The organism is Methyloversatilis sp. XJ19-13 (assembly GCF_024580155.1).
Lineage (GTDB): Bacteria > Pseudomonadota > Gammaproteobacteria > Burkholderiales > Rhodocyclaceae > Methyloversatilis.
Window position 1 is genome coordinate 1 of the sequence record NZ_JANINH010000012.1, and the last position, 56,307, is coordinate 56,307.

The 56,307-nt window shown below is 64.5% G+C and carries 57 protein-coding genes and 2 pseudogenes (1 of these 59 only partly in view); 40 read left to right on the plus strand and 19 right to left on the minus strand.

The genetic code is table 11. The annotated features are described in order from the left end of the window. Positions 1-155: 155 nt before the first annotated feature. A pseudogene (locus NMQ14_RS14580) lies at positions 156-527 on the plus strand (IS3 family transposase); the annotation flags it as partial. Positions 528-601: 74 nt separating this feature from the next. On the opposite strand, the gene NMQ14_RS14585 reads toward NMQ14_RS14580, so the two are convergent. The 13 genes and pseudogenes from NMQ14_RS14585 to NMQ14_RS14645 all read right to left on the minus strand — a co-directional run bounded on the left by NMQ14_RS14585 (position 602) and on the right by NMQ14_RS14645 (position 8,222). Continuing rightward, positions 602-1,219 (minus strand): PEP-CTERM sorting domain-containing protein, encoded by a 618-nt coding sequence (locus tag NMQ14_RS14585; RefSeq protein WP_257097276.1) that lies wholly within the window; start codon positions 1,217-1,219, stop codon positions 602-604. A 92-nt stretch (positions 1,220-1,311) separates the two neighbouring features. Further along, the gene (locus tag NMQ14_RS14590; RefSeq protein WP_257097278.1) at positions 1,312-1,632 is read right to left on the minus strand and encodes a DUF2442 domain-containing protein; all 321 of its coding nucleotides are present in this window, start codon (positions 1,630-1,632) and stop codon (positions 1,312-1,314) included. 62 nt (positions 1,633-1,694) lie between these two features. Further along, positions 1,695-1,808 (minus strand): annotated as a pseudogene (locus NMQ14_RS14595) (DUF4160 domain-containing protein); the annotation flags it as partial. Positions 1,809-1,995: 187 nt separating this feature from the next. Then, the gene (locus NMQ14_RS14600; protein WP_257097280.1) at positions 1,996-2,895 is read right to left on the minus strand and encodes a PEP-CTERM sorting domain-containing protein; all 900 of its coding nucleotides are present in this window, start codon (positions 2,893-2,895) and stop codon (positions 1,996-1,998) included. A gap of 486 nt (positions 2,896-3,381) precedes the next feature. Next, the gene (locus NMQ14_RS14605; RefSeq protein WP_257097283.1) at positions 3,382-3,780 is read right to left on the minus strand and encodes a type II toxin-antitoxin system VapC family toxin; all 399 of its coding nucleotides are present in this window, start codon (positions 3,778-3,780) and stop codon (positions 3,382-3,384) included. Next, positions 3,777-4,010, minus strand: coding sequence for a type II toxin-antitoxin system Phd/YefM family antitoxin (locus NMQ14_RS14610; RefSeq protein WP_257097285.1), 234 nt, complete (start codon positions 4,008-4,010; stop codon positions 3,777-3,779). The genes NMQ14_RS14605 and NMQ14_RS14610 overlap by 4 nt, the downstream gene beginning before the upstream one ends. 22 nt (positions 4,011-4,032) lie before the next feature. Further along, positions 4,033-4,224, minus strand: coding sequence for a hypothetical protein (locus NMQ14_RS14615; RefSeq protein ID WP_257097287.1), 192 nt, complete (start codon positions 4,222-4,224; stop codon positions 4,033-4,035). Between the two features lie 20 nt (positions 4,225-4,244). After that, positions 4,245-4,457 (minus strand): DNA-binding protein, encoded by a 213-nt coding sequence (locus tag NMQ14_RS14620; protein WP_257097289.1) that lies wholly within the window; start codon positions 4,455-4,457, stop codon positions 4,245-4,247. Between the two features lie 186 nt (positions 4,458-4,643). Continuing rightward, entirely contained in the window at positions 4,644-5,354 is a 711-nt protein-coding gene (locus tag NMQ14_RS14625) for a site-2 protease family protein (protein ID WP_257097291.1), read from the minus strand. Beyond that, positions 5,351-6,517 (minus strand): DUF2167 domain-containing protein, encoded by a 1,167-nt coding sequence (locus NMQ14_RS14630; protein ID WP_257097293.1) that lies wholly within the window; start codon positions 6,515-6,517, stop codon positions 5,351-5,353. The genes NMQ14_RS14625 and NMQ14_RS14630 overlap by 4 nt, the downstream gene beginning before the upstream one ends. 53 nt (positions 6,518-6,570) lie before the next feature. Then, the gene (locus NMQ14_RS14635; RefSeq protein WP_257097295.1) at positions 6,571-6,726 is read right to left on the minus strand and encodes a hypothetical protein; all 156 of its coding nucleotides are present in this window, start codon (positions 6,724-6,726) and stop codon (positions 6,571-6,573) included. Next, complete coding sequence (locus NMQ14_RS14640) at positions 6,723-7,223, minus strand: hypothetical protein (RefSeq protein ID WP_257097297.1); 501 nt, start codon at positions 7,221-7,223, stop codon at positions 6,723-6,725. Before NMQ14_RS14640 ends, NMQ14_RS14635 begins: the two co-directional genes overlap by 4 nt. 348 nt (positions 7,224-7,571) lie before the next feature. Next, positions 7,572-8,222 (minus strand): PEP-CTERM sorting domain-containing protein, encoded by a 651-nt coding sequence (locus NMQ14_RS14645; protein WP_257097299.1) that lies wholly within the window; start codon positions 8,220-8,222, stop codon positions 7,572-7,574. An 857-nt stretch (positions 8,223-9,079) separates the two neighbouring features. Between NMQ14_RS14645 and NMQ14_RS14650 the strand changes: the two genes are divergently transcribed. From NMQ14_RS14650 to NMQ14_RS14660, 3 genes are all read left to right on the plus strand, one after another. Next, on the plus strand, positions 9,080-9,925 hold the full coding sequence (locus tag NMQ14_RS14650; protein WP_257097301.1) for a DUF817 domain-containing protein: 846 nt from the start codon (positions 9,080-9,082) through the stop codon (positions 9,923-9,925). Between the two features lie 120 nt (positions 9,926-10,045). Continuing rightward, entirely contained in the window at positions 10,046-10,327 is a 282-nt protein-coding gene (locus NMQ14_RS14655) for a CopG family ribbon-helix-helix protein (RefSeq protein ID WP_257097303.1), read from the plus strand. A 13-nt stretch (positions 10,328-10,340) separates the two neighbouring features. Continuing rightward, positions 10,341-10,622 (plus strand): type II toxin-antitoxin system RelE/ParE family toxin, encoded by a 282-nt coding sequence (locus NMQ14_RS14660; RefSeq protein ID WP_257097305.1) that lies wholly within the window; start codon positions 10,341-10,343, stop codon positions 10,620-10,622. 90 nt (positions 10,623-10,712) lie between these two features. Here NMQ14_RS14660 and NMQ14_RS14665 read toward each other — a convergent pair whose 3' ends face one another. Next, complete coding sequence (locus tag NMQ14_RS14665; RefSeq protein WP_257097307.1) at positions 10,713-10,841, minus strand: hypothetical protein; 129 nt, start codon at positions 10,839-10,841, stop codon at positions 10,713-10,715. Between the two features lie 109 nt (positions 10,842-10,950). On the opposite strand from NMQ14_RS14665, the gene NMQ14_RS14670 reads away from it, so the two are divergent. From NMQ14_RS14670 to NMQ14_RS14705, 8 genes are all read left to right on the plus strand, one after another. Continuing rightward, positions 10,951-11,526 (plus strand): hypothetical protein, encoded by a 576-nt coding sequence (locus NMQ14_RS14670; RefSeq protein ID WP_257097309.1) that lies wholly within the window; start codon positions 10,951-10,953, stop codon positions 11,524-11,526. 423 nt (positions 11,527-11,949) lie between these two features. Next, complete coding sequence (locus NMQ14_RS14675) at positions 11,950-12,981, plus strand: alpha/beta fold hydrolase (protein ID WP_257097311.1); 1,032 nt, start codon at positions 11,950-11,952, stop codon at positions 12,979-12,981. A gap of 296 nt (positions 12,982-13,277) precedes the next feature. Beyond that, positions 13,278-16,217, plus strand: coding sequence for a fibronectin type III domain-containing protein (locus NMQ14_RS14680; RefSeq protein WP_257097313.1), 2,940 nt, complete (start codon positions 13,278-13,280; stop codon positions 16,215-16,217). 40 nt (positions 16,218-16,257) lie between these two features. Beyond that, a complete protein-coding gene (locus NMQ14_RS14685) occupies positions 16,258-17,397 on the plus strand; it encodes a PEP-CTERM sorting domain-containing protein (RefSeq protein WP_257097318.1) in 1,140 nt (379 codons plus the stop codon). A gap of 101 nt (positions 17,398-17,498) precedes the next feature. Further along, the gene (locus tag NMQ14_RS19850; protein ID WP_257097319.1) at positions 17,499-18,728 is read left to right on the plus strand and encodes a HupE/UreJ family protein; all 1,230 of its coding nucleotides are present in this window, start codon (positions 17,499-17,501) and stop codon (positions 18,726-18,728) included. A gap of 25 nt (positions 18,729-18,753) precedes the next feature. Further along, positions 18,754-19,248 (plus strand): DUF1566 domain-containing protein, encoded by a 495-nt coding sequence (locus NMQ14_RS14695; protein ID WP_257097320.1) that lies wholly within the window; start codon positions 18,754-18,756, stop codon positions 19,246-19,248. After that, entirely contained in the window at positions 19,245-19,751 is a 507-nt protein-coding gene (locus NMQ14_RS14700; RefSeq protein ID WP_257097321.1) for a DUF1566 domain-containing protein, read from the plus strand. Before NMQ14_RS14695 ends, NMQ14_RS14700 begins: the two co-directional genes overlap by 4 nt. Before the next feature lie 174 nt (positions 19,752-19,925). Then, positions 19,926-20,540 (plus strand): glutathione S-transferase family protein, encoded by a 615-nt coding sequence (locus NMQ14_RS14705; protein ID WP_257097323.1) that lies wholly within the window; start codon positions 19,926-19,928, stop codon positions 20,538-20,540. Positions 20,541-20,679: 139 nt separating this feature from the next. Here NMQ14_RS14705 and NMQ14_RS14710 read toward each other — a convergent pair whose 3' ends face one another. Continuing rightward, positions 20,680-21,570, minus strand: a complete 891-nt coding sequence (locus tag NMQ14_RS14710; RefSeq protein WP_257097326.1) for a PEP-CTERM sorting domain-containing protein — start codon at positions 21,568-21,570, stop codon at positions 20,680-20,682. 214 nt (positions 21,571-21,784) lie between these two features. After that, positions 21,785-22,552, minus strand: coding sequence for a nuclear transport factor 2 family protein (locus NMQ14_RS14715; protein ID WP_257097327.1), 768 nt, complete (start codon positions 22,550-22,552; stop codon positions 21,785-21,787). Between the two features lie 219 nt (positions 22,553-22,771). Between NMQ14_RS14715 and NMQ14_RS14720 the strand changes: the two genes are divergently transcribed. Further along, positions 22,772-23,656, plus strand: coding sequence for a helix-turn-helix domain-containing protein (locus NMQ14_RS14720; protein WP_257097329.1), 885 nt, complete (start codon positions 22,772-22,774; stop codon positions 23,654-23,656). Positions 23,657-23,671: 15 nt separating this feature from the next. On the opposite strand, the gene NMQ14_RS14725 is transcribed toward NMQ14_RS14720, so the two are convergent. Then, positions 23,672-24,748 carry a GlxA family transcriptional regulator gene (locus NMQ14_RS14725; RefSeq protein ID WP_257097331.1) on the minus strand — a complete coding sequence of 359 codons (1,077 nt, stop codon included), beginning with the start codon at positions 24,746-24,748 and terminating at the stop codon, positions 23,672-23,674. 113 nt (positions 24,749-24,861) lie between these two features. On the opposite strand from NMQ14_RS14725, the gene NMQ14_RS14730 reads away from it, so the two are divergent. The 7 genes from NMQ14_RS14730 to NMQ14_RS14760 all read left to right on the plus strand — a co-directional run bounded on the left by NMQ14_RS14730 (position 24,862) and on the right by NMQ14_RS14760 (position 28,790). After that, the gene (locus NMQ14_RS14730; protein WP_257097332.1) at positions 24,862-25,278 is read left to right on the plus strand and encodes an MAPEG family protein; all 417 of its coding nucleotides are present in this window, start codon (positions 24,862-24,864) and stop codon (positions 25,276-25,278) included. A gap of 17 nt (positions 25,279-25,295) precedes the next feature. Continuing rightward, positions 25,296-26,153, plus strand: a complete 858-nt coding sequence (locus NMQ14_RS14735; RefSeq protein ID WP_257097333.1) for a CmcJ/NvfI family oxidoreductase — start codon at positions 25,296-25,298, stop codon at positions 26,151-26,153. A gap of 10 nt (positions 26,154-26,163) precedes the next feature. Further along, the gene (locus NMQ14_RS14740) at positions 26,164-26,766 is read left to right on the plus strand and encodes a 2-hydroxychromene-2-carboxylate isomerase (RefSeq protein ID WP_257097334.1); all 603 of its coding nucleotides are present in this window, start codon (positions 26,164-26,166) and stop codon (positions 26,764-26,766) included. Next, on the plus strand, positions 26,744-27,205 hold the full coding sequence (locus NMQ14_RS14745; protein WP_257097335.1) for a PaaI family thioesterase: 462 nt from the start codon (positions 26,744-26,746) through the stop codon (positions 27,203-27,205). Before NMQ14_RS14740 ends, NMQ14_RS14745 begins: the two co-directional genes overlap by 23 nt. Before the next feature lie 35 nt (positions 27,206-27,240). Beyond that, the gene (locus NMQ14_RS14750; RefSeq protein ID WP_257097336.1) at positions 27,241-27,720 is read left to right on the plus strand and encodes a cupin domain-containing protein; all 480 of its coding nucleotides are present in this window, start codon (positions 27,241-27,243) and stop codon (positions 27,718-27,720) included. Positions 27,721-27,992: 272 nt separating this feature from the next. Beyond that, complete coding sequence (locus NMQ14_RS14755) at positions 27,993-28,184, plus strand: YjfB family protein (protein WP_257097337.1); 192 nt, start codon at positions 27,993-27,995, stop codon at positions 28,182-28,184. Positions 28,185-28,337: 153 nt separating this feature from the next. Further along, the gene (locus tag NMQ14_RS14760) at positions 28,338-28,790 is read left to right on the plus strand and encodes a hypothetical protein (RefSeq protein ID WP_257097338.1); all 453 of its coding nucleotides are present in this window, start codon (positions 28,338-28,340) and stop codon (positions 28,788-28,790) included. A gap of 143 nt (positions 28,791-28,933) precedes the next feature. Here the strand turns inward: NMQ14_RS14760 and trxC are convergent, their stop codons facing one another. Next, positions 28,934-29,353 (minus strand): thioredoxin TrxC, encoded by a 420-nt coding sequence (gene trxC / locus NMQ14_RS14765; protein WP_257097340.1) that lies wholly within the window; start codon positions 29,351-29,353, stop codon positions 28,934-28,936. Between the two features lie 375 nt (positions 29,354-29,728). Between trxC and NMQ14_RS14770 the strand changes: the two genes are divergently transcribed. From NMQ14_RS14770 to NMQ14_RS14840, 15 genes are all read left to right on the plus strand, one after another. Continuing rightward, positions 29,729-30,784 carry a PHB depolymerase family esterase gene (locus NMQ14_RS14770; protein WP_257097341.1) on the plus strand — a complete coding sequence of 352 codons (1,056 nt, stop codon included), beginning with the start codon at positions 29,729-29,731 and terminating at the stop codon, positions 30,782-30,784. Between the two features lie 151 nt (positions 30,785-30,935). Next, a complete protein-coding gene (locus NMQ14_RS14775) occupies positions 30,936-32,105 on the plus strand; it encodes a glycosyl hydrolase (RefSeq protein WP_257097343.1) in 1,170 nt (389 codons plus the stop codon). Between the two features lie 22 nt (positions 32,106-32,127). Then, positions 32,128-32,385, plus strand: a complete 258-nt coding sequence (locus tag NMQ14_RS14780) for a MoaD/ThiS family protein (RefSeq protein WP_257097344.1) — start codon at positions 32,128-32,130, stop codon at positions 32,383-32,385. 296 nt (positions 32,386-32,681) lie between these two features. Beyond that, the gene (gene asd, locus NMQ14_RS14785; RefSeq protein WP_257097345.1) at positions 32,682-33,557 is read left to right on the plus strand and encodes an archaetidylserine decarboxylase; all 876 of its coding nucleotides are present in this window, start codon (positions 32,682-32,684) and stop codon (positions 33,555-33,557) included. Positions 33,558-33,860: 303 nt separating this feature from the next. Next, positions 33,861-35,558 carry a mechanosensitive ion channel family protein gene (locus NMQ14_RS14790; RefSeq protein ID WP_257097346.1) on the plus strand — a complete coding sequence of 566 codons (1,698 nt, stop codon included), beginning with the start codon at positions 33,861-33,863 and terminating at the stop codon, positions 35,556-35,558. A 1,164-nt stretch (positions 35,559-36,722) separates the two neighbouring features. Further along, positions 36,723-37,541: a hypothetical protein gene (locus NMQ14_RS14795; RefSeq protein ID WP_257097347.1), complete on the plus strand. Its 819-nt coding sequence runs from the start codon at positions 36,723-36,725 to the stop codon at positions 37,539-37,541. Between the two features lie 452 nt (positions 37,542-37,993). After that, entirely contained in the window at positions 37,994-38,722 is a 729-nt protein-coding gene (locus tag NMQ14_RS14800; RefSeq protein ID WP_257097348.1) for a transglycosylase SLT domain-containing protein, read from the plus strand. A gap of 180 nt (positions 38,723-38,902) precedes the next feature. After that, entirely contained in the window at positions 38,903-41,176 is a 2,274-nt protein-coding gene (locus NMQ14_RS14805) for an NADP-dependent malic enzyme (protein WP_257097349.1), read from the plus strand. Between the two features lie 97 nt (positions 41,177-41,273). Then, positions 41,274-42,401, plus strand: a complete 1,128-nt coding sequence (locus tag NMQ14_RS14810) for a patatin-like phospholipase family protein (protein ID WP_257097458.1) — start codon at positions 41,274-41,276, stop codon at positions 42,399-42,401. Between the two features lie 123 nt (positions 42,402-42,524). Beyond that, complete coding sequence (pbpG, locus tag NMQ14_RS14815) at positions 42,525-43,517, plus strand: D-alanyl-D-alanine endopeptidase (protein WP_257097350.1); 993 nt, start codon at positions 42,525-42,527, stop codon at positions 43,515-43,517. A gap of 5 nt (positions 43,518-43,522) precedes the next feature. Next, the gene (locus tag NMQ14_RS14820; protein WP_257097351.1) at positions 43,523-44,284 is read left to right on the plus strand and encodes a (Fe-S)-binding protein; all 762 of its coding nucleotides are present in this window, start codon (positions 43,523-43,525) and stop codon (positions 44,282-44,284) included. Between the two features lie 7 nt (positions 44,285-44,291). Further along, the gene (locus tag NMQ14_RS14825; protein ID WP_257097353.1) at positions 44,292-45,710 is read left to right on the plus strand and encodes a LutB/LldF family L-lactate oxidation iron-sulfur protein; all 1,419 of its coding nucleotides are present in this window, start codon (positions 44,292-44,294) and stop codon (positions 45,708-45,710) included. After that, positions 45,707-46,357 carry a lactate utilization protein C gene (locus NMQ14_RS14830; RefSeq protein ID WP_257097355.1) on the plus strand — a complete coding sequence of 217 codons (651 nt, stop codon included), beginning with the start codon at positions 45,707-45,709 and terminating at the stop codon, positions 46,355-46,357. Before NMQ14_RS14825 ends, NMQ14_RS14830 begins: the two co-directional genes overlap by 4 nt. A 136-nt stretch (positions 46,358-46,493) precedes the next feature. Continuing rightward, positions 46,494-48,626, plus strand: coding sequence for a TonB-dependent siderophore receptor (locus NMQ14_RS14835; RefSeq protein WP_257097357.1), 2,133 nt, complete (start codon positions 46,494-46,496; stop codon positions 48,624-48,626). A 77-nt stretch (positions 48,627-48,703) separates the two neighbouring features. Beyond that, positions 48,704-50,650, plus strand: a complete 1,947-nt coding sequence (locus NMQ14_RS14840) for an ATP-binding protein (protein ID WP_257097359.1) — start codon at positions 48,704-48,706, stop codon at positions 50,648-50,650. 27 nt (positions 50,651-50,677) lie between these two features. Here the strand turns inward: NMQ14_RS14840 and NMQ14_RS14845 are convergent, their stop codons facing one another. Further along, positions 50,678-51,337: a response regulator transcription factor gene (locus NMQ14_RS14845; protein ID WP_257097361.1), complete on the minus strand. Its 660-nt coding sequence runs from the start codon at positions 51,335-51,337 to the stop codon at positions 50,678-50,680. Positions 51,338-51,428: 91 nt separating this feature from the next. On the opposite strand from NMQ14_RS14845, the gene NMQ14_RS14850 reads away from it, so the two are divergent. From NMQ14_RS14850 to NMQ14_RS14870, 5 genes are all read left to right on the plus strand, one after another. After that, positions 51,429-51,800 carry a sirohydrochlorin chelatase gene (locus tag NMQ14_RS14850; RefSeq protein ID WP_257097363.1) on the plus strand — a complete coding sequence of 124 codons (372 nt, stop codon included), beginning with the start codon at positions 51,429-51,431 and terminating at the stop codon, positions 51,798-51,800. Positions 51,801-51,898: 98 nt separating this feature from the next. Beyond that, positions 51,899-52,804, plus strand: coding sequence for a response regulator (locus NMQ14_RS14855; RefSeq protein ID WP_257097365.1), 906 nt, complete (start codon positions 51,899-51,901; stop codon positions 52,802-52,804). Then, a complete protein-coding gene (locus NMQ14_RS14860) occupies positions 52,801-53,976 on the plus strand; it encodes a SpoIIE family protein phosphatase (protein ID WP_257097367.1) in 1,176 nt (391 codons plus the stop codon). Before NMQ14_RS14855 ends, NMQ14_RS14860 begins: the two co-directional genes overlap by 4 nt. Before the next feature lie 112 nt (positions 53,977-54,088). Continuing rightward, positions 54,089-54,670: an ANTAR domain-containing response regulator gene (locus NMQ14_RS14865; RefSeq protein WP_257097368.1), complete on the plus strand. Its 582-nt coding sequence runs from the start codon at positions 54,089-54,091 to the stop codon at positions 54,668-54,670. Positions 54,671-55,056: 386 nt separating this feature from the next. Then, on the plus strand, positions 55,057-56,307 hold the 5' portion of the coding sequence (locus tag NMQ14_RS14870) for a CmpA/NrtA family ABC transporter substrate-binding protein (RefSeq protein ID WP_257097369.1). The gene runs 51 nt beyond the window's last position; the window shows 1,251 of its 1,302 coding nt (coding positions 1-1,251); the start codon lies at positions 55,057-55,059; its stop codon lies beyond the right edge, outside the window.

Here is a 56,307-nt window from a genome sequence, read left to right on the forward strand (position 1 = left end):
CGGCTCAACCTTCGACCCCGCTGCCTTCGACATCGCCGAAGTCGATCGACGACTCGCAAAGATCAAACTCTGACCGTCAACACGGTGTCGGTCGGACGCTTACTAAAATCTCACTAAAGACGAGAGTAGTCGGACACGAAGGGCTGGGGTAAATGGCAAGGCGTCCCGTCTTTGAGCTGGTTTCCAGCACGCTTCGGGCAGCGCTTTCGCGGATCGCCTGTACCGCGGAACTGATCGTCCACTCAGACCAAGGCTGGCACTACAAGATGAAACCCTATCGAGAAATGCTCGCGCAGCGTGGAGTCAAGCAAAGCATGAGCCGTAAGGGCAACTGCTTTGCCAACGCGGCAATTGAGAGCTTCTTCGGCACGCTGAAGGCCGAGTATTTCCATCTTGAAGCACCCAATAGCCTTGATGCGCTTGAAGCGGGCGTAGATGATTACGTCCGCTATTACAACCACGAGCGCATAAAGCTCAGACTGAAAGGGCTTAGCCCAGTGGGATACCGGCTCAGAAACACCGCCTAGTTGGCGGCATTGCAACCGTCCAACTTCTGGGGTCAGTTCAAATCCGGGGCGGTTCAATGACCACTTGTCGGTATTTACTGTGGAAGCTTGCCTTTGCGCAAGGCAAGCAAGGCAAGTATGCCTACAGCAAACAAGAATCCGTTTGACGGCTCAGGAACAGTCGACGTGGGGCTGTAGGCAAACTCGCCTAATGTGATCGTGAATTGCTGATCCTCAACGTCAACAAATCGCACTGATGTGATTAGTTGTTGGCCCGCGTCCCAGCCTGCAAATTTTCCTTCATTTGCCGCTGTATCGACAGCAATGGTTCCCAAGAGTAAGTCGTTAGAGTAAAACTCCACCTGAGCATGATTGGGAACGTTGTACACGCCAACAAATCCGCCGGCCTGGGCGGCAGGTGTGGGCAGTGCAACTGAAATATAGTCGAGCTCTACATCGGTCATGATGCAGCCGCTTTCGCAAAGCTCGATCGAACCAGATGGATAGGTTCTAAATGATCCATTCCCAGATGTGAAGGTTAAACCTCCGGAAAAAACTGGTCCTGGGCGGCCAAAGTTTAAGGGCTGCGTTTCGAAAGTGACGAGCTTGGCGTCGGTCGAAAGCTCCTCGTACGAGATCTGCCCCGCGTGGGCAGCCATTGTCGCAACGGTAAGTGAGAACGCGGCAGCAATAAATCTGATGTTGGAAAGCATATGCCCTCTGTATGTGAGTTAGATTGAAAGCATGACATCGGTTGGTAAGGACTGCAACCAGGGCTTCCGCACTCGGATGTCATTTCCAAGCATTAAAAGGGGACAGACCACAATTTATTTCCCCGAATCTGCTCATACATCCACGCCGGGTCCATGTCCGCCCCGTTGGGCCAGGTCACGGCGCCGAGATTCAGGCATGCCTGATCGAAACAGGACTGGTCCTTGAGCGCTTCGAACATGCCGCATTCCGTGGCAGCCAGAATCGCCGAAAAATCCGCGATGCCCTTCGTGTCATCCATGAAGGTGACGGCGAGACGATAGTCGGGCAGCACCGAAAGTGCCTTGATCCGCCAGGGCGCGGCGGGGATTGCTCCAGTGGTTTGATCCGCTTCGGGTGTTGTCTGGATTGACACAGTTTCCAGTCCTCCATCCGTTCCGTGCGATGTTCGATCGCCCATTCGATTGTCAAGGCAAGTGCCCGGCGCGGCAGGCTGCCGCCGATCACTTCGAGCGTCCCGATGTCGATCAGGGCTTCGTGTTCGGCGTAAAGCGCATGGAAATGCGGCGGGGCGTGTTCGCGCCAGAACATCTGGATGACGATACCGAAGAACTGGCTGATTGTGCGGAGGACCGGGATTATGCCCCTGACGCCTGTGAGGTGTCCGAAAAACAATAGGGGTCAGACCCAATTTTCCCCGGTGGGAACAGGTCACAATCATTCCGCACAGTAGAAAAATCGATCCGGCCATTCAAAAATTTATGACGGCCCATCATTTTTAGTTTCGGTCATTGAAAACATGGGTGTGCCCTAAATTCCTATAAATCGTCGGGTTTTTTGAATTCTTCGCTCGCCGCGCAGTCGCTAAAGCCATCAGCCCCAGTGTCATCAATACTGAGATGGACGGCTCGGGTACAACAGTGACGGACTTCAGCATAGTGTCACCCATTATGTCGATGCGCGTTCCCTCGAATGGGCTGCTGTATACCTGAGAAACTCCGTAAAAGGACATTTCGTTAAAGGAGTTTTGAGTCACAGTCCCGACGCTGGCCTGCATTGCAGATATGAATTCCTCAGCAGACCATACCCGAAAGTCGGCGTTGGGAACCGGGCCTGCGGGTAGCTGAACGAAGCTTGAGCGTCCATACGACCACGTGTGTTGCAGTTCGCCAAAGGTCTCCCATCTGGTGAGGGTGCTGAAGGAAGCAATAGCGTCGACGGGCTGTGCACCTTCCTGATTGATGGGCGACGTCAGTCGTTGGCTGGCTTGTGTAAATAGTGGCCAAACGGCAGTTCCTGATGGTGGAAATCCGTTTGTCAAGTCTGCTGTATACGGCGTGGGTGTGGTGGAAGCGCCTGCTCCACCGGTGTACATCACGTTGCTATACCAGATTGAACCACTATTGCTCCATGCGTGCTGCGGTTGGTCAACTAAGGGGCTATCTAAATCAAATTGCGCGGTGTATTCGAAACGGCTGGGTTCGAACGCATAGTCGTATGTGACGTTCCAATTTCCGGTTTCCTGACTTAGCGTGGTGATTTGTCGTGATTGTGCAATTACCTCTATAACGACCTGAACAGTAGTGGCATGAGCTGCCACAGAGGCTCCCGCGATGCCGACAGCCAAAACCAAGTTTTTCATTTTTCTATCCATTTTCATGCGCAAGAGGAGGCTCATCTCGATATCCACAATTCTTTCTCGGAGAGGAATTCGTAGTGCCGAGTGGTCGTAGTCGATATTCTAAATTTTCAGATAAATCAAAAATTGATTGCTGGGTGGAAGCGTTTCAGAAATTTAGCTCTGTCGTCTGGACTTTAGGTGTTGGAAATCATCGATGCCAGTCGAGTATGGATATTATGGCCAGCTATGCGTTTCGGTTGCGAGAGCCTGCAACATAAATTTTCGATCTGTTTGGGTGATTGACAGTTCTTTTAGTTTGTGTTTTTTTTGAACATCGGGTGCGGCTCCGGAACTTCCGAACTCGAATGGCATATGTTAGGTTAAAAGGGGACAGACCACAATTTATTCATCCGCAGAACAATAGTGGACGTAGCAACATTTCCGCACAGTCTGCAACCGAGGCTGACGTCGCACGCACGGTCGCCTCCATTGCAGCCCCTGCTTACCGCTACGCATCGGGCACCCGAGTGCCCTCCCGCCGATTCACCAGATCGCCCGCACATGCGGGTAGCTCCTGATCTTTTCGTCGGCGCTGACCAGCGGCGCGGCGAACTTGCGCGCGGTGGCGACGATGATGCGGTCGGCCGGGTCCTTGTGGAAGTCGCCCGGCAGTTGCACGCTCTTCACGGCGATTTCGCTGTCCACCGGCACCATCTGCACCGCGTCGATCCGGCTGAGGGTGTCCAGCCAGGATGCGACGTCCATCGACAGTGCGACGCGCCCGCGCTCGACCAGCATGGCCAGTTCCCAGGCCGACATGCTTGAAACGAGGATCTGGCCGCCGTCCATTTCGGCGTCGATGGCCGACGCTGCGGCGGCGGACAATTGCGCGCGTTCGCCATTGGCCCACCACAGCAGTGCGTGGGTATCGAGCACGATCACCGCGCGGCGTCCCAGTCATCTTCGCCCACCGGTTCGGTCGGCCGGTCGTATCGCAGCACCGAGCCGCGCAGGATGTCCAGCGGCGAGCGCGCCTGCGGTGTGAAACGGCGTACTTCCAGCCGCGGTTCGCCGCGGTCGGTCACGATGAGGGATTCGCCGCTGCGTTCCACGTCGCGGAAGTATTCGAGCGCGCGCGCCTTGAACTGCGATTTGGATACTTCGGTACTCACATCGGGCCTCTTCTGAGCATGGTCACGGAACCATAGTCATGATAGGTGCGGATCGGGTGACAAACAAGTCGCCGCGGCCGCGGATGTTTTCCAGGCCGCGGCGCAGTGCTCCCATGGCCTGGACCGCCAGATGGATGTGCTGCGGATCCAGCGCGGCAAAGAAGGCAAGGACGCTGGCGTCAGCCCGTGCGCCCTTGCGCCGTTCGCTGATCACGTGGGTGCCGAGCAGCCAAATCAGCCTTGACGGGCGTTGAAGTCATCGTCTGTGCCCAGGTCGGGCATGGCGGCAAGCACGTCTTTCAGGCTGCGTCGCTCGGGGCGGGTGAGGGCGGCGCGCAGGATTTCGCGATGTTCCGCTTCGGCGCTGCGCCCATGCGCCATGGCCGCTTCCTTCAAGGCCTGGATGATGGCGGGGGCGACGTTCCGGACGATGAGATTGCTTGCCATGGTCGGTGCTCCTCCGGGGGATTGCAGTGCGTGCGGTGTGGTTTCTCCTGCAATCATTGCAAGCAGCACTATGGCTGCAGCGGTGTGGTTCCGTTTTCTCGGGTGGTGCCATGGAGTGACGGCACAGCCAGAGCACGTCACCTGTTCTCCGCCTGAATTCCCACATGCTCTCTCGTCCGCAGAGTGTCAGATCATTTCATGCACGTCATGGGCCATCACGGCCAGAAAAGTGACCAGGCCCAGGTAGATGAAGGCATATTCCGCACGCGTGCCGGCAGAGGCGGAGGCGTAGTAGTCGGGCGGCATGGCGTCGTCGCCCTTGAGTGCGCGCCACACCTGGGGCGCCGCGAGCAGTGCGACCAGGATCAGCAGGGGGCTTGGGCGCCAGAAGAATACGGCGATGAGCAGCGGCGCGCCGAGCAGCCAGACCTTGCGCGAGATCACTGCGGTCATTCGCCCGCCATCGAGCGGGGGAATCGGGATCAGGTTGAACAGATTCAGGAAGAAGCCCGAGTACGCCACGGCCAGCAGCAGCGAGCTGCCCTCGTTGCGTGCGAGAAAGTAGCAGGCCAAAGCGGCGGCGGTGCCGGCCAGGGGACCGGCCATGCCCACGTAGGCTTCGGTCTCGGCATTCATGGGCTGCTCTTTGAGTTCGATCCAGGCGCCCACGAAGGGAATGAAGGTCGGTGCGCCGACCTTCAGGCCCCGCTGTCGTGCCGCGACGTAATGCCCCATTTCGTGACAGAACAGCAGGGCGACAAAGCCCAGCGCATAGCGCCAGCCGAAGACCCATGCATAGGTGACCACCGACAGCAGCATGGTGCCGCCGGTGGTCATGATCTTGCCGAGTTTTGCGAGCTTGACGCCCCCGAGCAGCAGGGCGATCAGCGTTTTCATTCCGCCGTCTGCTTGCGCCCGAACAGCTTCTTGATGCCCGCGCCGATGCCGATCACGGCGATGAGCGCGATCTTCCAGAACTTGGCCAGGAAAATGCCCACCGTAGCGAGCAAGCCGAGCTTCTTGGCGGCCACGCCACCCACCAGCGCGGCCAGACCGTAGGCAGCCACGTCGTCGGTGCTGGCATTGAAATCCTCGTAGCGCTTGCCATCCGCAAAATGCAGGTTCTCGAGCATCTGATGGGCGATCGGTTTCTGCGCTTCGACGCTGGCCAGGTCGGTCACCAGGTTCATGGACACATAGCCTTCGCGACCCAGCAGGTAGGTGTTGTAGTTCACCCCGGGGCTGCCCTGATCGGACGTGGCCTCTTTGTCCCGCAGGCGGGCCGACCATACCAGGCGATGGCTGCTGGCCTGGTAGTGCGGGGCCTCGACCCAGCCGTCCACCGTGAATTCGGGAATCCCCTGCGAGCGTCGCGTCTCGTTGCCGGCTTCGGTGCCGTCCTTGAGGTTCTGAAGCAACTCGTCGGAATTCCAGTCACGCGCGTCGTCGTCCTTGATGTATCCGGCCTTGTCGAAGCGGACGGTGATGAAGCCGGACATGTTGTCGCCGATCACCATGCCCATGAAGCCGTCATCGGTCTGGTTGCCCATGGCGTGCATCAGCTTGGCCGCCGCTTCGGCGGGAACGAAGGCGAAGTGCTCGGGCACGTCGAGCGTCGCCTGTTCGCCGAGGCGGACCGATGTCGGCCCATCTTTCTCGGCGGCACGGACGGCGTCGACCGCCGCGTTGTATTCCGCTTCGAGAGCGGTGGGCGCAGGTTCGGCACTGACGGCGAGACCGGTGCTCAGGAGCAGGGCAAACAGCAGGCTGCGAAATGGGGCGTGACGCATGGGCATTCCTTTCTTCGTTTGGTCCGGCGATGATCTGGGCATCATAGTGATCGTGTTCGTGCTTGCGAAGTGAATAATTCGAGTAAGCGTGACCAGATCAAATTTCCCAGGCTGCGTGGCACGCGCGTCCGGTACGGATGCTTCGCGTGCATGGGCAAGCGCCATCGCTGCACTGCCTGGACGAACAATAGGGAAGAACAATAGGGGACGTAGCAACATTCCCGCACAGTCTGCAACCGAGGCTGACGACGCAGGCACGGTCGCCTCCATTGCAGCCCCTGCTTACCGCTACGCATCGGGCACCCGAATGCCCTCACGCCGTTTCACCAGATCACCCGCACGTGCGGGTGGCTCCTGATCTTTTCGTCGGCGCTGACGAGCGGTGCGGCGAACTTGCGCGCCGTGGCGACGATGATGCGGTCGGCCGGGTCCTTGTGGAAGTCGCCCGGCAGCTGCACCCTCCCGCGCCCGGCTGTCACGACCGGGCAGGCGCTCCGCGTCGCGGAAACAGACTGCGGACATACACGCAGATCGCGATGCCCGGGGGCAGGACCAACACAAGCAGCACGAGCGCCAGTGCGCCCAGGCGTGTCCATGGAAATTCGAGCGTCAGCGCGAAGTGATGGGGCGCATGCGGGCTCAGATATCCGTCGACGGTACGGCCTTCGAGGGCACGGAGCGCGGCGATGTGTGCGGCCGCAGCAGGGGCCGATCCGCTGAAATGTTCGAACGCGTGCTGGTCGCCGCGCGGCGTCCTGATGAGCAGTTCGGACTCGACGTCATGGTAGTGCGCGGCGTGAACCGGGTCGGCTATGCGTTCCTCCTGAACCCGCACGCGTTCGACCTGCACCGACTGCTTCGTCGAGGTGAAGTAGAAGGCGATGTCCGTGTAGTACCGCATCGCGAGGACGCCGGAAACTCCGATGCCGAGCGCAAGAATCAGCACGGCGGCAACGAAGGATTTCCAGTTCATCATCCTGTGATCGCGGTGTGGTGTGAGGCCCGGGCGACACCCTGTGCTCATCCCGTTCGGGGTATGCGCACTTTCGCCAGTTATCGGATTGGCGTACGCAATTCAGCGAATTTCATCAATCTTCAGCGCCGTTCAGTATCGTTGGCTGCATGCGGGAGGGCGGCTGTGTGCGGTGTGCGCCGCCTCGACATGCCGGCGGATTCTTTCCCCGAATTCCGGCGAAGCCTCTGGGTCAGGTCCGATTCCCCCGCCCCCGCCTCCGTTTCCGCGGCGCGAGCGGGGTCGGTTATCCGCTCTTCCTGAACACTCTTGCGCACGACCTGCGCTGATCCGCCGCAGCGTCCACATCGATCAGGCCAGTCGGGCGGGCGACTGTCGTGTGCGGCGCGCCATGCCGGCAACAAGGGCCAGTCCGGCGGCCATCATTCCCCAGGTTTCCGGCTCGGGCACCGGCAGCGAAAAGCTGCCCTGCGTGGTTTTGGAAATGACCTGCTCCACTTCCGGAGAATAGGTTTCCTGGCCGGTGAACGTGCCGCCGCCGGTGATGCCTGCAAACACACCGGTGCCACCCGTGAATGTGAAGGTGCCACCGAAATCATAGCGTTCGCCGATCCAGTTCTCGCCCTGGATGCCCGTCCGCTCGTAGTAGTCCACCCAGTAGAGGGCGGTGTAGCTGCCGTTCGCGTTGCCGCCGCTCAGAGCACAACCCCCATCGTTATAACAGTACGTGTGTTCCACGCCCGGCGTCGGGGCATAGAACTCGTAGAAGAGCGTGAGCGTCTGCTGTGTCTCGCTTTGCAGGGCGGACGGCAGGTTGCTGCCACCCGCCGCGAGAGTCAGCGTGTCCCGTCGCGTGTAGGGAAGCGGAAGCGTGAACTTGTACACGACGTCGCCCACGAAGGATTCGGTGAATTCGTAGGTGACGGTGGGCGTTGTCGCCTGAGCAAGTCCGCTGATGATGACGAGAGCCGATGCCAGAGTGCAGTGCTTGAGGAAGGGCATGAGTGGTGTCCGGATGTCGTATGAAGAATGGGTGCGATCTGTCATGATAAACTGCGCACGCACGGCCCAGCAAGGAATGCACCAGAAGTGAACCCCATATGGAACAGGCATTTATGCGGACAGCTGCTTCCGGGTGTAAGAAATTCCGACATGTATCCGAAGCAGTGCAGTGCGCCTGCCCGGGCGAGCGGCGCAATCGGGCACAGGCTCAATGCGGTCAAGCTCAGCCCGGGAGCGCGTGATCTGCGTACAAGGATCGCCGGGTTGTCGTGGTTTTCTCAATGCCTGACCAGACATCTGGAATTGCCCGCTCAATGGCACCGGGGACAAGTCCGGAGTATCCGAAACGGATGATCCGCCGGGCGCACGGGATCAGCGGTCCGCAGGCCAATGTGCCGCACCGGAACGCTCAGCCAGCATGACCAGCCGCTTGTCCGGGGCCCGTGGTTCGTCGTCCGGCGCGATCAGGGGTGAGGCGGGCAGATGCTTGTCCACAATGCCAATGACTTCATGGGTTTGATCCGCTCTGGATGTTGTCCGGATGTCTGCCGCTCCCGGTTGTTCATCGGTTCCAATGGCGATGTGGACCTTCGGTACTCATCCAGGCCCCTTCCCGGCATGGACGAGACGCCATTGTCACGGCAGGCGCCGGATCCGCTGCAAACCAGGACGTCCATCAAAACGGGCACATGAAATCCCGCTGCCACGTAGAGGCCTGGCGCGTCCATCGAGCGGGCGGCAGTCTTCGAGGCTGTAAAATCCCCTCCGCACCCATGCCGCTGTGCGGTGCATCGCTTCAAAACCCGCGACTTCTGCCCGCAAGGCAGCGCCGCCGACACGACGGACGCCTGCCACCGATGCATCCGCGAACGATCGATACCCGCTTGCTGAACCCGCCAGAGCGCCCCGAACTCGCGGGTCTGCCCCGGTTTGCACTTGAGTTTCTGTGGTTCGGGCTGAAAGAAGCGCGTGCCTGTCTGTTCGCGGGCCTGTTCTTCGCGGCGGTCTTCCTGATGCCGCGCAGCGGGCTGTGGGGCGTGCCGCGCTATGATCTGCTGCTGGGTGTGGCGCTGGTAATCCAGTTCTGGATGGTGTGGGCGAAGCTGGAGACGCTGGACGAACTGAAGGCGATATCGCTTTTCCACGTCGTGGGTTTTGCGCTTGAGGTATTCAAGACTTCGGGCGGCATCCAGTCATGGTCATATCCGGATTTCGCCTGGACCAAGGTGTTCGGTGTGCCGCTCTTCTCCGGTTTCATGTACGCCGCTGTCGGCAGCTACATCATCCAGGCCTGGCGAATGTTCGCACTGCGCATCGAGCACCACCCTCCCTACTGGATGGCGGGACTTGTCGCCCTGCTCATCTACGCGAATTTCTTCACCCACCATTACGTCGGTGATTTCCGTGGCTACATCGCTGCCTGCGCGCTTGGCCTGTATGCGCGCGCGACGGTGGTGTTCCGCCCGCTCGACCGCGAGCGCCGCATGCCTCTGCTGCTGGCGTTCTTGCTGATCGGATTCTTTATCTGGCTGGCCGAGAACATCAGCACCTTCTTCGGCATCTGGGCGTATCCGAACCAGCTGGGTGCATGGTCGGCAGTCCATATCGGCAAGTGGGGCGCATGGTCGCTGCTGGTCATCATGTCGTTCACCATGGTTGCCAATCTGAAGCATATTCGTTCGGTCGTGCATGTGCCGCCTTAGCAACAACAGGGGACGAGCAACAACAGGGGACGTAGCAACATTTCCGGCACTGCCAGCTGCTCGCGCTGATGCGGGTGCGTCGGTACAACCATGGTGTCACCTCTTCCGGGAGCACCGCCAATGACGAGCACCGCAACGCTCAGGCTGTCCGACGAACTGAAGGTGCGCATCGCCGCGGCGGCGCAGCAGTCAGGCAAGACCGCGCATGCCTTCATGGTCGAGGCGCTGGAACTGCAGACCGAGCTGGCCGAACGTCGCAGTGCCTTCGTAGCCGATGCGCTGCTGGCGCGGGAAGAGGTCGCGCGTTACGGGCTGGTGGTGGATGCCGACGAGGTGTTCGATTACCTGAAGGCGCGCGCCGAAGGAAAGGCCGCCCGAAAACCCGACCCGTCGGGGATTTGAGCACCGACCTGCATTGAGCACCCGTCTGGTTCTGGCGCCGCGCGCGCTGACCGAATGTCTGCTGCAAGCGGACGCGCCCGTGACGGCTGCAGAAACGCTTCCCTTGCTGCAGTCAGTTCTAGCGCTGTTGCGCCAGCATCCGTTGATCGGCCGCAAGGTCGAACACGGTCTGCGCGAGTTGGTTATTTCGCACGACCGGACGGGTTACGTGGCCCTGTATGACTATGACGCGGGCCGCCACATGGCGATCGTGCTGGCGGCGAGACATCAGCGCGAGGGCGATTACGCGGATTGAGCGCTGTGGCTTCGTCCCTGCGCGCGGGTTGCGCCGTCGGACAGCCTTGCCGGTCTCCTGCATCCAGGCGGGGATGTCGCGCTGACCCTGCTACACGCGCCAGACGCCGATAGGGTCAGGGCGCTCGATGTAGAACACGAGATGTGGGTAGTTCGTCAGTGGCCAGGTACGCAGACCCGGCAGATCGAGCTCGTGGGAAACCTCAAGGTCAGACCTCATTTTCCAGTGCGGGACGATTGCTTGAGATGCCTGACGTAACGCGGAAACAAGGCTATTTGTCATAGTTCGTCGGTAAAGTGTGGTTCTCGTTTCGGCTTGGATCTTTCCCATGCATCGTTTTTTCGCCGCCATCCTCTCCTTCCTTGCTCTATATGGAACAGGCGAAGCGTCAAATGCCATTGTGATCGACGCACCGACCGCTGACGTCCGACTTCGGCTCTCCGACTTCGCTGAGGTGGTTGACGGAGCCGATGTGGCCTTCCTGGATGCCTACGAGCAATCCCGCCTGCTTGTCACTGACGGCAAGGTCAGCTTCCTCACACTTCATGACAATGCTTCTGCTGTGATCAATGGTGGCGAGATCAGCTGGATTCACTTGCACGACCGTAGTGTCGTTCGGCTTACCGATGCTGACAGCTTGGGGTGGCTCGTCTTTCACGGTGCCGACTCCAGGGCAGACATTGTTGCGAACAATGTCAGCTACGAAGATGGCGTGCTTAAGGGCTCCTGGGCGAATGGCACCACTTTCTCGTTCTGGGCAATCCACGAAGGACTGCAGATTCCGATTGCAATCCCGCCCAACATATTTGTTACGCCCATTCCCGAGCCCAGTCCCTGGATGCTCTTTGCGCTTTCCGTACCTGTCCTTCTCACGGGTCACCGCTCCAGGTCGGGTACTCGGTAAATCCGCCCTTTTTCACCAAGATCGCCCGCACATGCGGATAGGTCCTGATTGGCTCACCTGTTCGTCTGCGCAGGACTTCAGCGTGCCCGGCAGGAAATCGTGCTGATGACCCCAAAACTAGAAGGCTTGGCAAAATCAGGCAAGACTGCTTGCGGATCCATCCCGTAGGTTGGGGTGAGCGCAGCGATGCCCAACATGAGCCCGCACAGAAGCGTGCAGTGCGCGCAGCTTGGCGTGAGCGCAGCAGCGCCCGGCGTCATGCGCGTGGCGCGAGATACCGCTGGTGACCAGCGAAGCGGTTCCCTTCGAGCGCATCGGCAGCACACGAGCGCGGGCCCGTTGCGCGAAACATGTACCCTGCCTCGGAACCGCGCCGGCGTCCCCGCGTCGACCGTCGGTCTGACTGCCCCTTCGGAGAGTGCCGTGTCCCTGCTACGTCTGAGTGTCCTGCTGTGTGCGGTGCTGATGCCGCTCTGCCTTCCCGCGCGTGCGGCGGAAGACCGTGCGGCTGAAGACGTTTCGAAGCTGTCCTACGATGCCCGGCTGACCGGCTACGAATACGCGTTCGCGGTGAAGTTCTTCCCGATCGCGTCGCAGGGCCAGTCGCTGGAAATGGCGTACATCTTTCTTCCGGGCGAGGCCGGAAAGCCGGTGGTCACGCTGTTGCACGGCAAGAATTTCAACGCCGATTACTGGGCGTCCACCGCCCGCCATCTGCAGAAGCAGGGCTATGGCGTGTTGATGCCCGACCAGATCGGGTTCGGCAAGTCGTCCAAGCCGATGCAGTACCAGTATTCGTTTCCCGTGTTGGCGAGCCACACGCGCGCGCTGATGAAGTCGCTCGGCATCGAAAGATCGGTCGTCATCGGGCATTCGATGGGCGGCATGCTGGCCAGTCGCTTCGCGTTGATGTATCCGCAGGCGGTGCAGCAACTGGTGCTGGTGAACCCGATCGGCCTGGAAAACTACCTGAAGTATGCCGAGTACAAGGACACCGATTTCTTCTACAAGGCCGAGCAGGCGCAGACGGCCGCGGGCATCGCCAGATATCAGCGCGACAATTACTACGCAGGCCAGTGGAATGAACGCTACGAGGCGCTGACCCGCTTTCTCGTCGGCCAGCTCCAGGGGCCGGACAAGGCGCAGGTGGCGTGGGTCAATGCGCTGACCTACGACATGATCTTCACCCAGCCGGTCGTGACCGAATTCGGTGACCTGTCGGTGCCGGTCAGCCTGATCATCGGAACGCGCGATCGCACCGGCCCCGGTCGAGGCTGGATGAGAGCCGGCGTCGACTACGAACCGGGGCGCTACGACCGGCTCGGCAAGACCGCCTCCGCGCTCATTCCCGGCGCCGTGCTGTACGAGCTTCCGGATCTGGGCCATCTGCCGCAGATCGAGAATTTCGACGTGTTCACCGGGGAGCTGGACAAGGCGCTGGCCGGCCGCAGGTAGTTCGCAGCACTGCGCGAGCTGAATGCTGGTGAGGGCTGAATGGTCGAGCCGGACACCGATGATATGTGCCCGTACCGCAGGCGCGAATTCAGCAAGTGGATGCCACGGCGCATGTCGCTTCAGCGAGCGCCTCCGGCACGGCGCGAGCCGGTCAGCCTGCCCGAACCGGGCCACCGGTGCCGAGGGCGCTGCGCCGCATAGTCTCAACGGCTCATGGAACGGGCCCCGGTCCGATTGATCATTCGTCACACTCCCGCCGCAGCATCCCTCGTTGAATTCCGACCGAGGGCACTACCGTGACGCACCCCTTCCGCAGCCTGATCGCGCGGCTCTATGGCCGCATCGTTCTGGCCGCCGTACTCCTCGCATGCAATGCCGCCTGGGCGACCGACATGGTCCCCTATCTCCAGACGCCCACCGCGACATCCATCTGGGTGAGCTGGAAGACGTCGACGTCCGGCGGTTCGATCGTCGAGTACGGCACGTCGGAGAGCAAGCTCGACCGGCAGGCCAGCGGCTCGAACCAGCAGCTGTCATCGAACTACTTCTTCCACGGCGTCCAGCTGTCGGGCCTGGCTCCGGATACCTTCTACTACTACCGCGTGCGCACCAACACCGTGGTCTCGGACGTGTTCCGCTTCCGCACACAGCCGGATTCGTCGAAGGTCAGCGGCAAGTACCGCATCCTCGTGGCGGGCGACCACCAGATCCGTGACCAGAGCCGCTACCTGACGTTGCTGAACGCGGCGCGCGCGAAGATCGAATCGCTGTACGGCCAACCGCTGGAAGAGGTCATCAACATCGTCATCAACGACGGCGACCAGGTCGACGTCGGCACGCTGGACCACTACGAAAACCTGCACTTCCGGCAGTCCGAGCCGCTGTCGAAGAACGTGCCCATCATGACGACGATCGGCAATCACGAGGTCTATTACGACAACGGGATGACCAACTGGAAGGCGCACTTCTTCATCGACGGCATCAACTACAAGGGCAACGCGCCCGGCCCGGATGAGCGCTACTACGCCAACCATGTGGGTCGCGTGCTGTTCATCCACCTCGACAGCGAAGCCCCCACGGCCACGCAGAAGGAATGGGCGCGCAGCGTGATCACCGCCGCCGACGCCGACCCGCAAGTGGATTGGGTCATCAGCGTGGTGCACCGTCCGTACCAGGCGGAACAGTACGTGGGCGACATCTCGGGCTGGTTCCGCGACCAGGTCATGCCCATCCTGTCCATGTCGCGCAAGCACGTGCTCAACGTCGCCGGCCATCACCATCTGTACGCCCGCGGACAGGCCCGCGACTGGTCCACCTACCACATGATTTCCGGCGGCACGGCGTGGGACCAGTACTGGGGCCAATCCACCGAGAAGGACTTTGACGACGTCCAGAAGACGATCGCCAACTGGACCTGGCAGCTGGTCGAAATCGACGTGGCGACCAAGGAAATGACGGTCCGCTCATATTCGGAGGCGCATCCCAAGCTCGGCTTCGTCTATACCAGCCGGCAGACTGACGAGTTCCATCGCAACCTGAACCACGGCGCGCCGGAAAAGCCGCAACTGACCAACACCCTCGATGGTCCGGTCACGCTGCCCTACACCTTCACCAGCTCGGACTTCGAGTCGACCTTCCCGGAAGAGCTGAACACCACGCAGTTCCAGTTCTCTCGCAATGACAGCTTCACCGATCTCGTGCTGGACAGCGTGCGCGACTACGAGAACATCTACGGTGACACCGGCGCGCCGGACTACGAGCCGGTGGACATCAACGCCGGGCTGGACATCATGTCGTACGTGGTGCCCGAGTTCGGTCTGCCCAACGGCGACTACTTCGTGCGCGTGCGCCACCGTGACCGCAACGTGGAGTGGTCGCCCTGGTCGGACAGCCTGTCCTTCAAGGTGGAAGGCAGCACCACCGGCACGCCGGCCCTGAGCCTGTCGAAGAAGGCATTCGCACCGGGCGAGAAGGTGCGCGTCGATTACGCAAACGGCTACGGCAAGCCCAAGGACTGGATCGGCGTCTACAAGGCCGGCCAGAAGCCCGGCAGCGTCACCTCCCAGAAGTTCGCCTACGTGTCCGGTCCCAATGGTCATGTCGAGTTCTCGGGCCTGACGGCCGGTGTCGAGTATTACGCCGCCTTCTTCACCGACGACGGCTACACGGAAATCGCCGACCGGGTGAACTTCTATGTCGGCAACATTCCCGTCGTCAGCATCGACAAGACCGAACTGGCAGTCGGCGAAACCGTCAGCTTCAGCTGGGTCAATGCGCAAGGCGGCGCCAAGGACTGGATCGGCATCTACCGCGTCGGCCAGGTCCCCGGGCAGACCGGCTCCACCCAGTACAAGTACGTGCCGAGTGTCAGTGGCAGCGTCAGCTTCAGCGGCCTGGCCAAGGGGTATTACTACGCCGGCTTCTTCGTCAATGACGGCTACTTCGAACTGATCGACCGCATCGGCTTCTCGGTCGGCGACCGGATCGCCACGGTGACGATGGCGAAGCGGGCGCTGGAGTCGGGCGAAGACTTCGACATCAGCTTCGCCGACGGCCCCGGCATACCCAAGGACTACATCGGTATCTTCAAGCTGGGAGACACTCCGGGCGTCGACAAGCTGATCGGCTATTACTACTTCGAAGGGAAGACGAGCGGCAGCGTGCGCGTCACCGACGACCTGGCCGACGGCAACTACTTCGCGGCCATGTATACGAACGACTCCTACACGGAAGTCTCGAACCGGGTCGAGTTCTCGGTCGGCGATTCGCAACTGCCGCCGCCGGCGGCCACCCTGACCGCCGCGAAGAGCGAGTTCTTCGACACCGAAGCCGTCGTGCTGAACTGGGCCAACACCCCGGGCGGCGCGAAGGACTGGATCGGCATCTACCGGAAGGGTCAGACGCCGGGCACCGTCAATTCGGTCAAATGGACGTACGTCGCCGCTACGTCCGGCAGCGCAAGCTTCAGCGGTCTCGCGACCGGCGAGTACTTCGCCGCCTTCCTGCTCAACGACGGCTACACCGAGGGCGCGCCCCGCGTCGCCTTCAAGGTGGTGAAGCTGGGCGACATCAACGGCGACGGCAAGGTCGACGTGGCCGACCGCAACGCCCAGCGCGCGGCGATGGGCAGCTGCGCCGGCGATGGCCGCTACGTTGCCGCGGCCAACTTCGACAGCGACAGCTGCATCACGCAGCAGGACTACAAGCTGTGGTACGCGATCTTCAAGCAGCAGTGACGCTGCCCACTGACTTTCAAGGACATCTGGAGCCGAACGCATGAAAACGAACAACACTCCCCGCCGCGCACTGCGCGCCGCGCTGCTGGTTGCCGCACTGGCCACCGCCCCGATGGCGGCCGAGGTGCACGCCGAATGGAACAGCAACCTGATCCTCAACGGCGGCGCCGAAAGCGCGACCGGCGGTGACGGCAGCTACCTCGCCAACTCGCTGCCGGGCTGGGCCGTCAGCGGCGAACTGACCGCCATTTCGTATGAACTGGGCGGCCCCGCCGGCTACCCGACGAGCACCGACCCGGGCCCGGCCGATCGCGGCGCCAACCTGTTCGGCGGTGGCTACGCCGGCCTGTCCAGAGGCACGCAGACCATCAGCCTCGACTTCGCGTCCGGCAGCATCAACGGCGCCGGCGCCTACTTCTCGCTGTCCGGCTGGCTCGGCGGCTACGGCTCGCAGAACGACAACGCCACGCTTTCCGTGACCTATCTCGATGCCGCGAACAACGTCATCGGCACGCACAGCGTCGGCCCGGTTCTGGCCTCCGAACGCGACAACGCGACCGCGATGCTGTACCGGGAATCTGCCGGCTGGGTGCCGATGGGCGCCACGTCGGCCCTGGTCGAGCTGTCGATGTCGCGTACTGGCGGCTCCTCCAACGACGGCTACGCCGACAACCTGGCGCTGAGCCTGGCGCCGGCCAACGTCCAGCTGAGCGCCCCGACGACGGCCGGCATCGGCGCGACCTTCGACGTCACCGTGGCGCTCATGTCGCCGTTCGGCGGCGTCTACGGCGCCGACGAACTGCTCGCCTTCGGTTTCGACCTCGGTTTCGACACGTCGCTGCTCAAGCTCGCGAACGTCAGCGTCGCCGCCCCGTGGGACGACGACAGCGCCTTCTTCGACGACGTGAATGTCGCCGGCTCGGTGTTCGAGAGCATCACGGACCAAGGTCAGGAGTCGCTGCAACTGGCTACCCTCACGTTCGAAGTCCTGGCCGTCGGCGAGGTGTTCATCGACATCCATTCGAACGCGGGCAACCTGAATCACGGCCTGACCTATCTCAATGGCGAAAACGCGAACCTGTTCGGCCGCACCAGCGTGGCGCTGGTGCCCGAACCCGGTACGTGGCTGATGATGGGCGCCGGCCTGCTGATCCTGTTCCTGCGCCGTCGCAACGCCTGATTTCCGATCGACCCCCCGTTGCTCTTTGCCGCCCGCTCACGCGGGCGGCTTCATTTTTATCCGCTTCCCGAACGAAGCAGCCAACCTGTCCCTGTCGCGCCGTGATCGAACCCCTGTCCGTCCTCCTGTCCATGCTGTCGCGGTACGCACGCTTCCTGCTCGTGCTGCTGTGCGCCCCCACCGCCGCGCTGGCCCACATCAGCGGCTTCACGGACACCTCCATCCAGATCACCGCCACCGGCATCCGCATTCTCTACACGCTGCCCTCAGACAGCCTGCTCGAACTGAACGCCGTGCCCGGACAGGGCGAGGTCGCGCCGCCGCCGGACTACCTCGCCGTCGTGCGCGACGGCTGGTCGATCCGCGCCGCCGGTGAACGCTGCCTGATCACCCATGCACGCGCCCGCGCACTGGACAATCTGCCGTCCTATCAGTATCAGCTTACGTACGCCTGCCCCCACGGCGTGGACGAGCTGTCCATCGGCTACGGCCTGTTCTTCGAACGCTGGGCCGACCACGAGAACTTCGTCCGCGTGTTCATGGCCGGCCAGCGCCAGCGCATGCGCTTCACCGTCGAGAACCGGACGCTGTCCATACCGGTTGCAACGCTGCTCGCGCAGTGGGGCAAGCCGCTGGCGAACGGCTTCTTCGACGCCGACCCCAACCGCGGACTCAAGGACGCGCTCGCCGGCGGCGAGGACACCCTGCCCAGGGTGGTCGAACCCGCCGCCAGCCTGGGCGGCATCACGCTGGAACAGCTCGACCCGGGCTTCATCACGCTCGGACTCAAGCACATCTTCCTCGGGCTCGACCACGTCCTGTTCGTCGTCGGCCTCGTGCTGGTCACGCATTCGTGGCGCCGCCTGCTACTGCTCGTCACGTCGTTCACGCTGGCGCATTCGGTCACGCTGGGTCTGTCCACGCTGGGCCTGGTGGACTTTCCGTCCAGCCTCACCGAGCCGCTGATCGCGCTGACCATTCTCTACATCGGCCTCGAAAACCTGTGGGTGCTGCGCCGGAAACAGCTGCTGCGCTTTCGCGAAGACGGCGCCGGCCCGGCGCTGCGCCGTGCCGCCCTGGTGTTCGCCTTCGGCCTGATCCACGGCGTGGGCTTCAGCTATGTGCTGCGCGAAATGGGTCTGCGCGAAGACCTGCTCGGTTCGCTGCTCTACTTCAACGTGGGCGTCGAAGCCGGCCAGCTGGCCATCATCGCCGCCACGCTGCCGCTCGTGCTGCTGTGGCGCCGGCTGTCCTGGGGCGGACTGCTGTCCGCACTGGCATCGCTGGCGGTCGCCGGCACCGGCGCCGTGATGTTCGTTAACCGTATCTGACAATCGAACCCATCGAGGATTGCCAATGCCCGCCTGGCCCTTGCGACTGCTGCTGACTGCTCTCACCCTCATCGCCGGTAGCGCCAGCGCGGCCGAACCGGCGTCGCGCGCCGCCATGCTGGAAGCACGTGGTGACGTGGTCTATGACCGCAAGACCGATCTGACCTGGCAGCGCTGCAGCCACGGCCAGCGCTGGGACGGAAAAGAACGCTGCATCGGTGAAGTCCTGCGCCTGACCTTCGACGAGGCGAAGGCGCTGGAAGCCGACGGCTGGCGCGTGCCCACGCTGGACGAGCTGACATCCATCGTCGTGAAGGGGCGCAAGCCCACGATAGACAGCGCCATGTTTCCTGACACGCCGCCCGCCTACTTCTGGGCCACCGGAGACCGCGACACCTCGCTGTCCTGGTACGTCTATTTCGAGAACGGCATCGCCAACCACTACTTCCCGCCCCGCACCAACCGGGACAGCGTGCGGCTGGTGCGCAGCGGTCGCTGGCCGGCGGCGCGCAAGCAATGAACACTGTCGGCCACTGGCGCAGCGTGGTCGCGTTCTGCATCGTGGCCGCCAGCCAGCCTTCAGCCGGCCAGCCCGGCCAGCCCGGCGCGCCGGACAGCGGCGCCCGCTTCATCGCGCAGGCGGACATCGTCGTCGACCGCCTGACCGGCCTGAGTTGGCAGCGCTGCAGCCTCGGCCAGCGCTGGGATGCCGATCTCGGCTGCGTGGGCATTGCGAAGAAGGTGTGGTTCGCCGAAGCGCGGCAGCTCGAATCTGGCGCCTGGCGCCTGCCCTTACTCGCCGAATTGCGAACGCTTTACGGGGCCGACCTCGTGTCCATCAGCGACACCACGGCCTTTCCCGACGCACCGGACACCGGCTACTGGGCACTGGGCGATCGTGAGGAGGCCGCGGTGTGGGGCGTGTCCTGCGACGAAAGCCGCGCAGACAGTTGCTATCGCGGGGACGCGCGCGCCGTCAGACTGATCGTGCGCAGGCCGGAAGGCGGGCTGCCGCAAAAGTGATTCGACGGGTGTGTTCCCCCGAAATTCCGGTGCGTAGTGCGTCCGGATACTCCCGCGATGCATCGTAATCACGGCATCCATGAACTGCGCTGTGGTGAGGGCGATGGCACGTCGACCGCGCATTGCGCGCTTCTTGCTTCGATGTCGACATCCGACACTCTCCGGCATCGTCCCATGAAGTTCTACATGACCCCCGGCTCGTGCACGACCGGCATCCACATCCTGCTCGAGACGCTGGAGCTGCCTTTCGAGGCCTGGATCGTCAGCATTCCCGCCGGCGACCATCTCGCGCCGGACTATGTCGCCATCAATCCGAAATCCACGATTCCGACACTGGTGCGCGACGATGGCAGCGCGCTGACCGAGTTCCAGTCCATCGCCTGGTGGCTTGCGCGCACCCACCCGAAGTCGAAGTTGCTGCCCACCGACGCGGAAGGCGAAACCCGTGTGCTCGAAGTGATGGACTACGTCGTCGCCACGCTGCACGGTCAGGGCTTCGCGCGCATCTTCGCCCCCGACAAGTTCGCCACCGACCCCGCGCAGCACGAGGCAGTGCAGGCGCGCGGGCGGGAAATCGTCGACCAGGCGTTCGCCATCGTCGACGCGCAACTGCCGCGCCTGCGCGAACTGGCGGGCGACTTCTGCATCGCCGATGCCGCGCTGTTCTACGTCGAGTTCTGGGCCGGCCACTGCGGCATCGATCTGCCGCCGAACTGCCGGGCGCACTACGAACGCATGCGTGCCCGGCCGGTCGTAGCCAGCGTGCTGCGCGAAGAGGGGTATCGCTGAGACCACCGCAGGAAACATCAGACGCAGCGCGTGCGGTTAGACGCCCTCGCAAAAGCGTGGTGCTGCAAGAAATGAGCAAGATGTCGTGATTCGCAAGACACCTCAGCGCTTGCGCACCCCGCTGCGAGGTGTCGCTCCGTCAGGCAGTGCCGCGCGGGCGCCTGCACATCACCACCACCAGACCGGCCAGCATCAGCGACAGCGTTGTCGGCTCGGGCACCGCCGCTGCCACCCAGGTCAGCGGCACCGGGCTGATCACGGTTACGCCCGCCGGAAGATCAAGAAAGAGCTGCAGGCCATTGCCGCCGAAGTAGCCGTCGGTTTCGGCGAACCAGCTCATGGTGTCGCTGTTCCCGGCGCTGGACCATTGCTGCAGCAGCGCCTGTACCTGGAATGACTGGCCCACGCCCACGGTGAAGGCCGGTGCGCTCAACGTGGCGCTCAGGGCCAGACCGAAGGGATCGATCGCGGGCACCACGACAAAACCTCCGGTCTCGATCTCGTTCACGTTGATGATCGGCGGCCGCCCGCCGTCGCGATCGAAATGCTGATAGTCCAGCCGTGCGGCGCCGCCGCCGACGCCCGGTAACTGGCCGCCCAGCACGCCGATGACGGTGTTCCCGGCGTTGCCTCCCGGCCCGACACCCGCGATGCGCAACATGCTGACGTCGAGATTCGCGCGCAGGTCGCCGGCCGCCAGCACCAGCGGAGCGGTGCCGGTGTTTTCGAAACTGACGGTGATGCCGGCGTACGAGGCGACCGTGCCTTCGGGGTAGTTGAACGAGCTGGAGTAGGCCTGCATGCGGCCATCGGCCAGCGCGCTGCGCCCGCGCGTCGTGGCATCCGTGGCGATGCCGTGGTCCCGCTCGACAAACAGCGGGTCAGGGTCTGTTCCGGCGGGCGCAGATCCCTGCCACTGCACGAATACATTGCTGAGGGTTACGGTCAGCTGCGCCTGGGCCATTGCAGCGGGCACCGCGACGGTCAGCAGCAAACCGGCCAGGCTTCTGAAAATCCATCGTGTCGACATGATTGCCTCCATCATGTGATTATCGGTGCTGAACTGTTAATTTGTGTCAAGCATCAGGCGTGCCTTTCGACTGAAGAGTTTTATTTTCAATGGCTTGCGAAAAGACAGTTGCGCGAAGCCGTCTGCATGTAAAAAATTTCGACGACGGTGAGTGACGGCGCGCGGCGAGCCGTTTCCGACCGGGCACGCCGTCCTGAAGGCCGACGCCCGCGCGTCAGAACTTGCCGTTGCCGTTCTTCCACTCGGTGCGCGGCGGAATGGTTTCCAGCGTGTCCCAGTGTTCGGCGATCCTGCCGTTCTCCACCCGGAAGAGGTCGTAGTACGCGGTCGGCTTGCCGGCAAACTCGCCTTCGCTGACCGTCAGCACGAAGTTGCCTTCGCCCAGCACCTTGTGGACCGTGTGGTACTTCAAGGTGATGCCCGCCCTGGCCAGGCCTTCGAGCGCCGTGCCGAGCCCACTCAGGCCGTCGGCGATCTGCGGATTGTGCTGGCGGTAGTGGTCACCGTCGAAGTAGGCGGCCAGGCGATCAAGGCGGCCGTTGACCAGCACGTCGTCGACGAAGGCCGCCACCAGTTTCTTGTTGGCGTCGGTCCGGTCGAGGTCGATGATCGCGGTCGGACCGTCGATCATCGTGCGCCCGCTCAGGTTGGGCGCGGCAGGCGTCGGCTGCAGGTTGTCCCAGTGCTCGACGATGCGGCCATTCTCGAAGCGGAAAATGTCGAAACCGATCTTCGGGCCGAAGAAGTTGTAGTCGGTGTGGGTGAACACGTAGTCGCCGTCCTCGAAGACACGCACCGTGTTCACCCGGGCGGACCCTGCGGGCAGCGCGGCAAGTGCGGCGCCGAATCCGGCGAGGCCGTCGGCCACGGCGAGGTTGTGCTGCACGTAATGGTCCGGATTGATGACGGCAACCGGCGCTGATTCACCGGTTTCGATTGCCTTGAGCAGGGCGACAACTTGAGTCTTGCGGTCGGTGGTCATGGTGACTTTCTCCTTCGAAGTGTGTGAGCCGGCACAGCCGGTCAGGACGATCGCTGCGGCGACCGCGGCGGTGGCATGGGCAAGGCGGGGGCTTTTCATTGGCGTAGATGCTGGGTTGTCATCGAACACGCAGTCTGTCCGGATGCCTGCGAAACGCCGAGGTTGCGATCCGGCAAGTTATGGTCAAAATCGCGCATCGGAAAAATTCTGGATGCACGCATGAACACGACGGCGCAGGTCCGCGATACCCATTTCGATAACGCCCGCCTGTCGGAAATCGGCGTTGAGGTGCTCAGCCTCGACGACCTGCGCAGCCGGGTGACGGCCGATCGGCTGGCCGAAGCGGAGCGCGTCGACTTCCTGATCGTTCTGCTGATCAGCGAGGGGACCTGCGAACACCTGATCGACTTCCAGCCGGTGCGACTGGCGCCGGGCGCCGTGGTGGTCGTGCGCCCCGGTCAGGTGCAGCAGTGGCGCCTGCATCCGGATGTGCACGGCCTGCTGCTGCTGGTGGACACCCGGCTGGCGCAACTGGCCGCCAGCGCGCTGGCCGACCCGGCCTTCCAGTTGCTGCAGATCGACGAGTGGCCGGCTGCGTTCGTGTTGTCCGCCGAGGATCAGCGCGACGGCGAAGCGCTCACGCGCGTGCTCGAACGCCAGCTCGACCGGGATCGCGTCGATGACGTCAGTGCGCGGCTGGCGCGCGAATTGTTCCTGAGCCTGATGGTGTTGCTGAGCCGTGCCGCACGCATCGCCGCGCCTGCGCGCACCGCGCAGGAACGCCTGTTCCAGCGCTTGCAGCGTGATCTGGATGCTTCGGTCAGCACCCGGCCGACGGTGGAAGCGATCGCCCGGCGACTGCGGGTGTCGCCCAGCACGCTGTCGCGCGTCTGCCTCGAGCGCGTCGGCGTGTCGGCGAAGGCATTCATCGATCGCCGCACGGCGCTCGAGGCGCAACGCTTGCTGGTGCATACCGGTGCGACGACGACGGCCATCGGTGAGGCGCTGGGCTTTTCCGAGCCCACCAATTTCCTCAAGTTCTTCAAGCGCGTCGTGGGCATGACACCGGATGCGTTTCGAAGACGCTACGGTCCGGCCGCCTGAACACGGTCGCGCCGGTCAGCGCGACGTCCCGGGCTCGCAGGGCGCCTCCGGTGTCGCGTGCGCACGGGCCGGTTGATCATCAGGACGGCGGTCAGGATGGGCGGTGCCGGCGGCCGACGCCCGGCGCGACCGGGGCCGGATTCCGTGCGGCGTCACGCCGTGTTCGCGCCGCAGCAGCTTGCGCAGCATCGACGCATCCGCATAACCCACTTGTGCCGCCACCGACTCGATCGACGCGCGGCCGGTTTCGAGTAGCTGCGTCGCGCGCTCGACGCGCAGTTTCTGCACGTACTGGATCGGCGACATGCCGACCGCGGATGCGAAGTGCCGGCTCAGCGTGCGCGGCGTCATGTGCAGCGCATCGGCCAGCAGGGCGAGCGTGACCGGTTCGGTGAGGTGCGTCTGCAGCCAGCGGTCGGCGCGCTGCAGCGTCGGGGTCTGGCAGACCAGATGCGAGGCGATCGCGTATTGGCTCTGCGACACGCGGTGATCGAGCATCAGGAAGCGCGCGCAACGGCGCGCCAGTTCGTCGGAACCGTGGCGGGCCACCAGTGCGAGCATCAGGTCGGCCTGGGCCAGCGCGGCGCCGGCCGTGCTGATGGCGCCGTCACGCACCACCATGCGCGCCATGTCGAGATCGACGCGCGGAAAGCGCTCGCGGAACCACGGCGCCAGCCACCAGCTCGTCGTGGCGACGCGGCCGTCGAGCAGGCCGGCCTGCGCCAGCGCAAAGGTGCTGACGCAGGACGCCGCCACTTCGGTGCCGGCGCCGAGCCAGCCGCCCGCCCGGTCCATCGCCTTCACGACTTCGCGCGTCGCCAGCCAGCCTTCAAGCTCGCTGCGCGAAGCGCGATTGGCGCCCGGCAGCAACAGCAGCTCGGGCGGCGGCAGATCGGCCATGCGCTCGAGCGGCCCGACTTCGAGCCCCGACCCGCTGCGCTCGCGCCGCCGTCCGGTGCCGGCCAGCGTGATGTCGAACAGGGGTGGCCGGTCCGCCAGCACGCACAGGCGATTGGCGGTGTTCATCACGTCGAGCGTGATACCCAGACTGATGTCCAGTACGCCGGGCAGGATCAGTACGGCTGTTTTCATGATGTCCATATTAGCTCGTTAGATGTCGATATGGACACTCGATGGCGAAGCCGCACGGCCTCAGCATGGAGGCCTGATCCACCGCCTGCCCATGACTTCAAGGAGCCACATCCATGTCGCCCTCACTGCTGGCTGCGCTGCTGTACGCCGCCCTGACCCTGCTGCTCTTGATGATGATCGCGGCACTGCGCGCCACCCTGGTCATCACGCGCCAGCGCTCGGCCGACGCCTTCTCCCCGGCCGGCGATGACGTGTCGCCGTTCTCCGGCCGGCTGTGCCGGGCGCACGCGAACTGCTGCGAAAACCTGCCGGTATTCGGCGTGCTGGTCGTCACCGCAGCGCTGAGCGGCCACGCCGACATCACCGACCCGACGGCGCTGTGGGTCTTCGCCGCACGGGTCGGCCAGACGGTGACGCACCTGGGCTCGGGCCGTCGGCGGGTGATCCGCCTGCGCTTCCTGTTCATGCTGGTCCAGATCGCGCTGCTGACGACCTGGGCCGTGCGCCTGCTGTGGGGGGCCGTGCAATGACGACCGGAGAGAATCCAATGACCAGTCACGACGAACGCGATCCGCGCCTTGATACGCGGCGGACCACTGGTGGGCTGGACTACCTGCACGACAGCGCAGGTGCGCCGGTCAATTACATGTACCCGCCGCCCGACGGCGAACCGTGGGAGAACTGCAGCTACCGCACGCACCGGGTCGACATCGCCGACGCCCGCCCGGCTGCGCAGGGCTTCCTGCTAGACCGTCACGGCTTCGAACTGTGCGACGCCCCGACCGGTCTCGCCGCCTTCGACGACGACGAACGCATCCGCGCCCGCTACTACCCGGAAGTCGAGGCCATCGCCTGCGACGCCACCGGCGCGAGGCGTGTGCTGTGCTTCGACCATCAGGTGCGCCGGCGCCACCGGGGCGAACAGCACCTCACCTTCGGCCGGCAGCATGCGCAGGCTTCGGCCGTCGGACGCGTGCACAACGACTACTCCGAGGCGAGCGGTCTGGCGCGGCTCGGCCTCGTGCTGCGCGATGACGCGGCAAGAGCACGCATCCGTCGCTACGCGGTGGTGAATGTGTGGCGGCCGCTGATCGAGCCGGTCGTCGATGCACCGCTGGCGATGTGCGATGCGCGGTCTGTGATGGCGCAGGATCTGGTGGCGGCGCACATCCGCTATCCGGAACGCAGCGGTGAAATCTATCTGCTGAAGCATGCGCCGCAGCATCGCTGGCATTACTTTCCAGACATGGCAAAGCATGAAGTGCTGGTGTTCAAGCAATACGACTCGCAGGCGAGCGGCGTGTCACGATTCACCCCGCACGCTGCCTTCCTTGATCCGGCGGCACCTGTTGATGCGCCGCTGCGCGCCAGCATCGAGGCGCGCTGCCTCGTACTTTTCGACTGAAAGGTCCGTCATGAACGATCCGCTTGTCGAATACTGGTTCGACTTCGCCAGCCCCTACAGCTACCTCAGCACGCTGCGCATCGAGGCACTGGCCCGCGAGCGCGGCGTGCATGTGGCGTGGCGCCCGCTGCTGCTCGGCCCGATCTTCCGCTCCGCTGGCTGGGAAAGTTCGCCCTTCCTGCAGCAGCCGGTCAAGTTCGCCTGGATGTGGACCGACCTCGAGCGCCAGTGCGCGCGCCACGGGCTGCCCTGGCGCAAGCCTTCGCAATTCCCGCGCAATAGCCTCTTGCCGGCGCGCATTGCGCTCGCCAACGAGGATGCGCCGTGGATCGCGACCTTCTGCACCCGCGTGTTCGAACTGAATTTCGTGCATGACGCGGAAATGAATGAGGTCGCAGCGATGCTGGGCATTCTGGACGCGCTCGGTCTTCCTGCCGACGATTTGATCGCGCGGTCGCAGTCGCCCGACGCGAAGCAGGCACTGCGCGAACAGACCGAACGCGCGGCGCAACGCGGCCTGTTCGGCGCGCCGAGCTTTTTCGTCGGCGACGACCTGTACTGGGGCAACGAACAACTGGAGGACGCACTCGATGCAGCCGCCTGCCGCACCTGACGATCGCAGCACGCTGGCCGGTTTTACGCCGCGGGTGCTGCGCGGGCCGTTCTTCGGCGGCCGCACGGTGTTCACCGCCGACGCGGCGCGCGCGGATCACTTCATGGCCCGCATCACCGCCGACGACTGCAACCTGCTGGGCATTACGCACGGAGGCGCCATCGCCACGCTGGCCGACGTTTTCATCGTCGGCTTCATCGCCGCGCAGATGCCGGCGGATACCCGGATGGTGACGGCCAGCCTGTCCATCGACTACCTCGGCCCGAGCACGGCAGATGACTGGCTGATCGGCCGCATTCATGCGCACCGCATCGGCCGTCGGCAGTGCGTCGCCTCCGGCGAATTTCGCGTCGGCAACCGGACGATTGCACTGATCAGGGCGACCTGCGCCATCCTTCAGGATCCCGGTCGTCGGGACCCGGTTTCTTCCGATTCCTGAATCACGCCTCGTCACCCCCATCGCGAGACTCGACCATGCCGGAACACACCCGCCCGATCGCCCTTGTTGCCGCAGACGCAGCGCCCCGAACCCGGCCATCGCTCTATCCGGAACCGTTCGCGTCGCGCATGCGGGGTCGCACGAAACGTGCGCTGGGCGACCTGTTCGGCCTGCACAACTTCGGCGTGAATCTGACGCGGCTCGAGCCGGGCGCCGTGTCGGCGCTGCGCCATGCGCACAGCCGGCAGGACGAATTCATCTACGTGCTCGAAGGGCAGCCCGCGCTGCACACCGACGAAGGGCTGACGCGCCTGGCACCCGGCATGTGCGCCGGTTTCCCGGCCGGCAGCGGCAACGCCCACTGCCTGATCAACGACACGGCCGCGGCGGTGGTCTATCTGGAAATCGGCGACCGGAGCGGCGGTGACCAGGCAAGCTACCCGGACGATGACCTGCAGGCCGACCTGATCGACGGTCAGTGGGCATTCAGCCGCAAGGATGGCAGCGCGTACTGAGGCGGCGGTCAGCCCGAGCAGAGCGATCTTACGGCGCGTGGCGCGCGAACTTCCGCCATGCGGCCTGCGCCTCGGCCTGTGTTGGGCATCGCTGCGCGCACCCCCACCTACGTGCCGGGGCCGGGTTTGCCACCTCGCTTCATTCGTAGGTTGGGGTGAGCGCAGCGATGCCCAACGCGCTCCCCAACCATCGGCAAGTGATCCTCAAGATCGTGAGCCCGGCGGTCGTTAGCCCTGACTTCACGCCATGTTCCGGCGCAAGGAGTTCTCCGATGGACGTATCCGCCATTGCCCGTACCGCCACGGCGCTTTCGCAGGCAAGGGTGGCCGACGCCGCCGGCACGCTGGTGCTGAAGAAGGCGCTGGACATCCAGGCCGCCAGTGCGCTGCAACTGCTGCAGGCCCTCCCCACACCTTTGCCGGCCGGATCGTCCGGCACGCATCTGATCGACACCTACGCCTGAGCGCTTCGCTCGCGTCGTGCGCCGACCCGGCGGTTGCGGTCGAACGAAGCGGACGGCGGTACTTGTTGGTACGCTTCCGCTTCGAACCGGAGCGGGCTCGCGCGTCCTGCATGCGCCCGCTTCCGCACTGCGATGGCAAGGCGAGGTGAGCCCATGAAGTCATGCTGGATGTCTGTTGCCGCCATCGGCCTGCTGGCCGGCGCGCCGGCTCATGCGATCGACGCGAAGTACGCGCGGCAGCTCGAACGTTCCGGCTGCACCCAGATGTCGGAACTGCAAGGCTGCGACATCACGAAAACGCGCGCTGAAAACGCCGCCGCCGGTTTCGTGACCGCGGCGCCCGCGGGCGCCGGTCCCGCCACGCCCTATGCCGGGCAATGGATCGCCCGGGCCGCGGATGGCTCGACCTTCGCCACGCTGCGCATCGACCGTCGCGAACGGGTGTGGGTGAATGGCAAGCGGGTGAAGGCGAAGCGCAGCGACGGCGCACTCGTGTTCCGCGATGGCCCCGTCCTGTTCACCATCCAGGGCGATCGCCGCCTCACCGGCGAAGACACGTGGGCCGACTTCGACGCCGGCACGAAGGGCGTGATCGTCGCCGAATGAAGGGCGACGCATTGCGCGGTCATTTCGTGCGGTCTTTTCCTGGGCTCACCCGGCTGTCGGAAACTCGACCTGGACTGGGTTAGGAACCGCGATCCGGGCTGACGAGGCGCGATTGACGTGCTTCGGTGCGCGGCGCGTTTGCATCAGGTCACTGATCGAATCCATCGCACGAGATCTGCGGCACTCATCGCACCGGATCTGCGCGCGACCTCCTGGCCGCCACGCAACAGCACCAGCGTGGGAATGCTGCGGACCTGGAACTGCGCGGCCGTGTCTCGCGCCACTTCGGTGTCGACCTTGGCAAAGCGCACGCGGGGCAGTTGCGCGGCCGCCGCCGCGTACTGCGGCGCCATGACCTTGCACGGGCCGCACCAGTCGGCCCAGAAATCCACCACGACCGGCAACTCCGTCGTCTGCACGTAGCGAGTGAAGGTCTGGTCGTTCAGCGCGAACGGTTCGGCCGCCAGCAGCGGCTGCTTGCAGCGCGCGCACACCGGTTGGTCGTCGAGGCGCTCGTCCGCGACGCGGTTGGTCGTGCTGCAGTGCGGACACACGATGAGCATGGTTCGATTCCTTCAAGGACAGAGGGCGCACGGGCCGAAGGGCATATCCGTTCCAGCCCGCCCCATGCTGCGATAGATGAGGCGGAATCGAGCGAAAACAACCGCTGTCTGCGCGCCGGAGGCAGCGCGTGCGTCGGAAGCGGACGATCACGTCCGGATTGACATGGCCGAGCGTCGCACCACGATATCGGCGGAGACTCCGGCCGGCACGAAAGTCGACCTGATGGCGCGTTGCGCGGCGAAGGTGTGAGCCGCTGCAATGTTCCGGTGCAGTCGGGCGTACATGCTGTAGAAGCAGATGGATGGCCGTGCCTGCATATATATAGGTGGAATGCGGCGCGACCCCATGGCAAGCAGGTACACGGACCCGAACGGATGGCCAAACGCAGCTGGACCTCGATCTTCACCAGGAGCATGACGCGCAGTCTGGCGACCTTGCAGCGCTCGGCGCTGCGCTCGGCATTGCCGGCCACGCGGCGTGCGCTCAAGGCGGTCACGCCGACGGTCGCGCGCGTCAAGCCGGTCGCACGCGGACGCACCGCCGTCAAGCCGCGCAAGGGCGCCACGGCAGCCGGGCAGTGGCTGCCGGGCGTGGCGATCGGCCCGGCCGGTGCGCGTCGCTACGGGCTGTATCGCCCGGCCGGCATCCGATCCGGCGAACGGGTGCCGCTGCTGGTCATGCTGCACGGCTGCGGACAGGACGCAAAGGGGTTCGCTGCCAGTACGCGCATGAACCGCATCGCGGCGCGCGAGGGCTTTCTGGTGCTGTATCCGGAACAGGAACGGCTGGCCAATGCGCAGGGCTGCTGGAACTGGTTCGACACCCAATCCGGCCGCGCATGGGGAGAAGTGGCGCTGATCATGGCCGCCATCGATCAGGTCTGCACGCTCTATCCGGCCGATCGCGAACGGGTCGCCGTGGCCGGTCTGTCGGCCGGCGCCAGCATGGCGGCGTTGCTGGTCACGCGGCACCCGGCGCGATTCCGTGCGCTGGTGATGCATTCGGGCGTGCCGCCGGGCAGCGCGCATTCGACGCTGAGCGCGCTCGGCGCCATGCGCGGGCGGCGTCCGGCAGGGGCATTGCCGGCTGTGCCGATGACGCCGGCGGTCGATCTGCCACCGCTGCTGGTGATCCACGGCGGACGCGACGCGGTGGTTGCGCCGGGTAATGGCGATTCCGCTGCGCAACTGTGGGCCGAAGCTGCGGGGGCTTCGGCGGTGGCGGCGCGTACCGTGCAGCGCGGCAAGCGGCACCCGATGACAGTGACCGATTACAGGCTGCGTGGCCGCACCGTGGTCACGCAGATCGGCATCGCCGGGCTCGCGCATGCGTGGAGCGGTGGCGCTGCAAGCGAACCGTATGGCGATGTGAAGGGCCCCGATGCGTCGCGCATGGTGTGGGCGTTTGTCGCCCGGCAGTTGAAATCCTGAGGCGGGTCGAAGCGCAACCCGGTGCCGTGCGTGCTTCCCGAACGCGCCCCGTCGGGCGGATGATCCGGTTTGACGCTTCGATCGCTGTCGAAATCGGCAGCCGTCGTTCGTCGACCCGGCATCGGCGTCACGCCTGCACGAGGAGCACATCATGTCATCCGAAAACACCCAGCTTCGGCCGTCCGGCCCGGCACGTCAGGTCACCCTGCTGGTCGCGACCCGCAAGGGCGCGTGGTTCTATCACGGCGACCCGGCGCGCGGCAGCTGGCGCACCGACGGGCCGCACTTCCTCGGTCACGTCATCAGCCATGTGGTGCTCGATCCGCGCGACGGCCGCACGCTGCTGGCTGCCGCGAAAACCGGTCACCTGGGACCGACGATCTTCCGCTCGACCGATTTCGGTGCCAACTGGACCGAAGCGGCACGACCGCCCGCGTTCGCCCGCGTCGAGGGGAGCGCCGGCCGGAGCGTGGACCACACCTTCTGGCTCGCGCCCGGCCCGGCGATCGAACCGGACGTGTGGTACGCCGGCACCTCGCCCCAGGGCCTGTTCCGGTCGGACGACGGCGGCATCAGCTGGACGCCGTTCTCCTGCATCAACGACCATCCGGACTACCTGAAATGGATGGGCACGGCGCAGGACGGCACGCCCGACGGGCCCAAGCTGCATTCCATCATCGTCGATCCGCGCGACCCGGCGCACCTGTATTTCGCGATGTCGGGCGGCGGCGTGCATGAATCGCTCGATGGCGGCCGCAGCTTCGCGCCGCTGATCGACGGCCTCGACGTGGTCGAAGGTTTCGATGCCTCGCAACCCAGCTTCCACGACCCGCACTGCGTGCGCCTGTGCCCGACCAACCCGGACCGGCTGTACCAGCAGAATCACTGCGGCATCTACCGGCTCGACCGGCCGGACACGCGCTGGCGCAAGATCGGCGACACGATGCCGCCCGAGGTCGGCGAGATCGGCTTTCCGATGGTGGTGCACGCGCGCGACGCCGACACCGCCTGGGTGTTTCCGATGGACGGCACCTCGGTGTGGCCGCGCACCAGTCCGGACGGACGGCCCGCCGTGTATGTCACGCGCGATGCCGGTGCGAGCTGGCAACGCCTCGATGCCGGCCTGCCAGGGGCTCAGGCGTGGTGGACGGTGAAGCGCCAGGCCATGACGGCCGACAGCCAGGACACGATCGGCCTGTATTTCGGCACCACCAGCGGCGAGCTGTGGGCCAGTCCCGACGAGGGCGCGCACTGGACCTGCATTGCGCAGCACCTGCCCGACATCTATGCGGTCGAGGTGGCGGAACGGCCCGCGCTGTGACCGCTGCACGGAAAACCGTCCGATGAAGGTGCTGATCCCGAGCGCCCTGCGCGCCTACACTGAAAGCGCTCATGCCGAGGCGTCCGGTGCCACGCTGGCCGACGTGCTCGACGCGCTCGATCGCCAGTACCCCGGCATCCGCTTCCGCATGATCGACGAACAGGGTCGCATCCGCCGTCACATCCGCATCTTCTTCGACGGCGAACAGGTACGCGACCTCGCGCAGCCGCTGCGCGCCGACGGCGAATTGGTCATCGTGCAGGCGCTCAGCGGCGGCTGAACACGACCCCGTCGTTGCACACTGCATAGATACATTGCAGTGCCACGGCGTCGCGACTTGCGCCGTACGCCGGTACGGCGCACCTGCCGGCCTCGTCAATGCCGTGCCCTCGCTGATCGCTTCCATTAATATGCGGGACCGAAAATCCGGGGCGCTTGCCGTTGGCGAGCCATCCGCTCCGCGCCACCACCCGGTCACAGCCGCAGAATGCGCGGCGGCGGCCCGTCATACGCTGTTGCGCGTCGCATGGCGCAAATGGCGCCGGGGCGTGCGAGGCCCCCTCACGAGACTGTCCGATGCCGTCTTCTGATCTTTACGATCGACTGTTTGTCCAGCTGCAGCATGTGTTGCCCAAGCAGGCGCTGACCCGGTTCGCCGAGTTCGTCGCCAACTCCCGCGCGCCATGGACGCGCGGCATCATTCCGTGGTTCATCCGCAAGTACGGCGTGGACATGAGCGAGGCCGCCGATCCGGACCCGACGCATTACGCCTGCTTCAACGATTTTTTCACCCGCGCGCTGCGCGACGGCGTACGTCCGCTGGCCGACGCGCCCTTCGTGAGCCCGGTCGACGGCGCGGTGATCGACTGCGTGACGCTGCGTGACGCCACCATCCTGCAGGTGAAGGGGCACGCCTATTGCGCGCAGGCGCTGGTGGGCGGCGACGCGGCGCTGGCTGCGCCCTTCGAGGGTGGTGATGCGATTTCGATCTACCTGAGCCCGAAGGACTATCACCGCATCCACATGCCGTGCGACGGGCGGCTGCGGCGCATGATCCATGTGCCGGGCACGCTGTATTCGGTGAATCCGGCGACGGTGGCCGGTGTGCCCGGACTGTTCGCGCGCAACGAACGTGTCGTGTGCCTGTTCGATTCGGCGTTCGGACCGTTCGTGCTGACGCTGGTCGGCGCCATGGCGGTCGGCAGCATGCAGACCGTGTGGCACGGCCTGATCAACCCGCCGCGCCCGGGCACGCTGCGTGACTGGCGCTACGACGAGCAGGACATCCGGCTCGCGCGCGGCGAGGAAATGGGTCGCTTCCTGCTCGGCTCGACGGTGGTGATGCTGTTCCCGAAGAACGTGCTGCGCGCACGTGCGGACTGGACGCCCGGGCGCAGCGTGCGCATGGGCGAGGAGATGGCGGAAGCGATGGTGGCAGCGCCGGGGCGCTGACCGGAGCCGTCAAGGCCGCCCGCGTCGGGTGAGGGTCGTGGCGACATCCGCATACTCGACGGTTTGCGGGTCATTCGTGGTCTAAGCCGCATTGTGTCGGTGGGGCTGTACAGCACGATTCGAACGCTTCATGGGCGAAGCACCTGTAGCTACCCGACGACATGTCCGTGACCACGGAGAGCAGCCCGCTGCCGCGGCCGGAGCGGCCGTCGTCGTGGCAGGCATGGCATGACGGACGCGGCATTGGACGACCTGCGTGGAATACAGCATTCTGGCGACCATCGACATGATCCGGAGACGTGCGTGATCGCCCGCCGTATCGCATTGCGCTGCCTGCGCCTGTTCTTTCTGATCTGCGCCGCGACCGGGTCGGCCGGCGCGTTTTCCCGGGGGCCGGATGCGCCGCCTTCGCCGCCCGTTGCGGCTGACCCTCCCGTGTTCGAGGTGTCGCGCGGCGGCAGCGTCGACGTCGAGGAGGGCACGCTGTTCGTGAATCGACGCCGCATCGTGACCTTTCGCGCCACGTTGCTTGACGATGTGCCGGCGGTGCGCGCGCAGCAGGCCGAGGCGACGCTGGAGCGCATGCTGGCGGGCGGGGGGCCGGCGGCGATCACGCTGATCCTTGAAGGCACGACTGCCAGCCTTAAGTTTGATGGCGAACGGGTGTTCCATCTGGTGGCTGACGATGTCGGGCCGTCTTTCGGCCTGTCGTTCGATGCAGCGGCCGAGGAGGTGCGGCGTCGCCTGCAGGCAGCGGTGCTCGAAGTGCGTGAAAAGGGCGATGCGCGACGCATCGGTGAAGGGCTTGCCTGGTCGGCTGGTGCCACGCTGCTCGCCCTGGTGCTGCTGAGGGGGGTGTTCTGGCTGCGTCGCAAACTGGCGGAGCGGCTCGATCGACGTCTCGCGGCATGGCAGCAGGACCGATCGGCCGGCGACCTGCTGGCGACTTATGCCGAGCACGCCCGCCGCGTGCTGAACGCCGTGTCGCGCGGACTGAGCTGGGTGGCAGCCGTGGTCCTGATCGACGCGTGGCTCAGTTTCGTGCTGCACCAGTTCGCCTGGTCCCGTCCGTGGGGCGAGCGCTCGACCGCCTGGCTGCTCGACGTGCTCGCGCAATTCGCATGGGCCATCGCCGGAGCAATCCCCGGACTGGTGATCGCAGTGCTCATTTTCCTGCTGGCGCGCATCAGCTCCAGGGCGCTCGGCGCACTGCTCGAACGGGTCGAGCGCGGCGAAGCGCGCGTGGCGGGGCTGGACATCGATACCGCGGGGCCGACGCGTCGCCTCGGCAATCTGGTGATCTGGCTGTTCGCATTGGCGATGGCGTATCCGTATCTGCCGGGTTCGCACAGCGAAGCGTTCAAGGGGGTGTCGGTGCTGGCCGGCCTGATGCTGTCGCTCGGTGCTTCCAGCATCGTCGGTCAGGTGCTGTCGGGTTTCAGCCTGATGTACTCGCGCTCGCTGCGTCCGGGCGAATACGTGAAGGCCGGCGACACCGAAGGCACGGTGATGAACATCGGTCTGTTCGCCACCCGGATACACACCGGCATGGGCGAGGAGGTGAGCATTCCGAATGCGGTCATGTTCAGCCAGCCGGTGCGCAACTTTTCCCGCCTCGTGACTGACGGCCATTTCGTCGTGCACACGACGGTCACCATCGGCTATGCCACACCCTGGCGACAGGTGCATGCCATGCTGCTCGAAGCGGCGCGGCGCACGCCGGGCGTCGCGCAGACGCCTTCGCCGTATGTGCTGCAGACAGCGCTGTCCGACTTCTATGTCGAGTACAGGATGTGCGCGCAGATCGACAAGAGCGCGCCGGCGCGGCGCGCCGAAGCGCTGAACCAGCTACACGGCAACATCCAGGACGTGTTCAACGAGTACGGCGTACAGATCATGTCGCCGCACTACATGGCCGATACGCCGACGCCGCAGGTGGTGCCGCAGTCCGGATGGTGGCCCAGTCCGGCACAGCCGCCGCACGAACCGGAACGCGTCTGACCGCTTGTCCCCTGCGTTCTGCCCCTCGCGACCGGCAATCGGGAGGCGGATTTCTTCGTCCGCGGCCCGTTCGCGGCAATCGACCATCTCCAACTCGTGATCGCACTCGACAGCTTCGTGCCCCTCGTCATCTCGATGCTGTCGGTGGGTGGTGTGCCGGACTGCCGCGTCGACGCAGCGCACGCATTGCCGCATGCGGCGGGCGCTCGCTTCTGCAGGGTCGCTTTGCGCGGGCGCCGGCTGACCCGCGGTGCACAGTGACGGCGTGGTCACTGTCGGAAAATCGATGGGTGCAAGACGCTGTATCTAGTCATCCGGACGCCGCAGCACACTACGGGTACCGTTCAGCGGCGCATATCGATGGCAGCTTAGCAACACTTTCAGGTCAGCCTGAAATCGCTCGCCAGCGCTTCTGCGAAAAATGTCCGATGTGCTGTAACCCTTTACCAGCAAAGGTTTCCGGATGCCGGTCCGGAGGCCTTTCTATAATGCCAGAACAATAATGGACTGAAACGCGGGTCAAAAGCCGGAAAAAAATCTGGACTTTTGTGTGGATTGTTGCTTTAAAACCTGATGGTTATGTAATACTTTCGGCCCATGAATCAGTCCCTTGTGACGAAATCTTCAAGCCTCTTGTCAGTTATCGCACTGACCGGCGATTCGGGTCGCCTGTCCCCGATGAAGTCGTTTGCATCTCCCCTGTTCCGAACTCCGAATAGTCGATCGCGATCGGCCATTTCATCCGCCCTCCCATCCTGTCGTCACCGTGTGCGTGTGTCCGTTCCGCACGAGGTCGGTCATTGCAGGTTTGCATGCGTCGTGCACGCGAAGGCGGCGCGCTGCATCACCGTTGCTGGGCTCCCGGGTGATTGCCAGGGTCGATACACGCGAAGGAATTCACGGTATGGGGCGATCCAGCCTTCATAAGTACTTTTGAATGTCGTAAGCAGCGTCGGGCTGCAAACGAAGATGAACCGGACATCCGGACGACATGTGTTGTCCGGGCGTTCTGCGGATCGGTGATCCGCAGGCAGATGCGGAGCAATCTGCATGGGCCGAAAAGTGTTCCTGGCGATGCGCAGGGTGCGCACCGTCGTGAACGGACCTTCCGCCACCGGAGGGGCTGAGGTGCTGTCAAATCCTGTTATCCAGAGGAGAGTAGTCATGGCTGAAGCTGACGCAAAGAAGGGGGCGAAGAAGGCGAGTGCCCCGAGTAAAGCTGCTGCGAAACCTGCAGCGAAGAAGGTCGCACCGGTGAAGGCTGCGGCCAAGCCCGCGGCGAAGAAGGCTGCACCGGCGAAGGCTGCGGCCAAGCCGGCGGCCAAGCCCGCGGCGAAGAAGGCTGCACCGGCGAAGGCTGCGGCCAAGCCGGCGGCCAAGCCCGCAGCGAAGAAGGCTGCACCGGCAAAGGCTGCGGCCAAGCCGGCGGCAAAGCCCGCAGCGAAGAAGGCTGCACCGGCGAAGGCTGCGGCCAAGCCCGCGGCGAAGAAGGCTGCACCGGCGAAGGCTGCGGCCAAGCCGGCGGCCAAGCCCGCAGCGAAGAAGGCTGCACCGGCGAAGGCTGCGGCCAAGCCGGCGGCCAAGCCCGCGGCGAAGACGGCTGCACCGGCGATGGCTGCGGCCAAGCCGGCGGCCAAGCCCGCGGCGAAGACGGCTGCACCGGCGATGGCTGCGGCCAAGCCGGCGGCCAAGCCCGCCGCGAAGAAGGCCGCACCGGCAAAGGCTGCGGCCAAGCCGGCGGCCAAGCCCGCAGCGAAGAAGGCTGCACCGGCGAAGGCTGCGGCCAAGCCGGCAGCGAAGCCCGCAGCGAAGAAGGTGGCTGCACCGGCTGCGACCAAGGTGGTTTCGAAGTCGTCCGACCCGGCGCCTGCGCCGGCTGCTCCCGCGCCTGCCACGCCGTCGACTGCTGCCACTCCGGGCATCAAGTCATCGTTGAATCCGGCTGCTGCATGGCCGTTCCCGACGGGCTCACGTCCGTCCTGAGTGTGTTCTGCTCGCGTGGAGGCCCTTGTGCCTCCACGGTTTTTTCTGCCTCTTCTCTGCCCCTTTGGTTGCCCTTTAGTTGCCTGTTTCGCGGCCGTCCTTTACTGATTGAACGTCATGCACCGGCGCTTGCCGACATTTCGCTTTACGAAGCTTTACTTGACGAAACTCCGCTGAATCAGCACTATCGCGGCCGGGTTGCTTGGTCGCCCCTCCGGATGAGTGTCCATCACGACAACGTCATCCGCCGTTTCAACGTGGTCCGACAGCGCCTTGCGCTGATCAGACTGTCCAGATGTTCCGGCATATCCCCATGCCGCGAATCATGCGATCGAAAAGCCCCTGTACGCGTGTCCGACGCGCGTCACGGCAACGATCCCTGACAAGGATCCCTCAGACATCCGCCGTACCTCCTTTTGAGGCGCCGTGCGGACGTTCGAAAGGAGTGCTGCATGAACAAGCTGTATCCGGTTTTCAAGGGCGTCTTCGCCATCGTCGTTCACTTCGCCCATGGCGGTCTGCTGGCAGTCGGTGTGATGGTCAGCGTATTCATCGGACTGCGCGTATCGGAAGCAGGGCTGACACCGCAGATCATGCCGTCGCTGCCCGAGTTCTCGTTGATCAACGCCATCGAGCCGGCCAGCGGAAACGCGCCGTCATCGCTCGACTTCATCATGACGCGTGACGAAGCACCGGCGTCAGCGCAAAAGCTGTCCGTGCAGCAGAAGGCGCTGATCGATCAGGTTTCCCGCCGCCATCGCGTGGCGCGTGCAGCGGTCGAGCAGTACATCCCGCACATCTATTCCGCCGCCACGCAATACCGGATCGATCCGCTGCTGCTGGTGGCGCTGATCTCCGTCGAGTCGGCATTCAATCCCACGGCCGAGAGCGTGTGGGGTGCGCAGGGACTGACCCAGGTCATCCCGCGCTTCCACCCGGAGAAGCTTGCGCTGCACGGGCCCGACGCGACGCTGCTTGAACCGCGCGTCAGCATCCATGTCGGCGCGCAGGTGCTGCGCGAGTACATCCGCTCGGCGGGATCGGTGGAAGGCGGTCTGCAGCGCTATGTCGGTTCGATCGAGGATCCGGATCTGGTGTACTCGAACAAGGTGCTGAACGAGTACCGCCGCCTGCAGGGTCTTTTCGCGCCGCCGATGCAGACGGCACAGGCCGCCATCTGAGGCGTCCGCCTGCCCGGGCGCAAGCCCGGTGTCCGATAAGCGACAGACAACGGTAAACCACAGCCCGCGCCGCGCGCCGAACAGCTAAAATCCGGAGTTTTCGCACTGCACCATGCTCACCCATCAGGTGGGTCGTGGTCGCCGTGTCGTATCACTCGATCGGAGGATTTGCTGTTCATCATGGACGAACATATTCGCGCTGCCGCGCTGGACTACCACCGCAAGCCCGGTCCGGGCAAGATTTCCGTCGTACCGACCAAGGCCCTGACCAACCAGCAGGACCTCTCGCTCGCCTACTCGCCGGGCGTTGCCGCCGCGTGCGAGGAGATCGTCGCCAATCCGCTTGAAGTGAGTTCGCTCACGGCGCGCGGCAACCTGATCGGCGTCATCACCAACGGCACGGCGGTTCTCGGGCTCGGCCCGATCGGTCCGCTCGCCGCCAAGCCGGTGATGGAAGGCAAGGCGGTGCTGTTCAAGAAGTTTGCCAACATCGATGTGTTCGACATCGAGCTCGACGAGCGCGACCCGGACAAACTGGTCGACATCATCGCCAGCATGGAGCCGACCTTCGGCGGCATCAACCTCGAAGACATCAAGGCGCCGGAGTGCTTCTACATCGAGCGAAAGCTGCGCGAGCGGATGAAGATTCCGGTCTTCCATGACGACCAGCACGGCACGGCGATCGTCGTCGGCGCCGCGGTGCTCAATGGTCTCAAGGCGGTCGGCAAGGACATCCGCGAAGTCAAACTGGTGACGTCCGGTGCCGGCGCGGCCGCACTGGCCTGCCTCGACCTCCTGGTGCTGCTCGGCATGCCGGTCGAGAACATCTGGGTGACCGACATCAAGGGCGTGGTGTACGAAGGCCGCAAGGAAGACATGGAGCCGCTGAAGGCGCGCTATGCCAAGGTGACCGACGCGCGCACGCTGGGCGACGTGATCGGCGATGCGGACGTGTTTCTGGGGCTGTCGGCCGGTGGCGTGCTGAAGGCCGACATGGTGATGCGCATGGGACCGCGCCCGCTGATCTTTGCGCTGGCCAACCCGACGCCGGAAATCCTGCCGGAAGAGGTGAAGTCGGTGCGCAGCGATGCGGTTATCGCCACAGGACGTTCTGACTACCCGAACCAGGTCAACAACGTGCTGTGCTTCCCGTTCATCTTCCGCGGTGCGCTTGATGTCGGCGCGACCACGATCACCGAGGAAATGAAGCTGGCCGCGGTGCTGGCGATCGCCGAACTGGCACAGGTCGAGCAGAGCGAAATCGTGCGCGCCGCCTACGGCGAGCAGCCGCTGTCGTTCGGGCCTGAGTACCTCATTCCGAAGCCGTTCGACCCGCGCCTCATCGTGAAGATCGCGCCGGCCGTGGCGCAAGCCGCGATGGATTCCGGCGTGGCGACGCGCCCGATCGAGGATTTCGAAGCCTATCGCCAGCAGTTGAACAACCTGGTGTGGATTTCCGGCCTCGTCATGAAGCCGGTGTTTGCCGAAGCCAAGCGCAATCCGAAACGCATCATCTACGCCGAAGGCGAGGACGAACGCGTGCTGAGCGCGGTGCGCAACGTGGTGGACGAAGGCATGGCGCGGCCGATCCTGATCGGCCGACGTGACGTCGTGCTGTCACGTATCCAGAAGCTGGGACTGCGGCTGCGACCCGAGGTCGATTTCGAACTGGTCACGCCGGATAACGACCCGCGCTACAAGGAGTTGTGGACGCTGTATCACAGCCTGACCGAACGCAAGGGCATCTCGGTCGATTACGCCAAGCTCGAAGCGCGTCGCCGTACCACGCTGATCGGCGCACTGCTGACCCGGCTGGGCTACGCCGACGGTCTGATCTGCGGCACGTTCGGCCACTTCACGCGCCACCTTCAGTTCGTACGCAATGTGCTGGGCCTCAAGGATGGTCTGAGCAATTTCTATGCGATGAATCTGCTGAACCTGCCGGGTCGTACGGTCATGCTGTGCGACACCTATGTCAATTACGATCCGACAGCGGCGCAGGTGGTCGAGATGACCGTGCTGGCTGCAGAGGAAGCGCGTCGTTTCGGCATCGAGCCCAGGATCGCGCTGTTGTCTCATTCCAACTTCGGGTCCGACAACACGCCGACAGCTGACAAGATGCGCCGCGCGCTGGAAATGCTGCACGCCGATCACCCACATCTGGAAGTCGAAGGCGAAATGCACGGCGACGCGGCGCTCGACATCGACATCCGCACCCGTATCTTCCCCAATTCAAGATTGCGGGACGAAGCAAATCTGCTTATCTTCCCGACGCTGGATGCGGCGAACATTTCGTACAACCTGCTGAAGACCGCCGCCGGCGAGGGCATGACGATCGGCCCGATACTGCTCGGTGCCAAGCGTCCGGTGCACATCCTCACGCCGACCGCCACCGTGCGGCGCATCGTGAACATGACAGCACTGACCGTGGTCGAGGCGGGGCAGATACGCTGAGGACCCGCGCAGTGCGCTGACGCACGCATGCCGGCGCTGACCGGCATGCGTGACCAGAAGGGGAGGCTTGGTGCAGCAAGCGAGGACGGCGCTGGTGTTGTCCGGGGGGGGCGCGCGCGCCGCCTATCAGGTCGGCGTTCTGTCGGCGGTGCGCGACCTGCTGCCCGACACGCGCATCAATCCCTTTCCCATCCTGTGCGGTACGTCGGCCGGCGCCATCAATGCCGTGTCGCTGGGCGTCTACAGCGAGGACTTCGGCGACGCGGTCGATAACCTGCTGTACATCTGGCGCAACTTCCACGCCGGACAGGTCTATCGCGCCGACAATTTCGGTCTGGCGCGCACCGGGATGCGCTGGCTGATGGCCCTGATGTTCGGCTGGGCGGTTGACCGCTACCCCAGGTCGCTGCTCGACAACACGCCGCTGCGCGACCTGTTGACCGACAGACTCGATTTCAGCCGCATCCAGCGGGCCATCGACCGGGGGGCGCTGTACGCGTTGTCGGTCACTGCTTCGGGCTACACCTCGGGTGACAGCGTGGCCTTTTTCGAAGGCGGCGAGCACATCGAGCCGTGGAAGCGCATGCAACGCGCCGCCTCGCGCACGCCGCTGAAGGTCGAGCACCTGTTGGCGTCCAGCGCTTTGCCGTTCATCTTTCCCGCCACCAAGATCAATCGCGAATATTTCGGTGACGGATCGATGCGCCAGCTCGCACCGATCAGTCCGGCGGTGCATCTGGGCGCCGAACGCATCTTCATCATCGGCGTCAGCCGCATGAACGAGAAGGACCAGCGTCGCCGGGGCGACATCTACCCCTCGCTGGCCCAGGTGGCGGGCCATGCGCTGGCCAGCATCTTCCTCGATCAGCTGATGATCGATATCGAACAGTTGCAGCGCGTGAATGACATTCTCGGCCGCGTACCCGAACGTCTGATGGCGGAGATGGGTTTGCCGCTGCGACCGATCGAAACCCTGGTGATCGCGCCGTCGGAGCGGCTGGACGACATCGCGGCGCGTCACGTCGATGCCCTGCCGTTCGGCATCCGCACGCTGCTCGGGGGCATCGGTGGCACCAAGCGAGCCGGCGGCGGTCTGGCCAGCTATCTGCTGTTCGAAAAGCCCTATACCCGGGCACTGATCGACCTCGGCTATCGCGATACGATGGCGCGCGCGGACGATGTGGTGAACTTCCTCGGCCTCAAGCCGGCGGCGATTGCGCCGTGAATAACTTCGTCACAATCGCGAAACTGCCATAAGAATGCTTTCCATGGCCTTATTTTCGTTTGAAAAATTGACTTCGACGGGTAGACTCTTCACTCAATCGAATCGCCACCAGGGGTCCCACGCATGCTTCTGAAATACCTGATGGTCAGTTGTACCGCAGTCGCGCTGGGTCTGGGCGTCGCACCCCCCTCCGAAGCCGCCGGCAAAACCTCCGCCGCACAGTCCTCCTCGAAGAAAAAGGTCGCCAAGGCGGCGCAGTCGAAGCGAATCAAGCAGGCCAGCATCAAGAAATCCTCCCGCAGGTCGGTCGCTGCCGCGCCGCGCGCGCCGCACGAGCCGGATTTCGACGCGCTCGGCCTGCCGAACGTCAAATCCGCGTCCGTGCTGGTGCAGGACCAGATTTCAGGTGAAGTGCTGTTCGAACGCAATTCGGACGCCGTGGTGCCGATCGCCTCGATCACCAAGCTGATGACGGCCATGGTCGCGCTGGACGCGCGCCCGGCGCTCGACGAAGTGCTCGTCGTGTCGGAAGAAGACATCGACCAGCTCAAGGGCACGCGCTCGCGACTGGCCATCGGTACGCGCCTGACGCGCGAGGAAATGCTGCATCTGGCGCTGATGTCGTCGGAGAATCGCGCCTCGTCTGCCTTGTCGCGCCACTACCCGGGTGGTCAGCGCGCGTTCATCGCCGCCATGAACCAGAAGGCGATCGAGCTGGGACTGGCCGATACGCGCTTCTTCGACAGCACCGGCCTCGATCCGCACAATGTGTCGTCGGCGCGCGATCTGGCGAAGATGGTCGCTGCCTCGTCCACTTACCCGCTGATCCGCGAGTTCTCGACCACGCGAGACGGCTCGTTCGACGTCAAGGGCAAGATGCTGCACTTCAACAACACCAATGCGCTGGTATCGAGTTCCGACTGGGAGATCGCGTTGCAGAAGACCGGTTTCACCAATGAAGCCGGTAAATGCCTGGTCATGCAGGCGTGGCTGAACCAGAAGCCTGTGGTCATCGTGCTGCTCGACTCGTGGGGACGACTGACCCGTATCGGTGACGCCAACCGCATCCGCCGCTGGGTCGAACACCTGGCGCTACAGGGTGCCGGCGCGGGCTGAAACCCATGAGCAAGCCACCTCACGGCAGCTGTGGCGAAGTCGGCCTGTTCGTCACCTGCCTGGTGGACCTGATGCGCCCGTCGATCGCGTTCGCGGCGCTGAAACTGATCGAGGCGGCCGGTTTCACGCCGGTCGTACCCGACACCCAGACCTGCTGCGGACAGCCCGGGCACAACGCGGGCGACGCGCGCAGCGCGCGCGCGCTGGCGCAGAAGCTGATTGCCGAGTTCGAAGTTTTCCCCTGCATCGTCGCGCCGTCCGGCTCCTGTGCCGGCATGATCCGCACGCACTATCCCCACCTGTTCGATGACGACGACGCCTGGCGCATCCGTGCCGAGGCGCTGGCCGCAAAGACCTTCGAACTGACGCAGTTCCTGGACGACGTGGCGGGCGTCACCGAAGTGCCGGGCGACTTCGCCGGTGCCGTCACCTATCACGACAGCTGTGCCGGGCTGCGCGAACTGGGCGTCAAGCGCCAGCCGCGCGCGCTGCTCGACCGCATGCCCGGCGTCGAGCAGCGGCCGTTGAACGAATGCGAGGAGTGCTGCGGCTTCGGCGGCCTGTTTTCGGTCAAGTACCCGGATATTTCCGGTGCCATCGCGCAGCGCAAGTGCGACAACATCCGCGCGTCCGGCGCCGGCACCGTGGCGCTGGGCGATCTGGGCTGCATGATGAACATCGAAGGACGGCTGCGCCGAATCGGTGACGAGGGCACGCAGGTGATCCACATCGCCGAGCTGCTGGCCGGCCGGCTCGACCCGGACTGAGGCGGCAATGGAAATCCGCTCCATGCATTTCGTGTCGCGCGTGCGCCAGCGGCTCGACGACGCCGAACTGCAGCGCAACCTGCAGCGCACGCGCGGCCGCAACGCCGCGGCGCGGCTGGCGTCGCTGTCGAGTCTGGACGACTTCGATGCGGTGCGTGCCCGCGCCACCGACATCCGGGCATCGGTGCTGCGCGATCTCGACGTCTGGCTGGAACGCTTCGAGGCGGAAGCCACGCGCCGCGGCGCCACCGTGCTGTGGGCGCGCGACGGCGACGAGGCCTGCCGGCTGGTGATCGACATTGCGCGCCGGCACGACGTGAAAACCGTCGTCAAGGCCAAGTCCATGGTGTCGGAAGAAGCCGGACTGAACGCCGCACTCGAAGCCGCCGGCATCCGTCCGGTGGAGACCGACCTTGGCGAATACATCCTGCAGATCAACGACAACGAACCACCGTCGCACATCATCATGCCGGTGATCCACAAGTCGAAGGAACAGGTGTCCGAACTGTTCGCGCGCGTGCATGGCACGGCGGCGAAGACCGACATCGTCGAACTGACGCGCGAGGCGCGCGAAAAGCTGCGGCCGGAATTTCTGGGCGCCGAAATGGGGATCTCCGGCGGCAACTTCCTGATTGCCGAAACCGGATCGGTCGCCATCGTCACCAATGAAGGCAACGGCCGGATGTGCACCACGATGCCGCGCGTGCACGTCGCGCTGACCGGCATCGAAAAGGTGATCCCGACGCTGGACGACCTGGCAACGCTGCTGCGCATCCTGCCGCGCTCGGCCACCGGGCAGGCCATCTCGAATTATGTGTCGCTGCTGACCGGTCCGAAGCACGAGGGCGATGCCGACGGGCCGGAGCACATGTATTTCGTGCTGGTCGACGGCGGCCGCGCCGATCTGATCGGCGGCGATTTCGAGCCCATGCTGCGCTGCATACGCTGCGGCGCCTGCATGAATCACTGTCCGGTTTATCAGACCATCGGCGGCCATTCCTACGGCTGGGTCTATCCCGGACCGATGGGGTCGGTGCTGACGCCGCTCTATCAGGGGCTCGAAAAAGCGAAGGATCTGCCGCAGGCGGCCACGCTGTGCAACCAGTGCGGCGTGGTGTGTCCGGTGTCGATTCCGCTGCCCGACCTGATGCGCAAGCTGCGCGAGAGGCAGGTCGACGCCGGCCTGCGACCGTGGAGCGAGCGGCTGTCGATGCGCCTGTGGGCCTGGGTGGCACAGCGTCCGAAGCTGTATGCGCGCGGCGTGCGTCTTGCCGTGCGCTATCTGCGCTGGCTGGCCGATGGTCGTGACCGCATCCAGGCCATGGGCGTCGCGCCGGGCTGGACCGCCGAGCGCGACTTTCCGGCACCGGCCGCGCAGAGCTTCCGCGACCAGTATGCGGCGCGCCAGCGCGGGGCAGGGCGATGAGCAGCGCGCGCGACGATATCCTCGGCCGTCTGCGCCAGCGCATCGGGCGCGAGCCGGTCGGTACCCCTGCGGCGCGCGAGCGTGTCGAGCAGGTGATCTGCGCGTCGCAGGCCGGGCCGCGACCGTCGTTCGACGGTGATCTGGCGGCGCGCTTCATCGAGCGGGCGAAAGCGCTGATTTCCACCGTGGATGAATGTGCCACGCCGGCCGATGTGCCTGCGCGCTGTGCCAGCTGGCTGACGTCGCAGGGGCTCGGGAATCGGGTTGTGGTGTCTCCCGTGCTGGCCGGGCTGGACTGGGTGGCCAGCGATCTGGACGTGCGCATCGGTGCGGCCGGTGGAGACGATCCGGTCGGCATCACCGGCTGTTTTCGTGCCATCGCCGAGACCGGCACGCTGATGTTGTGCTCCAGCGCGCAGTCGCCGGCGGTCAACAGCCTGCTGCCGGAGACGCACATCGCGGTGGTGCCGCGCGAACACATCGTGGCCGACATGGAAGCCGCATTTGCCGTCGCGCGCGATGCGCTCGAACCCTGGCCGCGTGCCGTCAACTTCGTGTCGGGTCCGTCGCGTACGGCCGACATCGAACAGACCATCGTGCTTGGCGCTCACGGACCGTACCGGGTGCATCTGCTGATCGTGGGGTAAGCGGCGGAGCAGGGCATGCGCCGAAGGGGCGCTTTGACAGATAATCGCGCTTTTTGCCACCCCGCGAGCCCGTGGTGGTCATTTGGAGTCATTCTGACTTGAGTCTTTCGAATCGCCTCCTATGTGCGTTGATGCCATGTCCGTTGCCGCGGAGCGCCCGCAATTGAGGCGGTTCTGCACGCGCTGGCAGGTCGTGCCGCTGGTCTGTGGCGTCGTCCTGACGGCGCAGCCTGCGGCGGCGGCCGACGAGCCCGAGGCGCCGCACCTCGATGATCTGCCGGTCGTGCTGTCGATGACCCGCATGCCGCAGCGCATCGACGATGCGCCGGGTGCGGTCACGCTGATCACGCGCGAAGACATCGAACGTCTCGGCTATCGCCGTCTGACCCAGGTGCTGCGCCTGGTGCCCGGCATGAACGTGATGAGCGACACCGGGCACTCGCCGGCGGTGTTCTATCACGGCCTGGGTTCGCTGAATCCGAACCGCATGCAGGTGCTGATCGATGGCCGGTCGGTCTACTCACCCTATCTGTTCGGTTACGTGGACTGGGACGCCCTGCCACTGACGATGGAAGAGATCGAGCGGATCGAGGTGGTCCGTGGCTCGAATGCCACCACCTATGGCTCGAACGCCGTGGCGGGCGTGGTCAACATCGTCACGCGCAGCAGCCAGGACGGTCCGCGCTCGAGCATTTCGGTCAGCCGCGGCAATCGCGACGTGGCCGATGCGTCGATGCGTCTGCGGCACAGCTTCGGACCGTTGAGCATCGCGCTCAACGCCCGCACCATGGGCGACGCCGGTTTCGACGATCGCTACGATGACGCGCGGCTGAATTCAATGACCTTCCGCGCCGACCTGACGCTGAACAGCTCGGACGAAATCAGCCTGACGGCGGGACAGAACAAGAGTCGCCGCGAACTGGGCTATCCGTATGGCGTGACCGGCAACAGCGCGAACGAGAACGGTTTTCGCGAATCGCGTACCGACAACCGCTTCATGCACCTGCGCTTCCGGCGGCTGATGTCGACCGACAATGAATGGTCGGTGAGCTACTACCGCAATGAGGACCGCGGGCGCGAGGAGTGGTTTGGCGAAGCGGCCGACGTGGTGAACCAGGGGCTTGTCGATGCCGGCTTTCCGTTTTTTTCCATAGGCTCGCTGCCGCTGCCCATCGACTACAACCGCTCGGCCACCCGGCAGAACATCGATTTCCAGCACAGTTTCGTACCGGCGCCGGACTGGCGGGTTGCCTGGGGCGCCGAACTGCGCCACGAGGAGTTGAAGTCGGATCGCATGTTCTTCGTGACCGGCCGCGAATCCGACGGCTTCGTGCGCGTGTCGGCAAATGTCGAATGGCGGCCGAGCGAACGCTGGACCCTGAACGCAGGCAACATGATCGAGCGGTTTCGCGATCGAAGCCCGCAAGCCTCGCCGCGCCTGTTCGCGACCTGGCATGCGACGCCCGACCATGCCCTGAAGGCGGGTGTCAGCCGCGCCTACCGTCATCCCGCGCTGATCGAAACGCGGGGTGATTCCCGCTTCATCTTCCCGGAAGTGGCGGCAGCGCTGACCGCACTCGACCCGGTTGCTGGGCCGCTGCTGGCGGCCGGATTCCAGCAGGGGCGGTCGCGGCGCACCTTCGTCGGCACGCCCTCGCTGCAGCCGGAACGCCTGGATTCGGTCGAATTCGGTTATGTAGGACAGTTCGGTGCATCGACACTTGACGTGCGGATTTTCCACGAGCGCTTCAACCACTTGATTACCGAAACGCGCTACCGCGACAGTGACTATCTCGAGACCGGCGTGACTTTCATCGATGGCGACGCCGTCACCATACAGGGAATAGAATATCAATATCGCTATCGGGGCAACGGGCGCGAAATCTGGTTTTCCCAGGCCATTCCGCGCATCCGCTCCGATGCCACCTGTGATCCGCGGCGCGTCTGCTATGGCGACACGGTGCCGTCGTCGACCTGGTCGCTGACCTGGTTCGAAGCGCTGCCGCGCGACTGGTCGATCTCGGCCACGCTGCATGGCGTCAATTCCGCCCGCTGGTTCAGCGGCAGCGAACGGGTCGACAGCTATCAGACGCTGGATGCGCGCATCGCGAAGAAATTCCGCAGCGGCGGCACCTTGTGGGAAGCCGCGTTTGCGGTGACCGACATCGGACCCCGCTACGAAACCTTCAACGATGACCAGGGCAGTCGCACCCCGTTCAATACGGTCGGCCGGCAGGCGCGGCTGACGCTGCGTACCAGCTGGGACTGAGCACGGGCCCGCAACGGGGCTTCGCGTATCATGGGCACGGTAAATTTCCGCGCTCGGCGCGTGTTGGGGGACACAGGGTGCGGAGTCGTTTCGGACTCGATCGCCTCGGCTTTCGCAGCCGGGTACTGGTCGCCGCGCTGCTGCCCTCGGTGGCCATTGCGCTCGCACTGGCGGTTCATTTCACCAGTACGCGCATCGACGACATCGAACAGTCGTTGATCGACCGCGCTGCGCTGCTGACCGGCAGCCTCGCGCCCGCCTCCGAATACGGCCTGTTCGTCGGCAATCTCGACATCCTGCAGTCGCTGGCCGATTCGATGATGCGCGAGCGCGGCGTCGACGGTGTGCTGATCGTTGATCGCGACCGCCTGGTTCTGGCGCGTGCAGGGCAGGTCAGTGACCCGCCCGTGGATGCCACACGCGGTCTCGCCCGCACCGAGCGGCTGCAGAGCAGCGACCGCTTCCACCAGTTTGCCGCGCCGGTGTTTTCGGCGCAGGGACCTTCGGATCTGCTGCTCGACGATCAACTGGCGCCATCCGGGCCGTTGCGCCTCGGTACCGTAGTGGTTCAGGTGTCGCGTTTCGGCAGCGAGCAAGCGCGGCGCGAACTGATTACCAGTGCCGTCCTGATCACCGCCGGCGGTCTGCTGCTGGCGGGCCTGTTCGCCCGCTTCCTGTCCGATGGCGTGACCGCCCCGGTGCGTGCGCTTGCCGAAACCGTTCAGCGCATCGAGAAAGGCGATTTTTCGGTGCGGGCGCGGAGCGGCGCGCGCGGCATCCTGCAGGTGCTCGAAGACGGCATCAACCGCATGGCGGTCGCGCTGCAGGCGGCGCGCGCCGGGCTGGAGGAGCGGGTACATGACGCCACCGCCCAGTTGCAGCAGCAGAAGGAGGTGGCCGAGCAGGCCAGTCGCGCCAAGACGCAGTTCGTCGATGCGTTGCTGCATGATCTCAGCCAGCCGCTGATGGCCATGGGGCTCGACATCCGCACGCTGAAGCTGCGGCTGCGCGACGACGAAAGTGCAGGGTTGCTGTCGCGGCTCGAACGTTCGTCGCTGAAGCTGGAAAACATGCGCGACGTGCTGCTCGATGTCGCGCGGCTGGAATCGGGGGCCACGCAGCCGCGGCTGACAGACTTTCCGCTCATCCGGGTGTTCGACAGCCTGCGTGTCACCTTCGAGGCGCAGGCCGCGGAGAAGGGTCTGCGCTTCGAGCTGCATCCGACACGGGCGTGGTGCCGCTCCGATCCGCTGCTGCTCGAGCGCGTGCTGGCCAATCTGGTATCGAATGCGCTGCGCTACACGACGCGCGGCACGGTATTCGCCGGCGTGCGCATGCTCGACGACGGACGCCTGCGCATCGAGGTGCGCGACAGCGGTCAGGGCATTCCGGCCGAACGTATCGACGACGTGTTCGAAGAATTCGTGCGCCTGCCCGGCGCCGACCCGGGCGCGGGCGGGCGCGGCATGGGGCTGGGGCTGACCATCGTGAAGCGGCTGTGTGCCTTGCTCGGGCATGAAGTGAAGGTGCGCTCGCGCCCCGGCCGCGGTTCAACCTTCAGCGTCGTGCTGCCGCGCGTGCGCGCCCTCGTGCAGGTACCGGTGGCCCAGCCACTGCACGGGTTGGCGAGGCTGGCCGGATGCCGGGTGGCGCTGATCGATGACGACGCCGCGGTGCTGCAGTCGCTGCAGTCGCTGCTCAGTTCGGTCGGCATCGACGTGATTGCGGGTACCTCGCCCGATTTCGTGCTGCGTCAGCTCCGACAGGCCGGTGCGCCGGCCTTCATCATCAGCGATTTCCAGCTGGGCGACGGACTGGATGGACTGAATGCCGTACTGACGCTGCGACGCGAGCTGGGCGACGACATTCCGGCGCTGGTGATGACCGGGCTGGCCGCCACGCGCGAGCTTGAAATCCAACTGGAAGGGCATGGCATCCCGCTGGTCGCCAAACCGGTGCGCCCGGTCGTGCTCGATGCAGTGATCGGCGGCATGCTGGACGCGGCGGAAGATCCCGGCCCCTGATCGGCTGCGTTCAGGGCGCCGCCGGGTTCAATCCCTGGCTGGCCGTCGCGGCAACTTCACACCCATTTTTGACAGTGCGAACACCGCCTGCGTGCGGTTGCGTACGTCAAGCAGGCGCAGGATGGCTGAAATATGCGTCTTGCAGGTGCCGTCGGAAATGCCGAGTTCGCGGCAGATCAGCTTGTTCGGCATGCCTTCGATCATCAGTGTCAGCACTTCGATCTGACGCGGCGTCATGCCGATGTCGGCCAGGTCCTGGATATGCGCCTGCGGTGGATGGTCAACGCCATGGTCGTCCAGCACCTGATGCGGCACATAGATGCCGCCCTTCATCACGAGCTGCAGCGCGCTGACCAGTATCGCCGTGTTAGAGCTTTTGGAGATGAAACCCATGGCGCCCTGGTCAATCGCACGGGTGATGGTGTCACGGTCGTCCTGGGCCGAAATCACCACCACCGGCACGTCCGGAAACTCCTGGCGCAGTTCGGTCAGCAACGAGGTCCCCCCGGCGTCCGGTAGATTGAGGTCCAGCAGCACGAGATCCGGCCGCAGACCGCTGCGCAGCATGGACAATGCGCGGGACGCAAGCAGTGCGCACCGGATGTCCGGCTCGCTGTCCATGCCTGTCAGTACGCTGCGCAGCCCTTCCACAACCAGGGGCTGGTCTTCGATGATCATGACCTGCATGCACAGTCCCGCCGCAATGAGATGGCGCGAGTGTACCCGCGGCGCATCACCGGCGCTTGATCGTAAGCATATAAATGGAAAGGGATTAACCTTGAATCACGGCTTGATACTGTTCGGACACGGCTCGCGCGATCCGGAATGGGCGCGCCCGCTGCGCGAGGTGGCGGCACGTCTGGCCGGTGCGCCGTCGGCGCCGCGCGTCGAACTCGCCTTCCTCGAATTCCTCGAACCCACGCTCGATCAGGCCTGCGACCGGCTGGTCGCGGATGGCGTGACGCGCATCGCCGTGGTGCCGATGTTCATCGCACAGAGCGGGCATGTGCGGCGTGACCTGCCGGCTCAGGTCGAAGCCGCACGCGCGCGCCATCCGTCGCTGCTCATAGAACTGGCCACGGCAGTGGGCGAGGACGCACGCGTGCAGCAGGTGATGGCCGAGGTGGCTCTGGCTGCCCTGACCGGTTGACGGGGTTCAAGACTCGGCGCAACACGCCGTTAGCACTGCCAGAGGTCGGGTGCCATCAGGTTTGACGGGATTCCGGCCGCAGACTTCCGGAGCCTTGCATGCCCAGTGTGACAGCGAAAGTACGGGTGCTCGTCGTCGATGACGAACCCTTCAACCTCGAAATCATCCGGGAATATCTGGACGCACCCGGATTGGAGCTGACCATGGCTCACGACGGTGTCGAAGCATGGGCACTGCTCGAAGATGCCGAGCGCGAATTCGACCTGCTGGTGCTGGACCGCATGATGCCGCGCCTGGACGGTATGGAAGTGCTGCGCCGCGTGCAGCGCACGCCGCGCCTGCGGGGTATGCCGGTCATATTGCAGACAGCCGCCGCGACGCCGGACCAGGTACGCGAAGGGCTCGAAGCGGGCGCGCGCTATTACCTCACCAAGCCGTACGAGCCGGACGCACTGCTTGCCATCGTCAAGTCTGCACTCGACGAAGTACGTCGCACGCGCGAATTCCAGTTGCAGGTCGAAGACATGCGCCGCGCCATGTGCGTGCTCACCCGCGCGGAGTTCGAGTTCGCCACGCTTCAGCAAGCGACCGAGTTGTCGACGCTGGCGTCGCTGGCGGCGCCGCAACCGGAAAACATCGTGATGGGCCTGAGCGAGCTGCTGATCAATGCGGTCGAGCACGGCAATCTGGGCATCACCTACGCCGAAAAGTCGCGCCTGCGTCTGGAAGACCGCTGGCAGGAAGAGGTCGAGCGCCGCCTTTTGTTGCCGCAGAACGCGGGCAAGCGGGCGCGCCTGACGGTCGAACGTTCGGCAACGGAAGTGCGCTTCACGGTCAGCGATGAAGGTCGGGGTTTCGACTACACGCGTTATCTCGACTTCGATCCGGAGCGCGCCTTCGATCCGAACGGCCGTGGCATCGCAATGGCGCGCCAACTTTCTTTCACGCGGCTCGAATACAGCGGGTCCGGCAATGTGGTCAGCGCAGCGGTGGACGTGCAATGAGCATTACGCAAGTCACTGCGGAAGGCCTGGCGCCAATCGTCGATCAGCAGCCCGTGAGACCGATGACGGTGCTGGTCGTTGATGACACCCTGATCGGCCGCGCAACGGTCAGTGCGCTGGTGCGTCGGCTCGGCTATCGCTGCATCGAGGCGACGGACGGCGCCGCTGCGCTGCAGGTCTTTCGCAGCGTTCGCCCCGACATCGTGCTGATGGACGTCGTCATGCCCGGCATGGATGGCCTGCAGGCCACGCGGGAACTGCGTCGCCTGTGTGCCGGTACCTGGCTGCCCATCCTGCTGCTGTCGGCGCGTGCCGACGATGAAGACATGATTGCCGGCCTGGCGGCGGGTGCCGACGACTACCTGAGCAAGCCGATCCGGCGTGCGATCCTTGCGGCCAAGCTGGCTGGCTGCGCGCGTCAGCTGGCACTGCAGGCCGACATGAACAACTACCGCGCCGAGCAGGAAGCGGAGATCGAATTTGCGCGTTCCGTCATTGATCGCCAGGTAAAGGGCAAGACTGTCGCCGACTCGCGGGTACGCTATTCGGTGACTCCCACGACGCAGTTCTCAGGCGACATCGTTGCCGTGTCGCGCTCTCATTCCGGTGCGCTGTACACGCTGCTGGCCGACGCCACCGGTCACGGACTGGCAGCAGCGATCAGTGTGCTGCCGGTGCTGCAGGTGTTTTTCGGCATGGCGGCGAAGAACCTGTCGCTCGGCCTGATGGCGGGTGAAATCAACCGGCATCTGATGTCGTCGCTGCCGGTCGGCCGCTTTGTCGCGGCCAGTATGCTCAGGCTGGGAGATGGCTTCGGCGAACTGTGGGTCGGCGGCACGCCGGACGTCCTGTGGCTGAACAAGCAGGGCGTGGTGAAAGAGCGTTTCGGGTCAGCCAACCTGCCGCTGGGCATCGATGCCGACGATCCGGTCAATGTACCGCCGCGCCATTTCCGCTGGACCCCGGGCGACCAGCTCGTGCTGTGTTCGGACGGACTGCTCGAGGCGCAGTCACCCGGCGGCGAGGCGTTCGGCAACCATCGCATCGAAGCGGTATTGCGCGACACCCTGCCCACGCAACGCCACGATGCGGTGCGCAAGGCGCTCGACATGCATCTGGACGGGGCATCGGCGCACGACGACGTATCGCTGATGGTGATCAATCTGGAATGAAATCCGCGCCGGACGGCGCATGCGCCTGGATACGACCGACCGCGTCGGCCGCTCAGGCGCGTTGGCACAGCGATTGCATGCCAGGGTCAACCCGAATCCCGAATCCCGCTCCATGGCTGTCCTCAATGTTCTGGTGGTCGATGAATCGCGCAAGCGCGCAGCGGAAATCTGTGCCGGGCTCGCCTGCGCCGGTTATCAGGTGGCCGCGGTCCTGTCGAGCGCCTACGATCTGCATCTCAAGGTCGAAGAGCTCAAGCCCGATGTCATCCTGATCCAGACCGATTCGCCCTCGCGCGACACGCTGGAACACATGGCCGCGATGGACCGCGAGAAGCCGCGTCCGGTCATCGTGTTCGCCAACGAATCGGACAGCAAGACCATCCGTCGGGCCATGAAGGCCGGCGTGTCGGCCTATGTGGTCGACGGGCTGGAAGCCAAGCGCATCAAGCCCATCATCGATGTGGCGCTGGCGCAGTTCGAGGAACACCAGGAACTGCGGCGCGCGCGCGACGAGGCGCGGCAGAAGCTGTCCGACCGCATCACCATCGACCGTGCCAAGGGCGTGCTGATGAAGCTGCGCGGCATTGACGAAGACGCCGCGTACCACACGCTGCGCAAGCTGGCGATGGAGCGCGGCAAGACCATCGCAGCCGTATCCGAAGACCTGCTCGCGACCGCCCGACTGCTTGGCTGATCCTGCGCCGGTCACATCCGCCGCTGCACCGGCTGTCGGCGGCTCCCTGTCCCGACTTTTGCCGGCGTCGCTGCCGATCACCGCTGTTCGTCGTGGTGCGCGGCGTCGGGCTGTTGCACCGCACAAGTGCAGCCTGATAAGGCAGCGCGCGCAGTACCGTCAGTCTGAACATGCAAAACCTTTGAAAAACAGCTGGATGGATGCGGTGAAGCACACTGGCACGCTGCATGCTAAGAGATGTTCAAGGCGCAACAACGACGTTGCGGCCAGCGAGGCTCGAAAGCCTCCGACAGGGACAGGGGCGTCCATCCGGCTCGGCTTTCACCGCTGCGGATGTACGCCCCTTTTTCATTCTGGAACCGAAACATGAACCGACGGAGAACACGATGGCTGACCATCCGAAACAGGCAGACAGCGCGCAGGCCCCAAGCAACATCGAAACCACAGACAAGCGTCGCAGCTTCCTCAGGCAGGGCGTGGCACTCGGCGCAGGAGCAGCGCTCATGAGCATGGTGCCGCCCGGCGTGCGTTCGGGAGCATGGGCTGCCGGTTCGGACGCACCCGAGAAGAAGGAAGTGCGCATCGGCTTCATTCCGCTGACCGATTGTTCGAGCGTCGTGATGGCGGCGGTGGAGAAGTTCGACGAAAAGTACGGCATAAAGATCATCCCGTCCAAGGAGGCATCGTGGGCGGCGGTGCGCGACAAGCTGGTCAACGGCGAACTCGATGCAGCGCACGTGCTCTACGGCCTCGTATATGGCGTGCATCTGGGCATCGGTGGCCCGAAGAAGGACATGGCCGTGCTGATGAGCCTTAACAACAACGGCCAGGCCATCACGCTCGCCAACAAGCTGAAGGATCAGGGCGTCACCGATGGCACCAGCCTGAAGAAGCTGCTGACCAGCAAGCCGGGCGACTACACATTCGCGCAGACCTTCCCGACCGGCACCCATGCCATGTGGCTGTATTACTGGCTGGCCGCGCACGACATCAATCCGATGAAGGATGTCAAGGTCATCACCGTTCCGCCACCGCAGATGGTCGCCAACATGCGTGTCGGCAACATGGACGGTTTCTGCGTCGGCGAGCCGTGGAACAACCGCGCCATCATCGACAAGATCGGCTTCACGTCGGTGACGACGCAGGACATCTGGACAGATCATCCGGAGAAGGTGCTCGGCACCACCGCCGAATGGGTCAGCAAGTACCCGAACACGGCGCGCGCCATGACGGCCGCGGTCCTCGAAGCGGGCAAGTGGATTGACGCCTCGCTCGCCAATCGGCGCAAGACGGCAGAAGTCGTGGCAACCAAGTCCTACATCAACACCGACATGGATGTCATCCTGGAACGCATGTTGGGTCGCTATTCGAACGGCCTGGGCAAGAGCTGGGATGACAAGAACGCGATGAAGTTCTTCAACGACGGCGCGGTGAATTTCCCCTACCTGTCGGACGGCATGTGGTTCCTGACCCAGCACAAGCGCTGGGGCCTGCTGAAAAGCGACCCGGACTATCTGGCCGTTGCCAAGGCGATCAATCGCATCGACATCTACAAGCAGGCCGCGACGGCCGCCGGCGCGCCGCTGCCCAAGAGCGACATGCGTTCGCACAAGCTGATCGACGGTGTCACCTGGGAC

Excerpts from the sequence above, each read along its gene's own strand:
- NMQ14_RS14585 (WP_257097276.1), bottom strand. The coding sequence starts at position 1,219 with ATGCTTTCCAACATCAGATTTATTGCTGCCGCGTTCTCACTTACCGTT.
- NMQ14_RS14600 (WP_257097280.1), bottom strand. The coding sequence starts at position 2,895 with ATGAGCCTCCTCTTGCGCATGAAAATGGATAGAAAAATGAAAAACTTG.
- NMQ14_RS14620 (WP_257097289.1), bottom strand. The coding sequence starts at position 4,457 with ATGGCAAGCAATCTCATCGTCCGGAACGTCGCCCCCGCCATCATCCAG.
- NMQ14_RS14625 (WP_257097291.1), bottom strand. The coding sequence starts at position 5,354 with ATGAAAACGCTGATCGCCCTGCTGCTCGGGGGCGTCAAGCTCGCAAAA.
- NMQ14_RS14630 (WP_257097293.1), bottom strand. The coding sequence starts at position 6,517 with ATGGAGGCGACCGTGCCTGCGTCGTCAGCCTCGGTTGCAGACTGTGCG.
- NMQ14_RS14640 (WP_257097297.1), bottom strand. The coding sequence starts at position 7,223 with ATGATGAACTGGAAATCCTTCGTTGCCGCCGTGCTGATTCTTGCGCTC.
- NMQ14_RS14645 (WP_257097299.1), bottom strand. The coding sequence starts at position 8,222 with ATGCCCTTCCTCAAGCACTGCACTCTGGCATCGGCTCTCGTCATCATC.
- NMQ14_RS14650 (WP_257097301.1), top strand. The coding sequence starts at position 9,080 with ATGCATCCGCGAACGATCGATACCCGCTTGCTGAACCCGCCAGAGCGC.
- NMQ14_RS14655 (WP_257097303.1), top strand. The coding sequence starts at position 10,046 with ATGACGAGCACCGCAACGCTCAGGCTGTCCGACGAACTGAAGGTGCGC.
- NMQ14_RS14665 (WP_257097307.1), bottom strand. The coding sequence starts at position 10,841 with ATGAGGTCTGACCTTGAGGTTTCCCACGAGCTCGATCTGCCGGGTCTG.
- NMQ14_RS14670 (WP_257097309.1), top strand. The coding sequence starts at position 10,951 with ATGCATCGTTTTTTCGCCGCCATCCTCTCCTTCCTTGCTCTATATGGA.
- NMQ14_RS14685 (WP_257097318.1), top strand. The coding sequence starts at position 16,258 with ATGAAAACGAACAACACTCCCCGCCGCGCACTGCGCGCCGCGCTGCTG.
- NMQ14_RS14695 (WP_257097320.1), top strand. The coding sequence starts at position 18,754 with ATGCCCGCCTGGCCCTTGCGACTGCTGCTGACTGCTCTCACCCTCATC.
- NMQ14_RS14700 (WP_257097321.1), top strand. The coding sequence starts at position 19,245 with ATGAACACTGTCGGCCACTGGCGCAGCGTGGTCGCGTTCTGCATCGTG.
- NMQ14_RS14705 (WP_257097323.1), top strand. The coding sequence starts at position 19,926 with ATGAAGTTCTACATGACCCCCGGCTCGTGCACGACCGGCATCCACATC.
- NMQ14_RS14710 (WP_257097326.1), bottom strand. The coding sequence starts at position 21,570 with ATGTCGACACGATGGATTTTCAGAAGCCTGGCCGGTTTGCTGCTGACC.
- NMQ14_RS14715 (WP_257097327.1), bottom strand. The coding sequence starts at position 22,552 with ATGACCACCGACCGCAAGACTCAAGTTGTCGCCCTGCTCAAGGCAATC.
- NMQ14_RS14720 (WP_257097329.1), top strand. The coding sequence starts at position 22,772 with ATGAACACGACGGCGCAGGTCCGCGATACCCATTTCGATAACGCCCGC.
- NMQ14_RS14725 (WP_257097331.1), bottom strand. The coding sequence starts at position 24,748 with ATGAAAACAGCCGTACTGATCCTGCCCGGCGTACTGGACATCAGTCTG.
- NMQ14_RS14730 (WP_257097332.1), top strand. The coding sequence starts at position 24,862 with ATGTCGCCCTCACTGCTGGCTGCGCTGCTGTACGCCGCCCTGACCCTG.
- NMQ14_RS14735 (WP_257097333.1), top strand. The coding sequence starts at position 25,296 with ATGACCAGTCACGACGAACGCGATCCGCGCCTTGATACGCGGCGGACC.
- NMQ14_RS14740 (WP_257097334.1), top strand. The coding sequence starts at position 26,164 with ATGAACGATCCGCTTGTCGAATACTGGTTCGACTTCGCCAGCCCCTAC.
- NMQ14_RS14745 (WP_257097335.1), top strand. The coding sequence starts at position 26,744 with ATGCAGCCGCCTGCCGCACCTGACGATCGCAGCACGCTGGCCGGTTTT.
- NMQ14_RS14750 (WP_257097336.1), top strand. The coding sequence starts at position 27,241 with ATGCCGGAACACACCCGCCCGATCGCCCTTGTTGCCGCAGACGCAGCG.
- NMQ14_RS14755 (WP_257097337.1), top strand. The coding sequence starts at position 27,993 with ATGGACGTATCCGCCATTGCCCGTACCGCCACGGCGCTTTCGCAGGCA.
- NMQ14_RS14760 (WP_257097338.1), top strand. The coding sequence starts at position 28,338 with ATGAAGTCATGCTGGATGTCTGTTGCCGCCATCGGCCTGCTGGCCGGC.
- trxC (WP_257097340.1), bottom strand. The coding sequence starts at position 29,353 with ATGCTCATCGTGTGTCCGCACTGCAGCACGACCAACCGCGTCGCGGAC.
- NMQ14_RS14770 (WP_257097341.1), top strand. The coding sequence starts at position 29,729 with ATGGCCAAACGCAGCTGGACCTCGATCTTCACCAGGAGCATGACGCGC.
- NMQ14_RS14775 (WP_257097343.1), top strand. The coding sequence starts at position 30,936 with ATGTCATCCGAAAACACCCAGCTTCGGCCGTCCGGCCCGGCACGTCAG.
- NMQ14_RS14780 (WP_257097344.1), top strand. The coding sequence starts at position 32,128 with ATGAAGGTGCTGATCCCGAGCGCCCTGCGCGCCTACACTGAAAGCGCT.
- asd (WP_257097345.1), top strand. The coding sequence starts at position 32,682 with ATGCCGTCTTCTGATCTTTACGATCGACTGTTTGTCCAGCTGCAGCAT.
- NMQ14_RS14795 (WP_257097347.1), top strand. The coding sequence starts at position 36,723 with ATGGCTGAAGCTGACGCAAAGAAGGGGGCGAAGAAGGCGAGTGCCCCG.
- NMQ14_RS14800 (WP_257097348.1), top strand. The coding sequence starts at position 37,994 with ATGAACAAGCTGTATCCGGTTTTCAAGGGCGTCTTCGCCATCGTCGTT.
- NMQ14_RS14805 (WP_257097349.1), top strand. The coding sequence starts at position 38,903 with ATGGACGAACATATTCGCGCTGCCGCGCTGGACTACCACCGCAAGCCC.
- pbpG (WP_257097350.1), top strand. The coding sequence starts at position 42,525 with ATGCTTCTGAAATACCTGATGGTCAGTTGTACCGCAGTCGCGCTGGGT.
- NMQ14_RS14820 (WP_257097351.1), top strand. The coding sequence starts at position 43,523 with ATGAGCAAGCCACCTCACGGCAGCTGTGGCGAAGTCGGCCTGTTCGTC.
- NMQ14_RS14825 (WP_257097353.1), top strand. The coding sequence starts at position 44,292 with ATGGAAATCCGCTCCATGCATTTCGTGTCGCGCGTGCGCCAGCGGCTC.
- NMQ14_RS14830 (WP_257097355.1), top strand. The coding sequence starts at position 45,707 with ATGAGCAGCGCGCGCGACGATATCCTCGGCCGTCTGCGCCAGCGCATC.
- NMQ14_RS14835 (WP_257097357.1), top strand. The coding sequence starts at position 46,494 with ATGTCCGTTGCCGCGGAGCGCCCGCAATTGAGGCGGTTCTGCACGCGC.
- NMQ14_RS14845 (WP_257097361.1), bottom strand. The coding sequence starts at position 51,337 with ATGCAGGTCATGATCATCGAAGACCAGCCCCTGGTTGTGGAAGGGCTG.
- NMQ14_RS14855 (WP_257097365.1), top strand. The coding sequence starts at position 51,899 with ATGCCCAGTGTGACAGCGAAAGTACGGGTGCTCGTCGTCGATGACGAA.
- NMQ14_RS14860 (WP_257097367.1), top strand. The coding sequence starts at position 52,801 with ATGAGCATTACGCAAGTCACTGCGGAAGGCCTGGCGCCAATCGTCGAT.
- NMQ14_RS14865 (WP_257097368.1), top strand. The coding sequence starts at position 54,089 with ATGGCTGTCCTCAATGTTCTGGTGGTCGATGAATCGCGCAAGCGCGCA.